General features: G+C 72.8%; 52 protein-coding genes and 1 pseudogene (1 of these 53 running past the window's edge). 31 read left to right on the top strand and 22 right to left on the bottom strand.

Features of this window, described 5'->3' with window-relative positions:
- Together ACWEEU_RS27525 and ACWEEU_RS27520 are read left to right on the top strand one after the other, a co-directional pair.
- Positions 1-309 carry the 3' end of a discoidin domain-containing protein gene (locus tag ACWEEU_RS27525; RefSeq protein ID WP_451735754.1) on the top strand. 1,866 nt of this gene lie to the left of the window's left edge, so only the last 309 of its 2,175 coding nucleotides appear in the window; the start codon falls outside the window, past its left edge; it ends in the stop codon at positions 307-309.
- A 114-nt stretch (positions 310-423) separates the two neighbouring features.
- Positions 424-1,119: an LURP-one-related/scramblase family protein gene (locus ACWEEU_RS27520; RefSeq protein WP_385749473.1), complete on the top strand. Its 696-nt coding sequence runs from the start codon at positions 424-426 to the stop codon at positions 1,117-1,119.
- Positions 1,120-1,200: 81 nt separating this feature from the next.
- Here ACWEEU_RS27520 and ACWEEU_RS27515 read toward each other — a convergent pair whose 3' ends face one another.
- Positions 1,201-2,166, bottom strand: a complete 966-nt coding sequence (locus ACWEEU_RS27515) for a hypothetical protein (protein WP_451735751.1) — start codon at positions 2,164-2,166, stop codon at positions 1,201-1,203.
- The gene (locus ACWEEU_RS27510) at positions 2,163-2,975 is read right to left on the bottom strand and encodes a phosphatase PAP2 family protein (RefSeq protein ID WP_385751531.1); all 813 of its coding nucleotides are present in this window, start codon (positions 2,973-2,975) and stop codon (positions 2,163-2,165) included. Before ACWEEU_RS27510 ends, ACWEEU_RS27515 begins: the two co-directional genes overlap by 4 nt.
- Before the next feature lie 234 nt (positions 2,976-3,209).
- Between ACWEEU_RS27510 and ACWEEU_RS27505 the strand changes: the two genes are divergently transcribed.
- Complete coding sequence (locus ACWEEU_RS27505; protein ID WP_385751533.1) at positions 3,210-3,824, top strand: TetR/AcrR family transcriptional regulator; 615 nt, start codon at positions 3,210-3,212, stop codon at positions 3,822-3,824.
- Between the two features lie 481 nt (positions 3,825-4,305).
- Here the strand turns inward: ACWEEU_RS27505 and ACWEEU_RS27500 are convergent, their stop codons facing one another.
- A complete protein-coding gene (locus ACWEEU_RS27500; RefSeq protein WP_451735747.1) occupies positions 4,306-5,253 on the bottom strand; it encodes a DUF2510 domain-containing protein in 948 nt (315 codons plus the stop codon).
- A 320-nt stretch (positions 5,254-5,573) separates the two neighbouring features.
- Here ACWEEU_RS27500 and ACWEEU_RS27495 point away from each other — a divergent pair, with 320 nt between their 5' ends.
- Positions 5,574-8,249: an ATP-binding protein gene (locus tag ACWEEU_RS27495; protein ID WP_451735745.1), complete on the top strand. Its 2,676-nt coding sequence runs from the start codon at positions 5,574-5,576 to the stop codon at positions 8,247-8,249.
- A gap of 18 nt (positions 8,250-8,267) precedes the next feature.
- On the opposite strand, the gene ACWEEU_RS27490 is transcribed toward ACWEEU_RS27495, so the two are convergent.
- Entirely contained in the window at positions 8,268-9,338 is a 1,071-nt protein-coding gene (locus ACWEEU_RS27490) for an ATP-dependent DNA ligase (RefSeq protein WP_451735742.1), read from the bottom strand.
- 74 nt (positions 9,339-9,412) lie between these two features.
- Here ACWEEU_RS27490 and ligD point away from each other — a divergent pair, with 74 nt between their 5' ends.
- Positions 9,413-10,432: a non-homologous end-joining DNA ligase gene (ligD, locus tag ACWEEU_RS27485; protein ID WP_451735739.1), complete on the top strand. Its 1,020-nt coding sequence runs from the start codon at positions 9,413-9,415 to the stop codon at positions 10,430-10,432.
- Between the two features lie 139 nt (positions 10,433-10,571).
- The gene (locus tag ACWEEU_RS27480) at positions 10,572-11,591 is read left to right on the top strand and encodes a LacI family DNA-binding transcriptional regulator (protein WP_451735736.1); all 1,020 of its coding nucleotides are present in this window, start codon (positions 10,572-10,574) and stop codon (positions 11,589-11,591) included.
- Between the two features lie 309 nt (positions 11,592-11,900).
- Here ACWEEU_RS27480 and ACWEEU_RS27475 read toward each other — a convergent pair whose 3' ends face one another.
- Complete coding sequence (locus tag ACWEEU_RS27475; RefSeq protein ID WP_451735734.1) at positions 11,901-12,692, bottom strand: VOC family protein; 792 nt, start codon at positions 12,690-12,692, stop codon at positions 11,901-11,903.
- A 208-nt stretch (positions 12,693-12,900) separates the two neighbouring features.
- On the opposite strand from ACWEEU_RS27475, the gene ACWEEU_RS27470 reads away from it, so the two are divergent.
- Positions 12,901-13,146, top strand: coding sequence for a WhiB family transcriptional regulator (locus ACWEEU_RS27470; protein WP_385749961.1), 246 nt, complete (start codon positions 12,901-12,903; stop codon positions 13,144-13,146).
- Positions 13,147-13,190: 44 nt separating this feature from the next.
- On the opposite strand, the gene ACWEEU_RS27465 is transcribed toward ACWEEU_RS27470, so the two are convergent.
- From ACWEEU_RS27465 to ACWEEU_RS27455, 3 genes are all read right to left on the bottom strand, one after another.
- On the bottom strand, positions 13,191-14,165 hold the full coding sequence (locus ACWEEU_RS27465) for an acyl-ACP desaturase (RefSeq protein ID WP_385749963.1): 975 nt from the start codon (positions 14,163-14,165) through the stop codon (positions 13,191-13,193).
- 244 nt (positions 14,166-14,409) lie between these two features.
- Entirely contained in the window at positions 14,410-16,050 is a 1,641-nt protein-coding gene (locus ACWEEU_RS27460; protein ID WP_451735729.1) for an ABC-F family ATP-binding cassette domain-containing protein, read from the bottom strand.
- Positions 16,051-16,354: 304 nt separating this feature from the next.
- The gene (locus tag ACWEEU_RS27455; protein WP_385749968.1) at positions 16,355-16,771 is read right to left on the bottom strand and encodes a spore wall synthesis regulator SsgD; all 417 of its coding nucleotides are present in this window, start codon (positions 16,769-16,771) and stop codon (positions 16,355-16,357) included.
- A 217-nt stretch (positions 16,772-16,988) separates the two neighbouring features.
- Between ACWEEU_RS27455 and ACWEEU_RS27450 the strand changes: the two genes are divergently transcribed.
- Positions 16,989-17,321, top strand: coding sequence for a plasmid stabilization protein (locus tag ACWEEU_RS27450; protein WP_385749971.1), 333 nt, complete (start codon positions 16,989-16,991; stop codon positions 17,319-17,321).
- Between the two features lie 21 nt (positions 17,322-17,342).
- On the opposite strand, the gene ACWEEU_RS27445 is transcribed toward ACWEEU_RS27450, so the two are convergent.
- Positions 17,343-17,639, bottom strand: a complete 297-nt coding sequence (locus ACWEEU_RS27445; RefSeq protein WP_451735726.1) for a YciI family protein — start codon at positions 17,637-17,639, stop codon at positions 17,343-17,345.
- A 42-nt stretch (positions 17,640-17,681) separates the two neighbouring features.
- Between ACWEEU_RS27445 and ACWEEU_RS27440 the strand changes: the two genes are divergently transcribed.
- Positions 17,682-18,383 (top strand): endonuclease V, encoded by a 702-nt coding sequence (locus tag ACWEEU_RS27440; RefSeq protein ID WP_451735723.1) that lies wholly within the window; start codon positions 17,682-17,684, stop codon positions 18,381-18,383.
- A 25-nt stretch (positions 18,384-18,408) separates the two neighbouring features.
- On the opposite strand, the gene ACWEEU_RS27435 is transcribed toward ACWEEU_RS27440, so the two are convergent.
- Positions 18,409-19,362: a serine/threonine dehydratase gene (locus tag ACWEEU_RS27435; protein WP_451735721.1), complete on the bottom strand. Its 954-nt coding sequence runs from the start codon at positions 19,360-19,362 to the stop codon at positions 18,409-18,411.
- An 80-nt stretch (positions 19,363-19,442) separates the two neighbouring features.
- On the opposite strand from ACWEEU_RS27435, the gene ACWEEU_RS27430 reads away from it, so the two are divergent.
- Entirely contained in the window at positions 19,443-20,378 is a 936-nt protein-coding gene (locus ACWEEU_RS27430; RefSeq protein ID WP_451735718.1) for a LysR family transcriptional regulator, read from the top strand.
- Here the strand turns inward: ACWEEU_RS27430 and ACWEEU_RS27425 are convergent, their stop codons facing one another.
- Positions 20,379-21,557, bottom strand: a complete 1,179-nt coding sequence (locus ACWEEU_RS27425) for a saccharopine dehydrogenase family protein (protein WP_451735716.1) — start codon at positions 21,555-21,557, stop codon at positions 20,379-20,381. It abuts the gene before it with no gap.
- A gap of 259 nt (positions 21,558-21,816) precedes the next feature.
- On the opposite strand from ACWEEU_RS27425, the gene ACWEEU_RS27420 reads away from it, so the two are divergent.
- The 3 genes from ACWEEU_RS27420 (at position 21,817) to ACWEEU_RS27410 (ending at position 26,509) form a co-directional block, all read left to right on the top strand.
- A complete protein-coding gene (locus tag ACWEEU_RS27420) occupies positions 21,817-22,998 on the top strand; it encodes a CaiB/BaiF CoA transferase family protein (RefSeq protein WP_451735713.1) in 1,182 nt (393 codons plus the stop codon).
- A 62-nt stretch (positions 22,999-23,060) separates the two neighbouring features.
- Positions 23,061-24,275, top strand: coding sequence for an acetyl-CoA C-acetyltransferase (locus ACWEEU_RS27415; protein WP_385746767.1), 1,215 nt, complete (start codon positions 23,061-23,063; stop codon positions 24,273-24,275).
- 59 nt (positions 24,276-24,334) lie between these two features.
- A complete protein-coding gene (locus tag ACWEEU_RS27410; RefSeq protein ID WP_451735710.1) occupies positions 24,335-26,509 on the top strand; it encodes a 3-hydroxyacyl-CoA dehydrogenase NAD-binding domain-containing protein in 2,175 nt (724 codons plus the stop codon).
- A gap of 161 nt (positions 26,510-26,670) precedes the next feature.
- Here the strand turns inward: ACWEEU_RS27410 and ACWEEU_RS27405 are convergent, their stop codons facing one another.
- Positions 26,671-27,759 carry an FAD-dependent oxidoreductase gene (locus ACWEEU_RS27405; RefSeq protein WP_451735707.1) on the bottom strand — a complete coding sequence of 363 codons (1,089 nt, stop codon included), beginning with the start codon at positions 27,757-27,759 and terminating at the stop codon, positions 26,671-26,673.
- A 156-nt stretch (positions 27,760-27,915) separates the two neighbouring features.
- On the opposite strand from ACWEEU_RS27405, the gene ACWEEU_RS27400 reads away from it, so the two are divergent.
- Positions 27,916-28,830 carry a LysR family transcriptional regulator gene (locus ACWEEU_RS27400; RefSeq protein ID WP_451735705.1) on the top strand — a complete coding sequence of 305 codons (915 nt, stop codon included), beginning with the start codon at positions 27,916-27,918 and terminating at the stop codon, positions 28,828-28,830.
- A 59-nt stretch (positions 28,831-28,889) separates the two neighbouring features.
- Here ACWEEU_RS27400 and ACWEEU_RS27395 read toward each other — a convergent pair whose 3' ends face one another.
- Positions 28,890-29,828 (bottom strand): GlxA family transcriptional regulator, encoded by a 939-nt coding sequence (locus tag ACWEEU_RS27395; protein ID WP_451735702.1) that lies wholly within the window; start codon positions 29,826-29,828, stop codon positions 28,890-28,892.
- Positions 29,829-30,025: 197 nt separating this feature from the next.
- Here ACWEEU_RS27395 and ACWEEU_RS27390 point away from each other — a divergent pair, with 197 nt between their 5' ends.
- From ACWEEU_RS27390 to ACWEEU_RS27375, 4 genes are all read left to right on the top strand, one after another.
- Positions 30,026-30,715, top strand: a complete 690-nt coding sequence (locus ACWEEU_RS27390; RefSeq protein WP_385746777.1) for a DJ-1/PfpI family protein — start codon at positions 30,026-30,028, stop codon at positions 30,713-30,715.
- Positions 30,716-30,779: 64 nt separating this feature from the next.
- The gene (locus ACWEEU_RS27385; protein WP_451735699.1) at positions 30,780-31,097 is read left to right on the top strand and encodes a hypothetical protein; all 318 of its coding nucleotides are present in this window, start codon (positions 30,780-30,782) and stop codon (positions 31,095-31,097) included.
- A complete protein-coding gene (locus ACWEEU_RS27380) occupies positions 31,094-31,570 on the top strand; it encodes a hypothetical protein (RefSeq protein ID WP_451735696.1) in 477 nt (158 codons plus the stop codon). Before ACWEEU_RS27385 ends, ACWEEU_RS27380 begins: the two co-directional genes overlap by 4 nt.
- Positions 31,567-31,869, top strand: coding sequence for a DUF3817 domain-containing protein (locus ACWEEU_RS27375; protein WP_451735694.1), 303 nt, complete (start codon positions 31,567-31,569; stop codon positions 31,867-31,869). Before ACWEEU_RS27380 ends, ACWEEU_RS27375 begins: the two co-directional genes overlap by 4 nt.
- 24 nt (positions 31,870-31,893) lie before the next feature.
- Here the strand turns inward: ACWEEU_RS27375 and ACWEEU_RS27370 are convergent.
- Both ACWEEU_RS27370 and ACWEEU_RS27365 read right to left on the bottom strand, forming a co-directional pair.
- Positions 31,894-32,758 (bottom strand): annotated as a pseudogene (locus ACWEEU_RS27370) (GNAT family N-acetyltransferase).
- Between the two features lie 45 nt (positions 32,759-32,803).
- A complete protein-coding gene (locus ACWEEU_RS27365; protein WP_451735691.1) occupies positions 32,804-33,523 on the bottom strand; it encodes a MerR family transcriptional regulator in 720 nt (239 codons plus the stop codon).
- Positions 33,524-33,733: 210 nt separating this feature from the next.
- Between ACWEEU_RS27365 and ACWEEU_RS27360 the strand changes: the two genes are divergently transcribed.
- The 4 genes from ACWEEU_RS27360 (at position 33,734) to ACWEEU_RS27345 (ending at position 37,402) form a co-directional block, all read left to right on the top strand.
- Positions 33,734-35,203, top strand: coding sequence for an amino acid permease (locus tag ACWEEU_RS27360; protein ID WP_451735688.1), 1,470 nt, complete (start codon positions 33,734-33,736; stop codon positions 35,201-35,203).
- Positions 35,204-35,278: 75 nt separating this feature from the next.
- On the top strand, positions 35,279-35,773 hold the full coding sequence (locus ACWEEU_RS27355; protein ID WP_385746788.1) for a macro domain-containing protein: 495 nt from the start codon (positions 35,279-35,281) through the stop codon (positions 35,771-35,773).
- Positions 35,770-36,696, top strand: a complete 927-nt coding sequence (locus ACWEEU_RS27350) for a PfkB family carbohydrate kinase (protein WP_451735684.1) — start codon at positions 35,770-35,772, stop codon at positions 36,694-36,696. Before ACWEEU_RS27355 ends, ACWEEU_RS27350 begins: the two co-directional genes overlap by 4 nt.
- An 85-nt stretch (positions 36,697-36,781) precedes the next feature.
- Positions 36,782-37,402, top strand: coding sequence for a 2'-5' RNA ligase family protein (locus ACWEEU_RS27345; protein ID WP_451735681.1), 621 nt, complete (start codon positions 36,782-36,784; stop codon positions 37,400-37,402).
- 58 nt (positions 37,403-37,460) lie between these two features.
- Here the strand turns inward: ACWEEU_RS27345 and ACWEEU_RS27340 are convergent, their stop codons facing one another.
- Positions 37,461-38,951 (bottom strand): M1 family metallopeptidase, encoded by a 1,491-nt coding sequence (locus ACWEEU_RS27340; RefSeq protein WP_451735678.1) that lies wholly within the window; start codon positions 38,949-38,951, stop codon positions 37,461-37,463.
- A 170-nt stretch (positions 38,952-39,121) separates the two neighbouring features.
- On the opposite strand from ACWEEU_RS27340, the gene ACWEEU_RS27335 reads away from it, so the two are divergent.
- The 5 genes from ACWEEU_RS27335 (at position 39,122) to ACWEEU_RS27315 (ending at position 45,811) form a co-directional block, all read left to right on the top strand.
- A complete protein-coding gene (locus ACWEEU_RS27335) occupies positions 39,122-41,104 on the top strand; it encodes a Xaa-Pro dipeptidyl-peptidase (RefSeq protein WP_451735675.1) in 1,983 nt (660 codons plus the stop codon).
- A 279-nt stretch (positions 41,105-41,383) separates the two neighbouring features.
- A complete protein-coding gene (locus ACWEEU_RS27330) occupies positions 41,384-42,052 on the top strand; it encodes an O-methyltransferase (protein WP_451735672.1) in 669 nt (222 codons plus the stop codon).
- Between the two features lie 50 nt (positions 42,053-42,102).
- On the top strand, positions 42,103-42,930 hold the full coding sequence (locus ACWEEU_RS27325) for an MOSC domain-containing protein (RefSeq protein ID WP_385746800.1): 828 nt from the start codon (positions 42,103-42,105) through the stop codon (positions 42,928-42,930).
- A 165-nt stretch (positions 42,931-43,095) separates the two neighbouring features.
- Positions 43,096-44,124 carry an oxidoreductase gene (locus tag ACWEEU_RS27320; protein WP_385746802.1) on the top strand — a complete coding sequence of 343 codons (1,029 nt, stop codon included), beginning with the start codon at positions 43,096-43,098 and terminating at the stop codon, positions 44,122-44,124.
- Between the two features lie 46 nt (positions 44,125-44,170).
- Positions 44,171-45,811 (top strand): ABC-F family ATP-binding cassette domain-containing protein, encoded by a 1,641-nt coding sequence (locus ACWEEU_RS27315; RefSeq protein WP_451735668.1) that lies wholly within the window; start codon positions 44,171-44,173, stop codon positions 45,809-45,811.
- Between the two features lie 82 nt (positions 45,812-45,893).
- Here the strand turns inward: ACWEEU_RS27315 and ACWEEU_RS27310 are convergent, their stop codons facing one another.
- The 3 genes from ACWEEU_RS27310 to ACWEEU_RS27300 all read right to left on the bottom strand — a co-directional run bounded on the left by ACWEEU_RS27310 (position 45,894) and on the right by ACWEEU_RS27300 (position 49,439).
- Complete coding sequence (locus tag ACWEEU_RS27310; protein WP_451735665.1) at positions 45,894-48,299, bottom strand: Tex family protein; 2,406 nt, start codon at positions 48,297-48,299, stop codon at positions 45,894-45,896.
- A gap of 101 nt (positions 48,300-48,400) precedes the next feature.
- Positions 48,401-48,523 carry an LPFR motif small protein gene (locus ACWEEU_RS27305; protein WP_307815087.1) on the bottom strand — a complete coding sequence of 41 codons (123 nt, stop codon included), beginning with the start codon at positions 48,521-48,523 and terminating at the stop codon, positions 48,401-48,403.
- 160 nt (positions 48,524-48,683) lie between these two features.
- Positions 48,684-49,439, bottom strand: coding sequence for an enoyl-CoA hydratase/isomerase family protein (locus ACWEEU_RS27300; RefSeq protein WP_385746808.1), 756 nt, complete (start codon positions 49,437-49,439; stop codon positions 48,684-48,686).
- A gap of 267 nt (positions 49,440-49,706) precedes the next feature.
- Here ACWEEU_RS27300 and ACWEEU_RS27295 point away from each other — a divergent pair, with 267 nt between their 5' ends.
- Positions 49,707-50,204 carry an ATP-binding protein gene (locus ACWEEU_RS27295; protein ID WP_385746830.1) on the top strand — a complete coding sequence of 166 codons (498 nt, stop codon included), beginning with the start codon at positions 49,707-49,709 and terminating at the stop codon, positions 50,202-50,204.
- Between the two features lie 33 nt (positions 50,205-50,237).
- Here the strand turns inward: ACWEEU_RS27295 and idi are convergent, their stop codons facing one another.
- Together idi and ACWEEU_RS27285 are read right to left on the bottom strand one after the other, a co-directional pair.
- On the bottom strand, positions 50,238-50,831 hold the full coding sequence (idi, locus tag ACWEEU_RS27290; protein WP_385746810.1) for an isopentenyl-diphosphate Delta-isomerase: 594 nt from the start codon (positions 50,829-50,831) through the stop codon (positions 50,238-50,240).
- Between the two features lie 231 nt (positions 50,832-51,062).
- Positions 51,063-51,995, bottom strand: a complete 933-nt coding sequence (locus ACWEEU_RS27285; protein ID WP_451735660.1) for a cation diffusion facilitator family transporter — start codon at positions 51,993-51,995, stop codon at positions 51,063-51,065.
- Between the two features lie 198 nt (positions 51,996-52,193).
- On the opposite strand from ACWEEU_RS27285, the gene ACWEEU_RS27280 reads away from it, so the two are divergent.
- Complete coding sequence (locus tag ACWEEU_RS27280) at positions 52,194-52,658, top strand: hypothetical protein (RefSeq protein ID WP_451735657.1); 465 nt, start codon at positions 52,194-52,196, stop codon at positions 52,656-52,658.
- 75 nt (positions 52,659-52,733) lie between these two features.
- Here ACWEEU_RS27280 and galE read toward each other — a convergent pair whose 3' ends face one another.
- Positions 52,734-53,702, bottom strand: a complete 969-nt coding sequence (gene galE / locus ACWEEU_RS27275) for a UDP-glucose 4-epimerase GalE (RefSeq protein WP_385746816.1) — start codon at positions 53,700-53,702, stop codon at positions 52,734-52,736.
- 317 nt (positions 53,703-54,019) lie between these two features.
- Here galE and ACWEEU_RS27270 point away from each other — a divergent pair, with 317 nt between their 5' ends.
- Positions 54,020-55,819: a DUF5941 domain-containing protein gene (locus ACWEEU_RS27270; protein WP_451735654.1), complete on the top strand. Its 1,800-nt coding sequence runs from the start codon at positions 54,020-54,022 to the stop codon at positions 55,817-55,819.
- Positions 55,816-55,919 (top strand): sugar phosphate nucleotidyltransferase (locus tag ACWEEU_RS27265; protein ID WP_350816699.1); only part of this gene is annotated, 104 nt, incomplete at its 3' end. The genes ACWEEU_RS27270 and ACWEEU_RS27265, both read left to right, overlap by 4 nt.

Here is a 55,919-nt window from a genome sequence, read left to right as displayed (position 1 = left end):
TTCCCGCAGTCCTGGACGGTCGACCTCGGCTCGTCGTACGGGGTGCGTCGGCTGGTGCTGAAGCTGCCGCCGTCCTCGGCATGGGGCGCCCGGACGCAGACCATCGCGGTTCTGGGCAGCGCCGACGGCTCGGGCTTCTCGACCGTGGTCGGCGCGAAGGACTACCGCTTCGACCCGGCTTCGGGCAACACCGCGACCGTCTCGCTGCCGAGCGGGACGAACCTGCGCTATCTGCGGCTGACCGTGAGCGCCAACACGGGCTGGCCGGCCGGGCAGTTCAGCGAGGTGGAGGCGTACCAGACCTCCTGACGAGAAGGGCGCGGGCGGCCGTCCGGGAGAACCGGGCGGCCGCCTGTGCGTCCGTTCGGCCACGATTCGGAAAACTCCTGGTCAGGTCCTGGTCAATCCCCATAGTGTGCCCCGGTGACCACGCAATCGAACATTCCTTCCGACGCCGACCCGAAGGTCCAGCGTCAGGTGCAGCAGCAGGCCGGGGTGGCCGCCTCGGCCGCGGGCGGCGGCACCCTCTTCACCGAGCCGGTGCTCGTGGTGAACCAGAAGGCCAAGCTCATCGAGCTGACCAACGAGTACACGGTGATGGACCAGAACGGCGGCCGCCTCGGCTCGGTCGTCGAGGTCGGCCAGGGTGTGCTGCGCAAGATCCTGCGCCTCGTCTCCAGCCTGGACCAGTACCTGACCCACCGCCTGGAGATCCGGGACGCCGAGGGCGGGCCGCAGTTGCTGCTCACCCGCCCCGCGAAGATCTTCAAGTCCCGGGTCGTCGTCACGCGCCCCGACGGCTCGGCGGTCGGCGAGATCGTGCAGAAGAACATGATCGGCAAGATCAACTTCGCGATGACCGCCGAGGGCCGCGAGATCGGCGCGATCAAGGCCGAGAACTGGCGCGCCTGGAACTTCGCGATCACCGACCACGAGGGCACCGAGGTCGCGCGGATCACCAAGACGTGGGAGGGCCTGGCCAAGACCCTGTTCACCACGGCGGACAACTACGTCCTCCAGATCCACCGACCGCTGTCGGACCCGCTGCTGAGCCTCGTCGTGGCCGCGGCCCTGACCGTGGACACCGCGCTCAAGCAGGACGCCCGCGGCCTGGGCTGATCCCTCCCCGCGCAGCGAGAAGGCGGCGGCCGCGTGTCTCGACGGACACGCGGCCGCCGCCTTCGCGTGCGGGGTCCTGCGTCACAGGCGCGTCAGCCGGTTCCGCCCCGGCTGGCGCGGCACGAGTGACGGCTCGGCCGTCGCCGTCTCCGCCTTCAGCGCGAGTACGGCGGCGACGGGGTGCTCGTCGTCGTCGTAGGCCTGAGGTGGAGCGGAAGCCGTGGGGGACGGCGTCACGCGGGTCAGCACCACCACGCCCCACGAGGCCAGCAGCGCCCCGGTCACACCGAGCAGGATGCCGCTGGTCCCGCCCTTGAGTCCCTGCCCGAGCAGGGTCAGACCGATGACCGCCGCCGCGACCGGGTTGGCCAGGGTGACCACCGCGAGGGGGGCGCCGAGACCGCCCCGGTAGGCCGTCTGGGACAGCAGCAGCCCACCCGTGGCGAAGGCCGCGACCAGGACGGCGACCACGATCACCCGGGGGCTGAGGGCCGGGCCCGAGTGGTCCGTGGCCGCCACCGTGGCGGTCTGGGTGAGCGCGGAGGCGACACCCGAGGCGAACCCGGAGGCGGCGGCGTGCCGCAGTCCTGGACGGGTGCCGGGCCGGGAGAGCAGTCCGATCACCGCGATGGTCGTCCCGGCCACCGCGAGCGCGGCCGTCAGGCTCAGCACCCGGTGGGGTGCCGGGCCCGAGGCGGTGATCAGCAGTGCGCCGAGACCGAGCAGCGTCAGCGCCGTACCCCGCCACTCCGCCGGGCTGACCCGGCGCCCCGCCGCCCGCGCCCCGAGCGGCACCGCCGCGACCAGGGTGAGGGCGCCCAGCGGCTGGACCACGGTCAGCGGACCGAAGCGCAGCGCGACGACGTGCAGCAGCGCCGCGCCCGCGTTCAGGCCGACCGAGGACCACCAGGCGCCGGTGCGGAGCAGGTGGACCAGGCCGGAGCCCGTGTCGCGGGAGGCCAGCCGTTCCTGGGCGACGGCGGCGGCCGCGTAGGCGACGGCCGAGACCAGCGAGAGGCCGACGGCGATCAGGATCGCGGCGCTCATCGGGCCGCACCCGTGAGCACGGACCCCTCCGGGGCGAGCCGCGCGGGACGGCCGAGGGCGAGCGGGTGCCCCGCGCCGCGTCCCGGCGCGTGGTGCGGCGGGTGGACGACGGCGAGGGCGATGCCGAGCATGGCGGTCGCCACGATCGAGTCGAGCCAGTAGTGGTTGGCGGTGCCCACGATGACGATCAGCGTGATCAGCGGGTGCAGCAGCCACAGCCAGCGCCAGCGCGAGCGGGTGGCCGCGATCAGGCCGACCGCCACCATCAGGGCCCAGCCGAAGTGCAGCGAGGGCATCGCGGCGAACTGGTTGGAGAGGTGGTCGCGGGCGGGCGGACCGTATACCGAGGGGCCGTAGACCCGGGCCGTGTCGAGGAGGCCGGTGCCGGTCACCATCCGGGGCGGGGCCAGCGGGAAGGTGAACGGCAGGATCAGCGCGGCGGCGGTCACCAGCGCGAGGACCCGGCGGGCCCACACGTAGTGCGCGGGACGACGCAGATACAGCCAGATCAGGAAGGCCACGGTGGCCGGGAAGTGGACGGTGGCGTAGTAGGTGTTCGCCAGGTGCACCGGGGCCGTGCCGTGCAGCAGCAGCGACTGCACGTCGGTCTCGTCGGGCAGATGGACGGCCCGCTCCAGGCCCCACACACGGTGGGCGTCCCGGAACGCCTCCGAGGTGTGGCCGATCGCGAGTTGGCGGCCGAGCTTGTAGACGAGGAAGAGCCCCGCCACGAGCAGGAACTCGCGCAGCAGCGGCGGCCTCGCTATCGCGTCCGCCCCCGCTGGGGAAGGCTCGGTTCGGGCATTCATCCCCCGGCCCCTTCTTGACGGTGGTGCTGCCGGTCCCGGACCGGATGCCCGGAACTCAGCCATGCGATACGTCTCCGTACCGAAACGTCAGTGTACCGAAACGACCATGTACCGATACGACAGTGTACCGATACGGTTGAGTTCCGGTACGCTTGCGTATCGCTTGCAGTGGGGGAACACTGAGAGCGGGCCGCACTGACGCGGTCCCGGGTGACGAGTGAGGGGAAGCCACGCATGACGTCGCAGGCCGCGGACGGACCGGACACGGTCGCCGCCTCGCGCCGCTCCAAGATCACGCCGGAGCGTGAGCGGGAGTTCTTCGACGCCGTGCTCGACCAGGTCCGCGAGTGCGGGTACGACTCCCTGACCATGGAGGGCATCGCCGCCAGCACCCGGTGCAGCAAGTCGACGCTGTACCGGCAGTGGAAGACCAAGCCGCAGTTCGTCGCGGCCGCCCTGCGGGCCAATCGCCGGGTGCGCTTCGCCGGGATCGACACCGGCTCCCTCGCCGGGGACCTGCGCCAGGCGGCCCGGGCCGCGGGCGACTGGTCGGGCAAGGACACCCGGCTCCTCCAGGCGCTCATGCCCGCCGCCACGGTCGACAAGGAACTGGCCGAGGCGCTGCGCGACGCGCTGGTCACCCCCGAGATCGCCGCGCTGGAGAAGATGATCGCGCGCGGAGTGGCCCGCGGCGAGGTCCCGGCCGGGCATCCCGCGCTCGAGTTCGTGCCCGCGATGATGTTCGGCGTCCTGCGGGTGCGCCCGGTGCTCAGCGGCCAGTACGCCGACGCCGACTATCTGGTCCGCTTCGTGGAGGCCGCCGTGCTGCCCGCGTTCGGACTCACCTGAGACCCAGGCCGCCGTTCACGGGATGACTGAACGGTGACCTGCTCGCGCCGCACCGTGGGGACGGGGGCGGCGCGCACCCCCTGGCCGGGTGGGGTCCCCTTGAGCGGAGGGGCACCCCACCCGGCCGATCTGGCTTCGCGGGGGTTGGCCGTGCCGGTTTCCGTGCGGGCCGGCCGGGCGCCGTATCGCCTGGCCGCCTCGCGCGATCGCCCTGCCGCCTCGCACGCGCCGGTCCGAGCGCACTGCCGGGTGAACGTGAGCGCACCGGGCGAGAATCACACCTTGGTGGGAACCGCCGCCCGCCTCACCTGCCATCCCGCGTGCCCCGCGTGCCCCATGCACCCCGCCCGCCCGCCCGGTCCAGGGCCACGCCCCGGTCGCCGTGGCGGCGCGGGACGGCAGCCGCCGTTCGGTGTGCGCCGCCGGGCCGGATCTCACCCTTCCACCCGACGCCCCCGCCCCGCCCGGAGCACTCGGCCCCTCACACGTCCTGGCCGCTGCCGCCGCCCGACCACGGCTTGATGCCCTTGAGGATCTCGTCGATCACCGCCGTGCGCTGGCCCACGTCCAGGCCGAAGCGGACCACCAGGATCTCGTGGGCGTCGTCGGGGGAGGGGAAGGCGACCGACTCCACATAGCCGTCGGAGCCCTTGCTGGTCACCGCCTTCCAGCGGACCAGGTAGCCCTTCTGCCCGGCCACCGTCACGGACTCGGAGGCGAGCACCTCGTGCGAGGTGATGCTGCCGTAGGTCGTCCCGCCGTACGACTGCTTGGCGTTGGCCGCGATGTCCGCCTTGGCGACCGCCTCGGCCGTGCCGCCCTTGGTGCCGAGCGCGGAGGCCGACGCCGTGTAGGCGCCACCCGCCGTGCAGCTCTGCGAGGCGTTGCCCGGGCACTTGTAGGACTTGTCGGAGGTCACCTGCGCGCCGATGCCGATGACCTCGCCGGTCCAGCCCTCCGGCACCGGCATACTGATCCCGTTGAAGGGGTCGGGCAGCGTGCCGCCGCCCTTGACCTTGGGTATCGGGGAGTGGCGCGGCGACGGCGACGCACCCGGGTCGCCCGGACCGCCCCGGTCCCCGGGGCCGGAGCCCTCGGGACCGCCCCGGCCGCGCCGCTCCTGGCCCGCGCCCGCGCGGTCGTGGCCGCCGTCCGCGTTCTTGGCGAGGGCGTAGACCCCGACCCCGATGCTCGCCAGCACCGCGACCGCCGCCGCGACGGCTATCCCGATGCGCAGTCCGCGCCGGGGCGCGGGCGGGGGCGGGAAGGGGGCGGCCGCCGGATAGGCCGGGGGAGCGGGATACGAGCCGTGGCCGGCCGGGCGTACCTGCGCCGTCCAGGCGGTACCGTCCCACCAGCGTTCGGCGGGAGGGGCGTTGTGCGGCTGCCCGGGATCGGGATACCAGCCGGGAGGAGTCACCTGCGTCATGGACACACCGTATGAGGCATCGGTGAAAGCGTGATGAGAGCACCCCGGCCGAATCGCCCGGCGCGCCGGACCGGATACCGCGTCGACGTGACTTCCGTCACGCCCCAACAGCCCACTCCTGTTCCCAACTCGCATCAACCCAGGCAATATTGACCCTTCATCGGGCGCAGACCGACCGGTCGGGCCGGACCGGGGGCGACTGGCCGGTAACCAGTCCTCAAGAGGGATGACGACACTGCCCGGTCGGACCACCATCCCTCCCCCCGGACGGCTACGCTCGTGGTCTGCACGCCGTCCGGGCGACCTGGGGAGGGAACAGGATGACGCGGGCACGGCCGTCGGCGGCCGCCCCGGCCCACCTGTGGGAACGGGACGCGGAACTCGCCGCCATCGCGCAGGCGATCGACGAGCTGCGCGCCGACCGCTCCTCCGGCGGAAACGTCCTCGTGATACGCGGCGAGGCCGGACTCGGCAAGACCGCGCTCCTCAACGAGACCCGCCGCCTGGCCGAACGCCAGAACTGCACCGTCTGGTCGGCCCGCGCGGGCGAGACCCTGCGCACGGTCCCCTTCCATGTCCTGCGCCAGCTCCTGCAGCCCATGCTGACCTCCATGCTGCCGGAGGAGGCCCGCGCCTACCTCGGCGACTGGTACGACATCTCGGGCCCCGCCCTCGGCATCGTCGAACCCGGCGCGGCCCCCGCCGACCCGCAGTACGTCTGCGACGGACTCGTCGCGACCGTACGCCGGTTCGCCACCGGAGAGTGGCCGCTGGTCCTGCTCATCGACGACGCCCACTGGGCCGACCTGGAGACCCTGCGCTGGCTCGTCGCGTTCACCGCCGACCTCGGCGAGCTGTCGGTGCTCGTCGTGGTCACCCGCCGCTCCGGCCCGCTGCCCGAGGGCAGCGCCCGCCACCTCGACGCGGTGGAGAGCGCCGGGCACCGCCTGGACGGTCTGAACACCCTCACCCCGGAGGCCACCGCCGAGCTCACCCGCGCCACCGTCGGCTCGCACGCCGACGACCCCTTCTGCCGCGAGGTCTGGGCCGTCACCGCCGGCAACCCGTACGACACCGTCGAACTGCTCGCCAAGGTCCGCGACAGCGAACTCCAGCCGGTGGAGGGCCGGGCCGCCGATCTGCGCGCCCTGAACCACTCCGGGCGCGGCGGCGGAGTGGTGGAGCGCCTGTCCGTGCTCGGCGACGAGGCGACCCGCTTCGCCTGGGCCGCCGCCGTCCTCGGCACCGGCAGCACCCTCGACCTCGTCGCCCGGGTCGCCGGGATGACGCCGACGGCCGCCCAGGAGTGCCTCGAACGCCTCAGCGTCGCCCGCATCCTGACCGAGGGCATCCCGGACCCGACCCTCAACGGGCCGCAGGACACGGTCCTCGAGTTCGTCCACCCGCTCGTCGCCACCGCCGTCTACGACTCCATGACGGACGCCACCCGCGGCTTCTTCCACGGAGTCGCCGCCAAGACCGTCACCGAGAGCGGGCACGGCGCCGCCGAGGCCGCCCGGCATCTGCTGAAGGTGGAACCGGAGGGCGACGAGGAACTGGTCACCCAACTGCGCGAAGCGGCCCGCGAACACCTCGCCGTCGGCGCCCCCGACGCGGCCTGCCGCTGCCTGGAACGCGCCCTGGAGGAACCGCCCCGCCCCGACGTCCGCGCCAAGGTCCTCTACGAACTCGGCTGCTCCACCCGTCTGACGGCGCCCGCCGTCACCGTCGAGCACCTGCGCGCCGCGCTCGCCACGCCCGGCCTCGACCACGCCGAGCGCGTCGAGGCCGTCATCCGCCTCTCCCAGGCACTCCTCCACAACGACCAACTGGAGGAAGCGGTCCGCACCGTGGGCGCCGAGGCCGCGCGGTACGAGGCGGGACCGGTGCGGATGCGTCTGGAGGCGTTCCGGTTCATGTGGGAGGCCATCCACCGCGAGACCGTCTCCCCGGAGCGCTCCCGGCGCCTGTCCCAGCTCGCCGGCACCTGTACGGGGCGCGACAACTCCGAGCGCGCGCTGCTCATCCTGCGCGGCTTCGACGCCATGACCCACGGCGAGGACGCCCAGGTCATCGTCGAACTGTGCGACCGCGCCCTGGTCAACAACCGCCTCGCGCCCGGCCTCGGCTGGACCGACGAGGAGTGGGGCGTCGAGCTGCTGATGATGCTCGGCAGCACCTACGCCTACACCGACCGGCTCGACCTCGCCGACAGCCTCTTCGCCGAAGCCCTGCGCGCCTACACGAGCGCCGGCTGGCACGGCGGCCATCTCTCCCTGGCCAACTCCTATCTGGGCCTCGCCCTGCGCCGCCAGGGCAAGCTGAAGGCTGCCGAGGAAGCCCTGCGCGAGGCACTGACGCTCGCCGAACGGGTGGGCCGCCGCCTGCCGTTGTACTGGTCCGCGATGTGCGGTCTGGTCGACACCCTGCTCGCCCGGGGCCACGTCGAGGAGGCGTGGGCCGTTGCGGAGCGCGGCGGCTTCGCACCGCCGTACCCGTCCACGATCGTGCTGCCCGACCTCCACTCCGTGCGCGGCCGTCTGCTCCTCGCCGTCGGCCGCACCGAGGAGGGGATCAACGAGCTGGAGGCCGCCGAGAAGACCGCCGTCGCCCGGGGCGGACACAACCCCGTCCTCGCCCCCTGGGCCGTCGACCTCGCCCGTGCCCTCGCCGTCCAGGACCCCGCCCGGGCGGGCGCGCTCGCGGCCGACGCCCGCCGCCAGGCCGAGCGGTTCGGCACCGACACCGCGATCGGCGAGGCCCTGCGCTGCGCCGCCGCGCTGGCCACCGGACCGGAGGCGGTCCGCCTCGCCCGTAAGGCGGTCGCCTACCTGGAGGCGTCCCCCTGCCAGTACGAGCACGCGGCCGCCCTCGTGGAGTACGGCATCCTGGCCGGCTCGGCGGCCGACCTCGCCCGGGGACTGGAACTGGCCCGCTCCTGCGGCGCCGACGGCCTGGTGGCCCGCGCGGAGCAGGCCCGGCGCTCCGGCGAGTGACCACAACGCGGCACGGCCCTAGCCCGCGCTCCCCAGGATCTCCGCCAGGTCGTAGCGCACCGGCTCCTCCAACTGGGCGTAGGTGCAGCTCTCCGGGGCGCGGTCCGGGCGCCAGCGGCGGAAGCGCGCCGTGTGCCGGAAGCGGGCGCCGTTCTCCATGTGGTCGTACGCCACCTCCGCGACCCGCTCCGGGCGCAGCGGCACCCAGGACAGGTCCTTCTTGCCCGACCAGCGGCTCGGCGCCCCCGGCAGCCGGGCCTCCTCATGCGCCGACTCCTCCGCCCAGCGCGCCCACGGATGCCCGCTCACGTCCGTCATCCGCAGCGGCGCCAGCTCCTCGATCAGCTCCGCGCGCCGCTTCATGGAGAACGCGGCCGCCACGCCCACGTGCTGGAGCGTGCCCCGGTCGTCGTACAGCCCGAGCAGCAGCGAGCCCACCACCGGACCGCTCTTGTGCAGCCGGTAGCCCGCCACCACCACGTCCGCCGTCCGCTCGTGCTTGACCTTGAACATGGCGCGCTCGTCCGGGAGATACGGCAGCCCGAGCGGCTTGGCCACGATCCCGTCGAGCCCCGCCCCCTCGTACTGCTCGAACCACTCCTGCGCGACCTCGGCATCGGTCGTCGCCGGGGCCAGGTGCACCGGCGGGGTCACCCCGTCCAGTGCCCGGTCGAGCAGGGCGCGCCGGTCGGAGAGCGGTACGTCGAGCAGGGCGTGGTCGTCCAGGGCCAGCAGGTCGAAGGCGACGAAGGAGGCGGGCGTCCGCTCGGCCAGCGTCCGCACCCGCGAGTCGGCCGGGTGGATGCGCTCGGTCAGCGCGTCGAAGTCCAGGCGCCCCTCCCGTGCGATCACGATCTCCCCGTCCAGGACGCACCGCTCGGGCAGCCGCTCCCTCAGCGCCGTCACCAGCTCGGGGAAGTAGCGGGTCAGTGTCTTGCCGGTCCGGCTGCCCAGTTCGACCTCGTCCCCGTCGCGGAACACGATCGCCCGGAAGCCGTCCCACTTCGCCTCGTAGTGCATCCCGGGCGGGATCTTCGTCACCGGCTTGGCGAGCATCGGCTTCACGGGCGGCATCACCGGCAGATCCATGGCTCCGATTCTGCGCGCACCCCGCCGAGCGCGCCCGGTGTGCGCGGTGTGCGGGGGACGCCTACCGTGGCCGCATGGGTGATGCGGTGGAACTGGAGGTGGCCGGCCGGACCGTACGGCTGACCCACCCGGACAAGGTCTTCTTCCCGGAGCGCGGATTCACCAAGCTGGACGTCGCCCAGTACTACGCTTCCGTCGGCCCCGGCATCCTGCGCGCCCTGCGCGACCGCCCCACCACCCTGGAGCGCTACCCGGACGGCCTCGACGGCGAGTGGTTCTACCAGAAGCGCGCGCCCAAGAACATGCCCGACTGGATCCCCACCGCCCACATCACCTTCCCCAGCGGCCGCAGCGCCGACGAGATGTGCCCCACCGAGGAGGCCGCGGCCGTGTGGGCCGCGCAGTACGGCACCCTCACCTTCCACCCTTGGCCGGTGCGCCGCGACGACGTGGACCACCCCGACGAACTGCGCATCGACCTCGACCCGCAGCCCGGCACCGACTACGCGGACGCCGTGCGCGCCGCCTTCGAACTCCGCTCCGTGCTGGAGGAGTTCGGCGGCCTGCGGGGCTTCCCCAAGACGTCCGGCGGTCGCGGACTGCACGTCTTCGTGCCCATCGAACCGCGCTGGACCTTCACCCAGGTCCGCCGCGCGGCCATCGCGGTCGGCCGCGAACTCGCCCGGCGGATGCCGGACGAGGTGACGGTGAAGTGGTGGAAGGAGGAGAGGGGCAATCGTATTTTCGTCGATTACAACCAGACGGCTCGCGACCGCACCATCGCCTCCGCCTACTCCGTGCGTCCCCGCCCCGAGGCGACCGTCTCCGCCCCGCTGCGCTGGGACGAGGTGGCCGACGCCCGGCCCCGCGACTTCGACCTCGCCACGATGCCCGCCCGGTTCGCGGAGGCCGGTGACGTGCACGCCGGCATGGCCGACCACGCCTACTCCCTGGACGCCCTCCTGGAGCTGGCCCGCCAGGACGAACACGACCACGGTCTGGGCGATCTGCCGTACCCGCCCGAGTATCCGAAGATGCCCGGCGAGCCCAAGCGGGTGCAGCCGAGCCGGGCCCGCAAGGACCAGGCTTCCTGACGCTTCAGGGGATGTCTCCCCGATCTTCGTGGGCCCGCGACGCCCGAAGAGACGCCCCCTGGGAGACGCCCCTCGCCCCCGGTGCCGGGGGCCGTCGCGCGGCTATCCTGGGCGGCAGCCGCCCGATGAGGAGCACCGAGTGACCGAGGCAGTGCCGCGCCCCACGCTGGAGGCCGTCGCCGAGCGGGCCGGAGTGTCGAGGGCCACCGTCTCCCGTGTCGTCAACGGCGGCGACGGCGTACGCGCCCCGCTCGTCGCCCGCGTCCAGGAGGCCGTCGAGGAACTGGGCTACGTCCCCAACCGCGCCGCCCGCAGCCTCGTCACCCGACGCCACGACGCCGTCGCCGTCGTCATCGCCGAACCCGGCACCCGGGTCTTCGCCGACCCGTTCTTCGCCGCCCAACTGCGAGGCATCAGCAAGGAGTTGACGGCCCACGACAACCAGCTCGTGCTGCTGCTCACCGAGGGCCGGGACGACCACGCGCGGGTGGCCCGCTATCTGGCGGGCGGCCACGTGGACGGCGCGCTCGTCTTCTCCCTCCACCTGGACGACCCGCTGCCCGGCCTCATCCACGACGCGGGCGTCCCCACGGTCTTCGGTGGCCGCCCCGACTGGAGCGACGGCCGGGACGGCCCGGTGTACGTCGACAGCGACAACCGGGGCGGCGCCCGCGCGGCCGTACGCCATCTGGTCTCCCTCGGCCGCACCCGCATCGCGCACATCACCGGTCCCCTGGACCAGACCTCGGCGGTGGACCGCCTGGACGGCTACCGGGACGTCATGGGCACCGACGACCCCGGCCTCGTCGCCCACAGCGACTTCACCCCCTCCGGCGGCGAGCGCGCCATGCGTGAACTCCTCGACCGCCGCCCCGGCGTCGACGCCGTCTTCGCCGCCAACGACCTCACCGCCCTCGGCGCCCTCCGCGTCCTGCGCGAACGCGGCCGCCGTGTCCCCGAGGACGTCGCCCTGATCGGCTTCGACGACATGGCCCCCGTCGCCGAACAGACCGACCCGCCCCTGACCACCGTCCGCCAGGACATCGAGGAAATGGGCCGTCTGATGGCCCGCCTGCTCCTGCGCGGCCGCGCGGCACCCGACGACGTCCCGTCCTCGGTCGTCCTGCCGACGACACTGGTCCACCGGGCGACGGCCTGACCCGTCCGACGCCTCGGTGACCTCGCGCGTCCAATGCCTCAGCGGCTGCTCGGCCGCAGGCGCTCGACGCGGTCGAGGTCACCGGCGAGCAGGTCCCTGTGGTGGAGGGCGAAGTCGCCGTCGGGCAGCGTCCGCCCTGTGCATCAGGCCGTGCTCGGTGTGACGCCGGCGCCCGCAGTGCCCGATCGTGCCGGAGAACGTGGCCTCACCTGTTGAGATGCGCAGGGCGGGTACGGCATCGGCTCCATAGGGGGGCGCCGAGAGGAGTCGGCCCGGCTCAGGGCCGACGCCCTCCCCGCCGGCGGCACGTCAGCTCCGGGACGGCTCGCCCTTGATCACCGCGAAGCGGGCGCCGTACGGGTCCGTGAGGCGGGCCGTGCGGCCGACGCCCGGGACGGTGGTCGGGGGGAGCAGGACCGTGCCGCCCCGCTGCCGGGCCAGGTCGGCAACCGCGTCGGGGTCCGTCACCGCGAAGTACGGCAGCCAGTACGCGCCCGTGCCCGCGTCCGCCGCGTCGTCGAGTGAGCGGACGACGCCGCCGAACACCGTGTCCTCCCCGGCGCCGGGCGGATTGACGCAGGTGTACATGCCGTCGGGGAACGCGGTGGCGGAGGTCTCCAGGCCGAGGACCCGTTGATAGAAGGCCGCGGCCGCCGCCACGTCCGGCGTGTGCAGCTCGACCCAGCACAGGGTGCCCGGCTCGCTCGCCGCGTCCAGGCCCTCGACCTCGCCGGGCTGCCAGACGCGGAACACGGCCCCGCCGGCGTCGGCGAGGACCGCCATCCGCCCGAATCCCATGACCTCGCCGGGTGCGGACAGGACGCTGCCGCGCGCCCGTTCGGCCGCCTCCGCGACGGCCTCGGCGTCCTCGGTCCGGAAGTACACCGTCCAGCCCGGCAGCTCACGCCCCGCGCCGGTCGGCATCGCCCCGGCGACCGTCCTGCCGTCCAGCTGGAGGAAGCCGTACCCGCCCGCGTCCGGGCCCAGCGAGTGGAACCGCCAGCCGAAGAGGGCGCCGTAGAAGGCGAGCGCGCCGTCGAGGTCGGGGGTGGCGAGGTCGATCCAGTTCGGGGCGCCCTCCAGGGCGCGGGTGCTGAGCATGGCTTGCCCTCCTCGCAGGGGCCCCTCACGGTCCGTGGCACTGCCGAGTCTGGCACCGCGCACCGGCACGCGCCGCCGGAGCGCGTCCGCGCGCGCCGCCGTGCGGGGAGGCCGTCCACGGGGGAGCATGGGGCGGGCGCCGGTCTCGCAGGGCGTTGTTGAACCGGCGTTGACAGAACGTTTTTCGCGGCCCGGCACGATCCGTTCCATGCACACCGAGACGATGACCCCGGCCGGCACCGACTGGCAAAACCAGGCCCTGTGCGCGCAGACCGGGGCCGAGTTCTTCTTCCCCGAGCCCGGCAGCTCCGTCCGCGAGGCGAAGCGGATCTGCGGCATGTGCGCGATCCGCTCCGCGTGCCTGGAGTACGCGCTCACCCACGACGAACGCTTCGGGGTGTGGGGCGGGCTGTCCGAGAAGGAACGCATGGCACTGCGGCGCACCTCCCGCTGAACCGGGGGAGGTGCGCCGCGGACAGGCCGAGGGCTCCGTGCGGGTCAGCCCGCGGCGCGCGTCGCCATCCGCGCCTTGCGGGCCGCGAGACGCTCGTCGAACGTCGTGGCCTGCGCGTCCAGACCGCCCATGTACAGGCCGAGTTCCTCCTGCGCCGCGGCTCCCTCGGGGCCGAGGCCGTCGATCTCCATGACCTTCAGGAAGCGCAGCACCGGCTGCAGCACGTCGTCGTGGTGGATGCGCAGGTTGTAGACCTCGCCGATGGCCATCTGCGCGGCGGCCCGCTCGAAGCCGGGGATGCCGTGACCGGGCATCCGGAAGTTGACGACCACGTCGCGCACGGCCTGCATGGTGAGGTCGGGGGCCAGCTCGAAGGCGGCCTTCAGCAGGTTCCGGTAGAAGACCATGTGCAGGTTCTCGTCGGTGGCGATGCGCGCCAGCATCCGGTCGCAGACCGGGTCGCCCGACTGGTGACCGGTGTTGCGGTGCGAGATCCGGGTCGCCAGCTCCTGGAAGGCGACGTACGCGATCGAGTGCAGCATCGAGTGCCGGTTGTCCGACTCGAAGCCCTCGCTCATGTGCGACATGCGGAACCGCTCCAGCTCGTCCGGGTCGACCGCGCGCGAGGCGAGCAGATAGTCGCGCATGACGATGCCGTGCCGGCCCTCCTCGGCCGTCCAGCGGTGCACCCAGGTGCCCCAGGCGCCGTCCCGCCCGAAGAGCGAGGCGATCTCGTGGTGGTAGCTCGGGAGGTTGTCCTCGGTGAGCAGGTTCACCACCAGCGCGGTACGGCCGATGTCGGTGACCTTGGACTGCTGCTTGGCCCACGGCTCGCCGTCCTCGAACAGGCCGGGGAAGTTGCGGCCGTCGCTCCAGGGCACGTACTCGTGCGGCATCCAGTCCTTGGCGACCTTCAGATGCCGGTTCAGCTCCGTCTCCACCACCTCCTCCAGCGCGAACAGCAGCCGGGCGTCGGTCCACACGGACGGGCTGCCGAGGTGAGGGGAGGTGATCGTCACGGGAACTCCAGGAAATGCCGAGCGGGGAGCACAAATGAAGTGAAAGGGGGCGGGCAGGCCGATGACGACCCCACGCCGCGAACCTACGTGATCGTAGGCTACGAATCCGTAGGTTACGAACCCGTAGGTTAAGGGCGGCGTAAGGACGGCTCCGCAGCAGGTGGGAGGGCGTTTCGCCGGTGCGGCGGCAGGGGCGCCGAACGGCCCCGGAATCGTCGGTTCCGGGGCCGTTCGGGTGAGTTCGTCACTCGGTCGGGGCTGCCTCGATCTCCTCCCGGCTCGTCTCGCGCAGCACCCCGTCCGCCATCAGCAGCCAGCGGGTGATCCCCACCGAGTCGAGGAACGGCAGATCGTGGCTCGCGACCAGCAGCGCGCCCTCGTACGACTCCAGGGCGGAAGTGAGCCGGCGCACGCTCGCCATGTCCAGGTTGTTCGTCGGCTCGTCCAGGAGCAGCAGCTGGGGCGCGGGCTCGGCGAGCATCAGCGCGGCCAGCGCCGCCCGGAAGCGCTCGCCGCCGGAAAGGGTGCCCGCGAGCTGGTCGGCCCGCGCGCCCCGGAACAGGAAGCGGGCGAGCCGGGCCCGGACCCGGTTCGTGGTGGCGTCCGGCGCGAAACGGGCGACGTTCTGCGCGACCGTCGCCGTGTCGTCCAGCACGTCGAGGCGCTGCGGCAGGAACCGGAGCGGGACGTGCGCCCGCGCCTCGCCCGCCACCGGCGCCAGCTCGCCGGCGACGGTCCGCAGCAGGGTCGTCTTGCCCGAGCCGTTGCGCCCGACCAGCGCGATCCGCTCCGGGCCGCGCAGATCGAGGATGCCCTCGACCCGCGCCCCGAAGGCCGTCTCCAGTTTCTCCAGGGTGAGCACCTGGCGGCCGGGCGGCACGGCGGTGTACGGCAGGTCGACGCGGATCTCGTCGTCGTCCCGTACGGCGTCCACCGCCTCGTCCAGCCGGTCGCGCGCCTCGGCGAGCCGCTCCTCGTGCAGGATGCGGTGCTTGCCCGCCGACTCCTGGGCGGCGCGCTTGCGGGCGCCCATCACGATCTTCGGCTCGCGCTTGGAGTCGTTCATCTTCTGCCCGTACCGCTTGCGGCGGGCCAACTTGGTCTGGGCGTCCGACAGTTCGCGCTTCTGCCTGCGCACGTCGGCCTCGGCCGCACGCACGGTGCGTTCGGCGGCCTCCTGCTCCACGGCCAACGCCTCCTCGTACGCGGTGTAGTTGCCGCCGTACCAGGTGACCGTGCCCGAGCGCAGGTCCGCGATCCGGTCGACCAGATCGAGGAGTTCGCGGTCGTGGCTGACCACGACGAGGACGCCTGACCAGGCGGCCACGGCCGCGTAGAGGCGTCTGCGGGCGTACAGATCGAGGTTGTTGGTGGGCTCGTCCAGGAGCAGCACGTCGGGGCGGCGCAGCAGGAGCGCGGCCAGCCGCAGCAACACCGCCTCACCGCCCGAGAGCTCACCCACCGTGCGGTCCAGACCGAGATGGCCGAGGCCGAGTTCGCCGAGGGTGGCCAGGGCGCGTTCCTCGACGTCCCAGTCGTCGCCGAGGGTGTCGAAGTGCTCCTCGGCGGCGTCGCCCGCCTCGATGGCGTGCAGGGCCGCCCGCCGGGCGGCGATGCCGAGGGCCTCGTCCACGCGCAGACCGGTGTCGAGCGCGACGTGCTGCGGGAGAAGCCCGATCTCGCCCGCCGCCTTCACGGAGCCGCCGGCAGGGGTGAGTTCCCCGGCGATCAGCTTCAACAGGGTTGATTTTCCTGACCCGTTGGCACCGACGAGGCCGGTGCGGCCGGGGCCGAAGGCGATGTCGAGGCCGTCCAGGACGGTCGTGCCGTCGGGCCAGACGAAGGAGAGGGAGGTACAGGTGAGTGACACGGGTGCGGATGACATGGAGCCTCGCGGAATGCTGGTGCGGTCGGGGGCGCGTGTCGAGACACCGCGAGGCGGAAACCGGGAACCAGCGGAGGCGGGAGAAAGGGCCTGTGCCTGGAGGGCGGCTCGGACGCCGAGGTCGTACGCCACGGACACCCCAAGGGGTGTGCACGCGGTGTCTCAGGACCTCAGACGAGCAACGTCCTACTCCGATCGACGACAACAGAACCGCTGTACACCGTAGGAGCGTCCGGGAGGGCTGTCAAAGGAATTACCCGGCGCCGCCGCCCGGCGCCCGTGTGAACGGCGGCCGTGCCCGTGCTCAGCAGGCGTCCCGCATCAGCTCGGCCAGACCGTCGTCCAGGTCCAGCTGGAGGTGCTCCAGGCCGACCGGCACCAGCTCGGCGGTGGCCGCGAGGAAGCGCCGTACGTCACCGGAGCGCAGATGCACGACCGCCATGCCCTCGGGGGCGTGGAACTCCAGCACGGTCCGGTCGTAGCCGTAGGGGCGGACCCGTACGTCCCCCTGGCCCTCGGGACCGGTCAGCCCGGCGGACAGCAGCTCGCGGGAGAAGGTCCAGCAGATCTCCACGCCCGCGAGGGTGGCCGGGGCCGGGAAGGTCATGCGGACGGCGAAGGGGTCCTGCCGGTCGTAGTGCAGCGTGACGGGAATGGTCGGCATGCGCGGGGCGGCCGCGACCAGCCGGGCCTCCACTACCTGCTCGATGGTGGACAACACCTTGCTCCCTCGTGACGGCCGGACGTCCTCGGGGCGTTCGGCGACCTGACACCGGGAGAGACGACGGAAGCGGCCGTTCCGTGCACATGGAGGGAACGTGACGTCCGTCACCGTCGGAGTGTGGCCGGTGAGCAAGCGCGAACGGGGTACCCGAGCGGTGTCCCCCCCAAGGGACGGGGACGTGTGGACGACGACGGACACGACGACGGGAGTGACCATGCCTGCCGGTTCCAGCCCCAAGCGCGAGCGTCAGTACGAGCACATCAAGGAGAGCGAGCTGGAGCGGGGTGCGAGCACCGACCGGGCCGAGGAGATCGCCGCGCGCACGGTCAACAAGGAGCGCGCCCGCACCGGCGAGTCGAAGAGCGCGAGCCGCACCTCGACGCAGGACATGTCCTCCGGCGAGCGCGGCGGCAAGCGGTCGGGCCACGGCTCCGGCGGCCCGACCTACGACCAGCTCTACAACGAGGCCAGGCAGCGCAACATCCCCGGCCGCTCCGACATGAACAAGGAGCAGTTGCGGCGGGCCCTGGACAAGAAGAAGAGCTGAGACGGGAGGAAGAGCCGAGGCTCAGCCCCGCGTCTCCCGGTATCGCTCGAGACCGGGCGCCGTCTTCGTCGCGACGAACTCGGTGACGCGGTACTCGCACACCCCGGCGGTCACGAACGGATCCCCCGCCGCGATCTCCTCGACGGCCGCCCGGTCCGTACCGGCGGCCAGGATGATCCCGCCGTCCCGGGGATTCTTCCGCCCCGAGGCCAGGAAGATCCCCTTGGCGTACTGCTCGTCCAGCCAGGCCACATGCGCGGCGTGGGCGGCGTCGACGGCGTCGAGCGGGGCGGTGTAGGTCAATTCGAGCACGAACATGATCGCGAGCGTACCGTCCGCCGTCGTACAGTCGGCGGCACCATGACGAAGACCGCACCGGTGCCCGAGGACTGGCCCGCCACGGAGGCGCGGGCCCGCGCCGTCCAGGACGCCCTGCGCGGCCGGGTGATCCTCGACGAGCCCGGCCCGCCGCCGGGCACCGGCCACGTCACGGGCCTGGACGTGGCCTACGACGACGAACGCGACCTGGTGGCGGCGGCGGCCGTCGTCCTGGACGCGGCCACGCTGGAGACGGTCGCGGAGTCGACGGCGGTCGGCCGCGTCTCCTTCCCCTACGTCCCCGGCCTGCTCGCCTTCCGCGAGATCCCGGCCCTCCTGGCCGCCCTGTCGGCGCTTCCCTGCCCGCCCGGTCTCCTGGTCTGCGACGGCTACGGCCTCGCCCACCCCCGCCGTTTCGGGCTCGCCTGCCACCTGGGTGTCCTGACCAACCTCCCCGCGATAGGCGTCGCCAAGAACCCCTTCACCTTCACCCATCCGGCCCCCGACGCCCCGCGCGGCAGCACCGCCCCGCTCCTGGACGGCCCGGAGGAGGTGGGCCGGGCCCTGCGCACCCGGGACGCCGTGAAACCGGTCTACGTCTCCGTGGGTCACCGCACCACCCTCGCCACCGCCCTCGCGCACACCCTGGCGCTCACCCCCGAGTACCGCCTCCCGGAGACGACCCGCAGAGCGGACGCGCTGTGCCGGAGGGCGTTGCGGGAGGCGGTGGGCGAGGCGGTGTGAGGCGGGGGCCTCACATGGCGGGACCTCACACGCCCGGGGTCCAGTCGGCGTTCGCGCCGCACACCACCAGGCAGGGCCGCTCTCCGGGAACCCGGCCGGCGAGCCAGGCCGCGAACGGGATCGCCGCCGCCGGTTCGGCCGCGATGCGGTACTCCTCCCACAGCAGATCGCGGGCCGCGAGGATCTCGTCGTCGCCGACCAGCACGGACGCCACGTCGTGGGCGGCCAGGACGGCGTAGGGGAGGACGCCCGCCCGGCTCGCGCCGGTCGCGGAGGCGGCGACCGAGTCCACCGCGGAATCCGTCGGACCGCCCGCCGCGAGCGCGTCGTGCAGACAGCGGCAGTGCTCCGGCTCGACGGCGACGACACGACGACCTCCGGGGGCGGTACCGGGTGTGCCGCAGGCGGCACCGCCGAGGGCGAGGGCCGTCCCGGCCGCCAGCCCTCCGCCGCCGGCCGCCACCACGACGGTGTCGACGTCCGGGGCGTCGGCCAGGATCTCGGCCGCCACCGTCCCCTGTCCGGCGACGACGGCCGGATCGTCGTAGGGATGCACGAACCGGTGCCCCGGCCGTGCCGCGGCCTCCGCCGCCGCCGAGGCGGCCTCGGCGAAGGTGGCGCCGTGCCGGACCAGGCGTACGCCGCAGGCCTCGATACGGCGGGCCTTCGCCTCCGGAACCGTGCGGGGCACATGGACCGTCGCGGACATTCCGAGCAGGGAGGCCGCCGTCGCGACCGCGAGACCGTGATTGCCGCCCGACGCGGTCACCACGTGGTCGTCCGAGGGGCCGGAGAGCATCGCGTTGAGCGCGCCGCGCAGCTTGAACGAGCCGCTGCGCTGGAGGTACTCCAGCTTCAGCAGGACGCGGCGGCCGCCGGTCTCCACGTCGAGCAGGGGAGTGCGGCGGACGTGGGGGCGGATGCGGTCGGCGGCGGCGCGTACGTCGGAGGCGGAGGGCGTGAGGGTCGGACTCGTCATACGGCCATCCTTCGCGCGCCGCTCCCGTAAGCACAAGCGGCGATCAGTGAGCCCCCGTTAGCGGTGCTTACGATGACTCCATGGTGCGAGAACTGGACGCGAACCGGCTGCGGGTTTTGGTCGAGGTGGCACACGCCGGGTCCATCGCGCGGGCGGCGCGCGCGCTCGCCTTCACGCCGTCGGCGCTCTCCCAGCAGATCGCCAAGCTGGAGGCGGAACTGGGCGCCCGGCTGCTGGAGCGCCGCCCGGGCGGTGTCGTTCCCACGCCGGTCGGCGCGGTCCTGGTCGAGCACGGGGAGCGGGTGATCGGCGAGCTGCGCCAGGCGCGCGCCGCCGTCGACACCGCGCTCGGCGTCCAGCCGAGGCACCTCGCGCTCGGCTCCTTCGCCACCGCCGCCCAGACACTGCTCCCGACGGCACTCGCGGAACTCAAGAGCCGTCACCCGGAAGCCGAGTTGTCGCTCGTGGACATCGAACCACCCGACGGATACGGCCTGGTGACCTCGGGCGACCTCGACGTACTGATCACCCACCGCTATCCCGGCCTGTCGCAGGTGGCTCATCCGGGCCTGGAGCGGCGGCTGTTGCTCGCGGACCCGCTGCGGCTCGTGCTTCCCCCGAGCCACCGACTCGCCCGGGGCACACGGTGCGAGGGGATCGCCCTCGACCGGCTCGCGGACGAGACGTGGATCTCCGGCGCCCCGGGCATCCCCAACCGGGTCTGCCTGCAACACCTCGCCCGCCAGGCGGAGTTCGAGCCCCGTGTGGCCTACGAGTCCGCCGACTACCACGTCATCCTGGCGCTGGTGGGCGCCGGTCTTGGCATCGCGCTCGTCCCCGGCAGCGTGCTCTCCGGCGCGGACCGGAGCCGGGTCGCGGTGTGCGCCCTGCGCGGGCCCGCACCCGCCCGCGAGATCGGCGTCGTCCACCGCCGCCGCCCGGCCGAACTGGTCCGGGAACTCACGGACTTCCTGCGCACGGCCGCCGAGGCCGTGCGCGGGAGCGAGCGGCCATAGCTACCGCTCCGCCACCACCCGGAACCCGATGCCCGCCGCCCGCAGCCGCTCGGTCAAGGCGTCGCCCATCGCCGTCACCGTCGTGAGCTGGCCGGAGGCCGGGGGGTTGGCGTCGAAGGCCAGGGAGAGGGCCGCCTCCGCGAACATCTTGGCCGTTTCGTCGTAGCCGGGGTCGCCGCCGGTGACCTCGGTGTAGACGCGGCGGCCGCCGCCCTCGCCGATGAAGCGGACGCGGAACCAACTGCGGGCACGGCGCTCGGGGCTGGGTCCGTCGCCGGGGCGGAGGCGGGCGGAGAGCCAGTGGCGGACGGGCGGGAGCTGGGCGGCGGCCGCGAGGGCGCCGACGGCGGCGATGCCGCCCGCCGCGACGGGGAGGTGGCGTACAGCCGCGTAGTGGCGGTAGCGGAAGTCGGGGCCGTAGCGGTCGAGGGAGCGGGCGGAGCGGCGGACGATCTGGGGGTCGATGGTGGGCAGGGGGAGCGCCCAGGCGCCGATCTCCCCGGCGTAGCGCGGGGCGCCGACCGGGGCCGTCGCCCGGCGTCCGAGCAGGCGGGGCTCGTGCCGGGCGCGGTCGCGGGCGGCGGCCAGCATCCGGCCGCCGCGCGCGAACTGGCCCAGCGCGGAGGCCAGGGTGCCGCCGGAGAAGGCCGCGTCCACCGTCACGAACCCGTCCACGGTGAGCGGCACCCCCTCGGGCAGCTGCCGGACCGTGAAGTACGCGCCCAGGTCGTGCGGCACCGAGTCGAAACCGCACGCGTGCACCAGGCGGGCGCCGGTCTCCCGCGCGCGGGCGTCGTGCCGTACGTACACCAGGTCCACGAACTCCGGCTCGCCGGTCAGGTCGAGGTAGTCGGTGCCCGTGTCCGCGCAGGCGGCGACCAGGTCCTCGCCGTAGCTGACGTACGGGCCGACGGTCGTCGCCACCACGCGCGCCTGCTCGGCGAGGGAGCGGAGGGTGGCCGGTTCGCTCACGTCCGCCCTCAGCACCCCGACGCCCTCGCCGCCCGGCAGCTCCGCGCGCAGGCGCTCGAGGCGGGCCTCGTCGCGGCCCGCGATCGCCCAGCGCAGCCCGGCGGGGGCATGCGCGGCGAGATGGCGCGCGGTCAGGGTGCCGACGAAGCCGGTGGCTCCGAAGAGCACGATGTCGTAGGGACGGTCCGTAGTTTTCACCCTGCTCATGACACCCCTGCTCATGACTTCCCTTGGTGGTACAGCCCGCGCCGCGCGGGTCGGCCGAGGCTAGCGTGAGTGGTGCGGACCACGACCGGCGGGCCTGAGGCAGCGGCGCGGGTGCCCGGGAATACCCGGAAGAAGCGGGCGAAGCCCGCCGGGCACTCGGCTAAGCGCTCGCTCGTTCAGGTCTTGTGCCCGGTGGAACGTCTTCCTAGCATCACCGGTGTTACATCGGTTGTGTCACACACGCTTGGGGGCTGACGGCATGACGACGGCAACGACGCCGGGGCAGGGCCCGCTCACCGGCGTGCGCGTGGTGGAACTGGCCGGCATCGGCCCCGGCCCGTTCGCCGCGATGCTGCTGGCCGACCTCGGCGCGGACGTGGTCCGGGTGGACCGGCCGGGCGGTGCCGGTCTCGGCGTCGACCCGGCGTACGACGTGACGAACCGCAACAAGCGCTCCGTCGTCCTCGACCTCAAGGCCCCCGGGGGCCCCGCGCGCGTGCTCGACCTCGCGGAGCGCGCCGACGTCCTGATCGAGGGCTACCGCCCGGGAGTGGCCGAGCGCCTCGGCGTCGGCCCCGCCGACTGCCGTGCCCGCAACCCCCGTCTGGTCTACGGCCGCATGACCGGCTGGGGACAGGACGGCCCGCTCGCCCAGCGCGCGGGCCACGACGCGGCGTACATCGCCCTCACCGGCACCCTCGGCATGATCGGCCGCCCCGGCGAGCCCCCGGCCCTGCCCGCCAACCTCCTCGGGGACTACGCGGGCGGCGCGCTCTACCTCGTCGTCGGCGTCCTCGCCGCCCTCCACCACGCGCGCGAGAGCGGCACGGGACAGGTCGTGGACGCCGCGATCGTGGACGGCACCGCCCATCTCTCCGCCATGATCCACGGCATGATCGCGGCGGGTGCCTGGCAGGACCGCCGCGCCGCCAACCTGCTGGACGGCGGCTGCCCCTACTACGGCACGTACGAGACCGCCGACGGCCGCCACATGGCGGTGGGCGCGCTGGAAGCCCGGTTCTACGGAGAGTTCCTGCGTCTGCTCGGCCTGGACGGGCTCGACGGCGCCCACCACGACCTCACCCGCTGGCCGGAGCTGCGCGAGCGGATCGCGGCGCGCTTCAAGTCCCGTACGCGCGAGGAGTGGACGGAGGTCTTCGCGGACTCGGACGCCTGCGTGGCCCCCGTGCTCTCGCTGACCGAGGCCCCGCACCACCCCCATCTCGCCGCGCGCGGCACCTTCACCGACCACGCGGGGCTCACCCAGCCCGCCCCCGCCCCCCGGTTCTCCGCCACCCCCACCACCGTCCGCACCGGCCCCGCCCTGCCGGGCACCGGCACACCGGAGGTCGCCCGGGAGTGGGGGATCCCCGCCCTGGACGACCGTCACGACGAGCAGCACGACGACCGCCACGACAACCGTCTCGCAGGCGCCGACTGACAGCGGCGACCCACGCGACACCCCCGCCCGGCCACCGGCCCACCCTCCCGAAAGGCACCCCAGTGAGCAGCGAAGCGTACGTGTACGACGCGATCCGCACCCCGCGCGGCCGCGGCAAGGCGAACGGCGCCCTGCACGGCACCAAGCCCATCGACCTCGTCACCGGCCTCATCCGTGAACTGCGCGACCGGCACCCCGACCTGGACCCGGCCGCCATCGACGACATCGTGCTCGGCGTCGTCGGCCCCGTCGGCGACCAGGGCTCGGACATCGCCCGTATCGCCGCCGTCGCCGCGGGGCTGCCGGACACCGTGGCGGGCGTGCAGGAGAACCGCTTCTGTGCCTCGGGTCTCGAGGCCGTCAACATGGCCGCCGCCAAGATCCGCTCCGGCTGGGAGGACCTGGTGCTCGCGGGCGGCGTCGAGTCGATGTCCCGGGTGCCGATGGCCTCGGACGGCGGCGCCTGGTTCAACGACCCGATGACCAACCTGGCCACCAACTTCGTGCCGCAGGGCATCGGCGCCGACCTCATCGCCACCATCGAGGGCTTCTCCCGCCGCGACGTGGACGAGTACGCGGCCCTGTCCCAGGAGCGCGCCGCCACCGCGATCAAGGAGGGCCGCTTCGACCGCTCCCTCGTCCCGGTCAGGGACCGCGCGGGCCTGACCGTCCTCGACCACGACGAGCACCCGCGCCCCGGCACCACCGCCGACTCCCTCGCGAAGCTCAAGCCGTCCTTCGCGGACATCGGCGAACTCGGCGGCTTCGACGCGGTGGCGCTCCAGAAGTACCACTGGGTCGAGAAGATCGACCACGTCCACCACGCGGGCAACTCCTCCGGCATCGTGGACGGCGCCTCCCTGGTCGCCATCGGCTCGCGCGAGGTGGGGGAGCGGTACGGCCTCACGCCGCGCGCCCGGATCGTCTCCGCCGCCGTCTCCGGCTCCGAGCCCACCATCATGCTCACTGGGCCCGCCCCCGCCACCCGCAAGGCGCTCGCCAAGGCCGGGCTCACCATCGACGACATCGACCTGGTCGAGATCAACGAGGCGTTCGCCGCCGTCGTGCTCCGCTTCGTCAAGGACATGGGCCTGTCCCTGGACAAGGTCAACGTCAACGGCGGCGCCATCGCGCTCGGCCACCCCCTCGGCGCCACCGGCGCGATGATCCTCGGCACCCTCGTCGACGAACTGGAGCGCCAGGACAAGCGCTACGGCCTGGCCACCCTGTGCGTGGGCGGCGGCATGGGCATCGCCACGATCGTCGAGCGCATCTGAACTCCCGGCGGAATCGGCGCGAACAGCGCCCTCAACAGACTTCTACGGAGACGACTGTCATGACCGAGAGCACCACCATCCGCTGGGAACAGGACGACACCGGTGTCGTCACCCTCGTCCTCGACGACCCCGGCCAGTCCGCGAACACCATGAACCAGGCGTTCCGCGACTCCCTCGCCGTGATCACCGACCGCCTGGAGGCCGAGAAGGACTCGATCCGGGGCGTCATCTTCACCTCGGCGAAGAAGACCTTCTTCGCGGGCGGCGACCTGCGCGACCTGATCCGGGTCACCCCCGAGACCGTCCAGGACCTCTACGACGGCGGCCTCGCCATCAAGCGGAACCTGCGCCGCATCGAGACCCTGGGCGTCCCGGTCGTCGCCGCGATCAACGGCGCGGCCCTCGGCGGCGGTTTCGAGATCGCCCTCGCCTGCCACCACCGGATCGCCCTCGACGCCCCCGGCTCCCGCATCGGCTGCCCCGAGGTCACCCTCGGCCTGCTGCCCGGCGGCGGTGGCGTGGTGCGTACGGTACGACTGCTCGGCATCACCGACGCGCTGCTGAAGGTCCTGCTCCAGGGCACCCAGTACAACCCGCGCCGCGCCCTCGACAACGGCCTCGTGCACGAGGTGGCCGAGACGCCAGAGGAGCTGATCGCCCAGGCCCGCGCCTTCATCGACGCCAACCCGGAGTCCCGGCAGCCCTGGGACCAGCCCGGTTACCGCATCCCCGGCGGCACCCCGGCCAACCCCAAGTTCGCCGCCAACCTGCCCGCCTTCCCGGCCTCCCTGCGCAAGCAGACCAACGGCGCCCCCTACCCGGCCCCGCGCAGCATCCTCGCGGCCGCCGTCGAGGGCGCCCAGGTCGACTTCGAGACCGCGCAGGTGATCGAGGCGCGCTACTTCGCGGAGCTGGCCGCCGGGCAGACCTCGAAGAACATGATCCAGGCGTTCTTCTTCGACCTCCAGGCCGTCAACTCCGGCGCCAACCGCCCGAAGGGCATCGAGCCCCGCACGGTGCGCAAGGTCGCCGTCCTCGGCGCGGGCATGATGGGCGCGGGCATCGCCTACTCGTGCGCCCGGGCCGGGATCGAGGTCGTCCTCAAGGACGTCGCCCTGGAGGCGGCCGTCAAGGGCAAGGGCTACTCCGAGAAGCTGTGCGCCAAGGCCGTCGCCAAGGGCCGTACCAGCCAGGAGAAGGCCGACGCCCTGCTGGCGCGCATCACCCCGACCGCCGACGTGGCCGACCTCGCGGGCTGCGACGCGGTGATCGAGGCGGTCTTCGAGGACACCGCCCTCAAGCACAAGGTGTTCCAGGAGATCCAGTCCGTCGTCGAGCCCGACGCGCTGCTGTGCTCCAACACCTCCACGCTCCCCATCACCGCGCTTGCCGAGGGCGTCGAGCGGCAGGGCGACTTCATCGGGCTGCACTTCTTCTCGCCGGTCGACAAGATGCCGCTGGTCGAGATCATCAAGGGCGAGCGCACCGGTGACGAGGCGCTGGCCCGCGCCTTCGACCTGGTCCGCCAGATCAACAAGACCCCGATCGTCGTCAACGACTCCCGCGGTTTCTTCACCTCCCGGGTGATCGGCCACTTCATCAACGAGGGCGTCGCCATGGTCGGCGAGGGCGTCGAACCGGCCTCGGTGGAGCAGGCCGCGGCCCAGGCGGGCTACCCCGCCAAGGTCCTCTCCCTCATGGACGAGCTGACCCTGACCCTCCCGCGCAAGATCCGCGCCGAGACCCGGCGCGCCGTCGAGGAGGCGGGCGGCACCTGGACCCCGCACCCCGCCGACGAGGTCGTGGACCGCCTGGTCGACGAGTTCCACCGACCCGGCCGCAGCGGCGGCGCCGGCTTCTACGACTACGAGGACGGCAAGCGCGCGGGACTGTGGCCCGGACTGCGCGAGCACTTCACCAAGGCGGGGTACGAGATCCCGTTCCGCGACATGCAGGAGCGGATGCTCTTCTCGGAGGCCCTCGACACCGTCCGCCTCCTGGAGGAGGGCGTCCTCACCTCCGTCGCCGACGCCAACATCGGTTCCATCCTCGGCATCGGCTTCCCCGGCTGGACCGGCGGCGTCCTGCAGTACATCAACGGCTACGAGGGCGGCCTCCCCGGCTTCGTGGCCCGGGCACGGGAACTGGCCGACCGCTACGGCGCCCGCTTCGACCCGCCCGCGCTGCTGGTGGAGAAGGCGGAGCGGGGGGAGACCTTCACGGACGGCCGCTGACGACACGTACGCGGGGTGCGCTCCGGGGGCCCGGCCCTCGCTCTCCGGGACGCGCCCCGCGTCGTCCGCCCGACTCAGGCCAGGGCATGGGACGAGGTGGCATGGGTCGAGGTGGCCGGCAGGACCGGCCGCGGACCTTTTCACTCAGGTCGGCAAGGGACTCACCGCGTGAGCATCCAGTGGCTGAAGGACACGTAGTTCAGGGCGAACTCCTCCGGGGTCGCGGAGTCCTCCACCCTCTTGGACAACTCGTCGACCTTGGCGTAGTGCGGCACCCGGTCCCGCTGATAGGCGGCGAGCGCGGAGGGCACCTCCTCCGCCGAGGCGAGCAGCCGGGCGAGCAGCAGCGCGTCTTCCACGCCCAGAGACGCGCCGGCGGTGATGTGCGGAGACATCGCGTGCGCGGCGTCGCCGACGAGGGCCACGCGGTTCGACACCCAGCGTGACAGCGGCGGAACGAGCATGATCTGGTTGTACAAGATCCTGTCGTCGGGGGTCGACTCGATGAGCGCGGGCAGCGCCGGGTTCCAGCCGGTCGTGTCGAGGAACGCGGCTCGCTCAAGTGCCTGCTCCCTGCGCGTACCCGCGAGCGCCGGCGAGCCGAACTGGTTGATCAGCCAGTACGCCGTGCCGTCGACGGTGGGTACGAACCCGCCGCGAGTACGCTGCCCGCCCAGCACGATCACGCTCTCGTCGACGGTGACGCCCTCGGGTGGTGCGACGACCGAGCGCCAGGCGTGGTGTCCCTCGTGCGCGATCGCGTCGCTGCCCGGCACGAGGTGCGACCGGACGACCGAGTAGGCGCCGTCGGCTCCCACCAGGAGGTCGGCGTCGGCCGTGTGTCCGTCCTCGAAGCGCACCGTCACTCCCGCGTCACTCTCGGCATAGCCGACGAGGCGCGATCCCGGACGAATGACGTCCCCGCCCACCGCCTTCGCGAGCAGCGCGCTCAGTTCGGGGCGCTGAACCAGCAGGTACCGGTGATCGTCCTTGGAGAAGCCGGGCGGATCGATGAACTTTCCGGTCGGGTCCCGGAAGTTCATCTCGGCCGGCTTGGCGATGGCCCGGATCCGGTCACCGATGCCGAGCTCGTCGAAGACAGCCATGGCGTTGGCCCATAGCCCGAGCCCCGCACCCGCCGCGCGGATCTCGGGAGCCTGCTCGTACACCACCGCGTCGATGCCTGCCTTGTGCAGAGCGATCGCCGTGGTGAGTCCGACGATTCCGCCTCCAGCCACTACTGCGCGCACGGGCCGTCCTCCTGATGATGGCGTCGGGTTCTCTCGCGCCCCCTACGGCCGGCGGGAATGGCCGGCGGGGCGTTCGACAACGACGCTAGGAGGCGCGATGGATATCAACAAGTGCATGATTGATCAGCCATAATTGCCGCGAGTGATAATCGGAGAGTGGACAACGTCGATCTGAACCTGATCCGGGCCTTCGACGCCCTGCTCGCCGAGGGCAGCGTCACCGGTGCGGCCGAACGGCTGCACACCTCCGCGCCGGCGATGAGCAGAACGCTCGGACGGCTGCGACGTGTCTTCGGGGACCCGCTCTTCGTCCGCGCCGGACGGCACCTCGTCCCCACCGCGCGGGCTCTGGAACTGAGCAGCGAGGTCCGGACGATCGCCGCACGTGCCAGGTCTCTCTTCGAGCCTCCCGGGCACGCCGATCCCGCAACGGCGGTCCGGGCCTTCGATCTCCAGATCAGCGACGCGCTGTCGATGACCTTCACCCCCGCGCTGCTCGAAGATCTGCGGCACTCGGCGCCGGGCCTCACCGTCCGGCTGCACCCGGAGAGCATCGAGGCGGTGCCCGCTCTTCGGGAGGGACTGGTCGACCTCGAAATCGGCGACGTCAGCCGTCACGAGCGCGAGGTCCGGGCCGAGGCACTGGCGACCGACGTCTTCGTCGCCGCGGTGCGTCGCGGCCATCCCCTGAGCACGTCACCGCACGTGACGCCGGAGCAGTTCGCGGCGGCCGACCACGTCGCCATCTCGCGGACCGGCCGGGCGTACGGCCCCATCGACGCGCACCTCGCCGAGCTCGGTCTCCGCAGGCGCGTGGTCGCGGTCGTGCCCACCTTCGCCGAGTCGCTCCATCTGGCGCGGAGAGCCGGACTGGTGTGCATGACCCCGGCCGTGCTCGGCCGTCAGGCCGTCGAAGCACTGGAGTTGACCACCTTTCCCATCCCGTTGACCCTTCCTCCCGCCGACATCGGCATGGCCTGGCACCCACGCAGCGAGAACGACCGGATGCACCGCTGGCTGCGCACCCGGATACACGCCGTGATGGAGCGCGAGCTGGCGTCGTCGGCTTGAGGGCGCGGATCGGCAACCCGCCACCCCGGGCTCGCTGTGGGGCGACGAAGTCCGCCGGCTCAGGCGAACGTGCGCCGGTACGTCTGCGGGCTGACGCCAGTGGTGCGTTTGAAGCGGTCGCGGAAGCTGGTGGGGGAGGCGAAGCCGACCTGGTGGCCGATGCGTTCGACGGAGTGCTGCGTGGTCTCCAGGAGATGCTGGGCCTGGCGGATGCGGGCCCGGTGGAGCCACTGGAGCGGGGTAGTGCCGGTCTGGTCGCGGAAACGGCGGATCAGGGTCCGGGTGCTGGTACCGGCCCGCTCGGCGATGTCCGCGAGGGTGAGGTCGCGCGCCAGGTTCTCCCGCAGCCAGGAGAGCAGCGCCTCCAGCTCGGAGCCCTGCGGTGTGGGTGCGTGGTCGTGGACGATGAACTGGGCCTGCCCGCCCTCCCGTTCGAGCGGCATCACCGACAGGCGGGCCGAGTCGGCCGCGACGGCCGAGCCGTAGTCGCGACGGATCATGTGCAGGCACAGGTCCAGGCCCGCGGCCGCGCCGGCCGAGGTGAGGAACTGGCCGTTGTCGACGTAGAGGACGTCGGGGTCGACGTCGAGGGCGGGGTAGGTCGCGGCCAGCAGCCCGGCCGCGCGCCAGTGGGTCGTCACGCGGAGCCCGTCGAGGAGCCCGGTCGCGGCCAGCGGGAAGGTGCCCACGCAGATGGAGGCGATCCGCGTGCCGTCGGCGGCGGCCGACCGCAGCGCGTCCCGTACGGCCGGAGCGAGGGGAGCGCTGGGTTCGCCGACGCCCGGCACGATGATCGTGTCCGCGCCCCGCAGACCCTCGAGACCCCAGGGCGCGCGCAGGGCGAAGGCTCCGGCGTCGACCTCGTCGCGCTCGGCGCACACCCGTACCTGGTAACCGGGACGCCCGTCGGGCAGGCGGGTCCGGGAGAAGACCTCGACCGGGGTGGACAGGTCGAACGGGATCACCTGATCGAGTGCGAGAACGGCGACGGTGTGCATGGCCGGAACCTACCTCCCCACCGGCTTGACGATCCCGGCCCCATGAGCCGGGCAGCTCCACACAACCGGAGCTCCGGGCCTTCCAGAAGCTCTTGGCACTATCCCGTTGAAACCTGTCACTAGTGCCACTGGGCGAGCACGCTGACAGCCGGTTGACTTCGAGGCGCCCGGTGGAAAGCGACCTCGGAGGAACCTCCATGCACGTCCAGGTTGTCCTGTTCGACGGCTTCGACCCGCTCGACGTCGTCGCCCCCTACGAGGTGCTGTACGCGGGCGGCTCGGCCTCGGACGGCGCGGTGAGCGTGGAGCTGGTCTCCGCGGAGGGACCTCGTGAGGTGACCAGCGGTACGGGAGGACTGGTACTGCGCGCCACCGGCACCCTCGACCTCGGGCGAGCGGACCTGATCCTGGTGCCCGGCGCCTCCGGCCGCGTGGGCGCCCCCGGCGAGGTCCCGGAGGACGAGGCGGGCGCCGGTGAACGCGGCCAGGACGAGTCGATCCCCGTCCTGCTCGGCCGCACACTCACCACCACGCTCCCCGCGCTCCTCAAGCAGGCCATGGAGGACCCGGACGTCACGGTCGCCACCGTCTGCGGCGGCTCCCTCGTCCTGGCCATGGCGGGCCTGCTGGAGGGGCGTCACGCGACCACCCACCACCTGGGCCTCGACCTGCTGGACGCCACCGGCGCCCACGCGGTCCGCGCCCGCGTCGTGGACGACGGCGACCTGATCAGCGGCGCCGGTGTCACCTCCGGGCTCGACCTGGGGCTGTATCTGCTGGAGCGCGAGGTGGGCCCCCGGGTCGCGCACGCCGTCGAGGAACTCTTCGCCCACGAGCGGCGCGGCACCGTCTGGCGGGCCCACGGCCCGGCGCCCACCGCCTTCTGAACCCCCGGGCCCCGCGCGGGCCGCTCGCGCACCCTCCCACTCGTACCTCAGAAAGAACACCGGCATGTCCGTCCAAGGCACCTGGCACCTGACCGTCTCCACCCCCGTCGGCAAGATCAAGCCCCTGGTCGAACTCCGTGAGAGAGACGGCACCCTGACGGGCGTCGCCCGCGGAACCGGCGAGGAGGTACCACTCGACGACATCACCCTCGACGGCGACCGGCTCACCTGGAGGCAGGCCGTCACCAAACCCCTGCGGCTGAACCTCGTGTTCGACGTGAGGGTCGACGGCGACACCCTCCAGGGCGTCTCCCGGGCCGGCCGCCTTCCCTCCTCGAAGGTCACCGGCGAGCGTCGAGCCGGACGGGAGCACCAGGCGTGACCAAGCTCCTGCTGTCCCTGCACGTCCTGGCCGCGCTGGTGGCGATCGGCCCCGTCACCGTCGCCGCGAGCATGTTCCCCGCGACGCTGCGCCGTGTGCTCGGCGCCGGCGCCGGCGCCGGCGCCGACGCCCGGACGACCCTGCGGACGCTGCACCGCATCTGCCGCGTCTACGCGGGGATCGGCATCGCCGTTCCCCTCTTCGGCTTCGCCACCGCCGGAAGCCTCGGTGTCCTCGGCGACGCCTGGCTGGTCACCTCGATCCTGCTGACCGCCGCGGCCGCCGGAATCCTGGCCCTCCTGATCCTCCCCGCCCAGGACCGCGCCCTGACCGTGACGACGGAGCCCTCCGTCGCGTCCCCGACCTCCTTGAACCCGGCTCGCCTCGCCATGCTCACCGGCATCTTCAACCTGCTGTGGGCCGCGGTCACCGTCCTGATGATCATCCGCCCCGGCTCCACCACGGGGGCGTGACCGTGCACCTGCGGCCGCCACGAGCCCTGCGCATCGCGTCTCACACCGAGTTGCTCTCGCTGATCGCGATGCTCGCCAACCTCCTCACCGCCCACCTCAGGGCCCTCTCTTCCCTGCTGGGCCCCACCCACGGTTGCGCCTACCTGTTCGTCGTACTCGCCACCTGGCGCTTCGACCAGGCCCCGGTCACCGCCAAGATCCTTACCGTGGTTCCCGGTGTCGGCGGACTTCTCGCCCTGCGGCGGCTCGACCGCGCCGAGACGGCCCGTGGCCCAGTGGAAGGAGCCACCTCCTCCTGAACCCCGCTGGTGGAAAACCGAGGCTCAGGCGTCCCGGCGGAGGTCCCGCACCTCACCCCGCCCCCGGAACCCCGCCGACCGGTACGTCGCCACGGCCGCCGCGTTCGCACCCGGCGTGCAGACGCGCGCTCGACGCCCCCAGCTCCCGCAGCGCGGCCACCGCGGCGAGGGCGACGGCACGGCCGTGGCCGCGACCGCGGTGCCGGCGGTGTACCCCCAGCGGCTCCAGCAGCCCGGGCCTGCCCGGACCGGCCGACCACACCGTCACCGTCGCCACCGCGTCGTCCTGGTCGTCGTACGCGACGAGACACCGGGCGTCGGCGTACGCCGGTCCGGCGGCCATCGCGTGCCAGTGCCCGGCGGTGAAGGCCGATCCTTCGAACGCGGCGCGCTGTACGGCGGCGCGGACCTCCGCACGCGACGGGCCGACCGTCTCGATCCGTACGCCGGGATCGTCCACCGGCTCCCCGAGGCCGCGGTGCAGCGGTGTCCACGGCTCGTCGGGCCGCCAGCCGTCCTCGCGGAGCAGGTCGCGGATCAGCGCGCCCGGGGACGCCTCGACGTACGCCCGCCCCGTCGGCAGCCCCGCGCGATCCGGCGCGGCGAGGTCGGCCACCAGCTTCCGCGCCAGCTCCTCGTCCCGCCAGGCGTCGGGCGCGATCGCCAGCCGCAGCAGCCCGGGGCCGTCCAGCAGTCCGACGGCGACGATCCGGCCGTCACGGCTCCAGGTCCGTACCGCCGCGGCCGTCGCCTGCGCGCCCAACCTCCGGAACCAGCCCAGGTCCCCGGGGTGCAACTGCGTCGGCGTCCCGTCGGACTGCCACCCCCGCAGCGCACCCTCGTCGTCGGACACCTCGTCGATCCCCGGCTTGCGCAGCACGATGGCCATGCCGTCGATGACACACCACGGGGCGGGCGGCCCGCAGCCGCTTTTCTACTCCGCGTCCTCCGGCGACGGCCCCGCCTCCGACAGCCACTGCCGCACCTCCCGCTTCAGCGACCGCTGGAACGTGGTCAGCAGCGCCTGCACCACCAGCGGCTGCATGTGCGCCGACAGCGAGCGCACATCCCGGGCGTCCCGCTCCGTCACCGCGCCCCGCAGCAGGTCGGACAGTTCGCGGGCGGCGGCGCGGGAGTGGTCGAGGAGGGCGGTGCGGGCGGCGAGGATCACCTCGTGGGAGAGGGGGACGTCCAGGAGGCGTACGCCGAGGCGCAGGAGCCCGGCGTCCACCCGCCAGTCGTCGCCCTCGGGGGCGAGCACGTCCATCGCGGCGAGGCGTCGCAGGTCTTCGTCGTCCAGCGGGCGCCCGGCCCGGCGCTCCAGGTCCGCGCGCGAGAGCGTCTCCACCGCCTCGGGCGCCCAGGAGGAGACCACCGCGCGGTGCACGGCGAGATCCTGGTCGGAGAGGTCCGCCGGGAGCCGTTCCAGATACCGCTCGATCCCGGCGAGGGTCAGCCCCTGGAGCTGGAGCTCCTCGATCAGCGCGAGCCGGGCCAGGTGCTCGCGGCCGTAGCGGCCCACCCGGCGCGGGCCTATCACCGGGGGCGGGAGCAGACCCCGGGTGCCGTAGAAACGGACCGTGCGCACGCTGACCCCGGACCGCGCGGCCAGCTCGTCGATGGTGAGGGCGGGCTCCTCGGCCTCGGTCGTCATGCGCAGCAGTATCGCCGCCGTACCGGTGCTGTGAAAGCCGGGGAGGATGTGTGAGAAGTACCGCTCTGTGACGTGGACCACCGCATTACGGGTGATCTCTCTGGGAAGCTGCTGCCTTGGTCTGAACCGCGACACACCGAGGCGGGGTGGGCCGAATTGTCAGGAACCCGGGCTCACGAGGTCCGGGCGCACCAGAGAGTGGAACGACCCGTGAGCAAGGAAGCCGTGGAATCGGCACCGGCCGCCGTACAGGCGGCCCAGGCGTCCCAGACGCCCGCGGACGCGGGCGACGCCGGATACAGCAAGGACCTCAAGGCCCGTCACGTCAACATGATCGCCATCGGCGGTGCCATCGGCACCGGCCTGTTCCTGGGCGCCGGCGGCCGTCTGCACAACGCGGGCCCCGCGCTCGCGATCGCCTACCTGGTCTGCGGCGTCTTCGCCTTCTTCGTCGTGCGGGCGCTCGGCGAGCTGGTCCTGTACCGCCCCTCCTCGGGCTCCTTCGTGTCGTACGCGCGCGAGTTCCTCGGGGAGAAGGGCGCCTACGTCGCCGGCTGGATGTACTTCCTGAACTGGTCGACCACCGGCATCGCGGACATCACCGCGATCGCGCTCTACACGCACTACTGGAGCATGTTCACGCCCATCCCGCAGTGGGTGCTGGCGCTGATCGCCCTCGCGGTGGTGCTCGCCGTGAACCTGATCTCGGTGAAGATCTTCGGCGAGATGGAGTTCTGGTTCGCGATCATCAAGGTCGCGACGCTGGTCAGCTTCATGTTCGTCGGCATCTTCCTGCTGGCCACCCGGCACGACGTGGGCGGCCACCAGCCCGGCCTGAGCGTCATCACCGACCACGGCGGTGTCTTCCCGCACGGCATGATGCCCGTCGTCCTGGTCATGCAGGGCGTGATCTTCGCGTACGCCGCGCTCGAGCTGGTCGGCGTCGCCGCCGGTGAGACCGAGCGGCCCGAGAAGGTCGTCCCGCGCGCGGTGAACTCGATCATGTGGCGCGTGGGCCTGTTCTACGTCGGCTCGGTCGTGCTGCTCGCGCTGCTGCTGCCCGGCTCGGTGTACTCCGCCGACCAGAGCCCGTTCGTCACCGTGCTGTCCAAGATCGGCATCCCGGCGGCCGGCGACGTGATGAACCTGGTCGTGCTGACCGCCGCCATGTCCTCGCTGAACTCCGGCCTGTACTCCACCGGCCGCATCCTGCGCTCCATGGCGACGGCCGGTTCCGCGCCGAAGTTCACCGCCCGGATGAACCGCAGCCAGGTCCCCTACGGCGGCATCCTGCTGACCTGCGCGGTCTGCGTGCTCGGCGTCGGCCTGAACTACCTCGTGCCCAGCCAGGCCTTCGAGATCGTGCTGAACGTCGCCTCCCTCGGCATCATCAGCACCTGGGTGATCATCATGATCTGCCACATGATCTTCGTCCGCCGCGCCCGCGCGGGCCAGGTCACCCGGCCGCACTTCCAGCTCAAGTTCAGCCCGGTCACCGAGATCGCCACGATCGTCTTCCTGCTGGTCTGCCTCGGCATGATGTGGAACGACCCGGATGTGGGCCGCAAGACCCTGCTGCTCATCCCGGTCATCGCGGCGCTGCTGGTCGCGGGCTGGTACGGCGTGCGGGGCCGGGTGCGCCGGAACGCGGCAGAGGAGCCGGCGGAACTGGCGAAGTAGCCGTTACCGGGCCGCCTGCGGCCCGTTGCCTCGCAGCTCGGCGGAGTTGTCGGTGACCGCCGCTACGGTGGCGTCATGTCGGAGATCGTTTACGTCCGGGGTGACGCCACCGAGCCGTGTGCGGGAGGGGCACGGGTGATCGCCCATGTCTGCAACGACGCCGGCGGCTGGGGGAGAGGCTTCGTCGCCGCCCTCTCCCGGCGGTGGCCCGAGCCGGAAGCGGACTACCGCGCCTGGTACCGCGACCGCGCGGTCAACGACTTCGGCCTGGGCGCGCTCCGCCTCGTCTCCGTGAGCCCCGACCTGTGGGTGGCCAACATGATCGGCCAGCACGGCATCAGAAGACCCGGCGCGAGAGCCCCCGCTCCCGTCCGCTACGACGCGATCGATGCCGCCCTCGACCGTCTCGCCGGCCAAGTGATCGAACTCGGCGCCTCCGTCCACCTGCCTCGCATAGGCTGCGGCCTGGCGGGCGGAACCTGGCCGCACGTGGAGCCGCTGATCACCGGGCGGCTGGTGCGGCGGGGCATCGCGGTGACGGTGTACGACCACGGGGAGGGCGGTCCATGACCGTGCGGGACGGGATCGACGTACTGGTGCTCGGCGGGGCCGGGGTGGACACGATCGTGCCGGTCCCCGCGCTGCCGCTGCCCTACGCCGACAGCTACATGATCGACTCCGGCATCCGCACCCGCGCCGGACAGACCGGCGACTTCGTCGCCCTGGGCCTGGCCGCCCTCGGCCTGCGCGTCCACCACCTCGACCTCCTCGGCGACGACCCCGAGGGCGACCTCGTCCGCACCCTGCACGCCGAGCACGGCATCGCCCTGACGGCGCTTCCGCAGCCCGCCGGGACGAAACGCGCGGTCAACCTGGTGGGTCCCGACGGCCGCCGCCTCTCCCTGTACGACACGAGCCGCGCCCGCCCCGGCGACCGCTTCCCCCCGGAGGTCCTGCGCCCCCTCGCCTCGGCCGGCCGGCACGTGCACGTGACGATCACCCACCCCTGCGCCGAGGCACTGTCCCTGCTTCTGGAGGCAGGCGTCCCCCTGTCCACCGACCTCCACGACTGGGACGGCGAAAACCCTTACCACGAGCCTTTCGCCCTCGCCGCCGACCTCGTCTTCCTCTCCACCACGGCCTTGTCCGACCCCGAGTCCACGATGCGCCGCATCGCGAGCCGCGGCCGCGCCCGGGCCGTCGTCGCCACGGCAGGCGCCAAGGGCGCCTACCTCCTGACGAACGGCGATCTGACCCACATACCGCCCGCCACCCCACCCGCCCCGGTCACGGACTCCAACGGGGCGGGCGACGCCTTCGCGGCCGCCTTCCTCTACGGCCACCTGAACGGCGAGCCCCCGGAGCGCTGCGCCCGCCACGGCGCGGTGGCGGGAGCGTACGCGTGCACGGTCCCGGCTGACCGGACGGACGCGATCACCCGGGACGCGCTGCTCGGCGGGACGGCGGATCCGGCGGGGCGGGCCATCGGCTGAGAGCCGGGACCAGTCCCCCCCGGGAAAGCGGCGGAGCCGCCTCGCGCTCTCGCCAGGCACCGGGGCCGCCTGATTTGATCGCCGTATGACTTCGTTCGACGACATGCGGAACCACTGGTGGTGGCGGCCCGGCTGGAGCGAGGGCCGCCGCTTCTACACCTGGCACCTCACGTTCGAGGGTCAGCCGGACGTACACCGACTCGCCGCCGAGTACCGCTCCGCGCTCACCCCGCTCGGAGACGCGTTCACGCTCGTCCCGGACCGATGGCTGCATCTGACCATGCAGGGGATCGGCTTCGTGGACGAGGTCAAGGAACGGGACGCCCGGGCCGTCGTCGACGCGGCCGGAGAGCACCTGGCCGCCATCCCGGCCTTCGACATGCAGCTCGGCCCGCACGTGCCGGACCCGGAGGCCATCGTGCTGCCCGTCCACCCGGACGGTCCCGTGCACGCCGTCCGCAGTGCGATCCGCAGCGCGATCGGGGACGTCCTGACCGAGGTCCCGGAGAACGCCGACGGCTTCACTCCGCACGTCTCAGTGGCCTACAGCGCCAGCGATGGCCCGGCGGCACCCGTCTTCCGGGCCCTCGACGGCCGCGACTTCACCCCGGCCCGCGCCCGCGTCACCCACGCCGACCTGATCGTGCTCCACCGCGACCACCAGATGTACGAGTGGGAGCCCTTCGCCTCGGTGCCCCTGGGCTGACCGCCAGCCCGTCCTTCCCCGGCCGACCGCGCGAACGCGGTCGGCCGGAACAGGCTGATCAGTGTCCGTGCACGTCGTTCGTCGCCTCGATCTTCTTCCACGACTTCGGCTGAGTCACCTGTGCGGCACTGCGGGCCAGGGCAGCCCCCGTCGCGGGCGACGCCGGCTTCGTCGGTTCGAAGAGCCAGGTGTCGAAGAGGGACGACAGCGGTTTGCCGGAGATCTGCTCGGCGTAGCGCTGGAAGTCGGAGACCGAGGCGTTGCCGTAGGCGTGGGCCGCGGGCCAGCCCTTGAGGATGGCGAAGAAGGCGTCGTCGCCCACGGCACGGCGGAGCGCCTCGATGGCGAGGGCACCGCGGTCGTAGACGGCGAGGTCGAACTGGCCGTCCGCGCCCGGGTCGCCCGGCTCGACCGTCCAGAACGGGTCGTCGGACGGGTGGGAGGCGTAGACGTAGTCGGCCAGTTCGCGCGTGGTGCCCTCGCCCTCGTGCTCGGACCAGAGCCACTGGGCGTAGCGGGCGAAGCCCTCGTTGATCCAGATGTCCTTCCAGCCCTTGAGGGAGACGTCGTCGCCGTACCACTGGTGGGCCAGCTCGTGCACGACCACCGAGGTGTTGGAGCCCTGCGCGAACTGCTTCGGGCTGTAGTAGACGCGGGTCTGGGTCTCCAGCGCGTAGCCGGTGGTGGTGTTCGGGACGTAGCCGCCCGCCGTGGAGAAGGGATACGGGCCGAAGTAACCGCTCAGCCAGTCCACCAGCTCGCCGGTGCGCTCCACGCTGGCGCGGGCGGCGCCGTCGTTGTCGCCGAGGTCCTTGCTGTAGGCGTTGATCACCGGCACCCCGCCCTCGGAGGTGGAGGTGGTGATGTCGAAACGGCCGAGGGCCAGGGTGGCCAGGTATGTCGCCTGGGGCTTGGTCTGGCGCCAGGCGTAGCGGGTCCAGCCGAGCTTCGAACCGGTCGACGTCAGCACGCCGTTGGAGATGGCCTGGGTGCCGTCCGGGACGGCCACCGAGACGTCGTAGGTGGCCTTGTCGCTCGGGTGGTCGTCGCTCGGGAACCACCACCACGCGGACTCGGGCTCGTCGGCCGCCACCGCGCCGTCGGGCGTGCGGTGCCAGGCGGTGAAGCCGTACGCGCTCTTCGTGGACGGCACCCCGCTGTAGCGGACCACGACGGTGACCGGCGTCCCCTCCGGCAGCGGGGTCTTCGGCGTGACGACCAGCTCGTGTTCGCCGGAGGAGGTGAACGCGGCCTTCACGCCGTTGACCCGCACCTCGCTCACGTCGAGCAGGAAGTCCAGGTCGAAGCTGGAGAGGTCCTGGGTGGTCTTCGCCAGGATGGTCGCGGTGCCCTCCAGCTCGTCCGTCTTCGGCTGGTACTTCAGGCGGAGGTCGTAGTGCGAGACGTCATAGCCGCCGTTGCCGTAGGACGGGTAGTAGGGGTCACCGATGCCCGGCGCGCCCGGCGTGAAGGTCACGGCCGACGCCGGGACCGCCAGCAGGAGGGAGGCCGCGGCCAGCGCGCCCGGCGCGATGATTCTGCGGTGCACGTCAGCTCCAAGTCGTCGGTACGGAAAGTCTGTTCGGAGCCTATTGAGTCCCTGTGGCCCCGCGGGTGTCCACGGCCGCTCCTGTCACACGATCGCCATTCGGCCGACACTCCGCCCCCGCCCCGAAGCGCCTTCTTTTGCACGGCAGTTGACCGATGTACCGTCCGCCCATGCCGATTCGCACGCTGTGGAGAACGCTCGCGATCCTGGCCGTCGCAGCCCTGACGGCCGTCTTCCTCGTACCGGTCGCCGCCCAGGCGGCACCCCGCGAGAGCAGGCCCGTCTACTCGTACGCGCACGCCGTCCGCGAGTCGGTGTGGGTGGACACCGGTCTGGACGGGGACGGCGACGGACGCACCGACCGCGTCGCCGCCGACATCGTCCGCCCCTCCGAACCCGCCCGCCAGGGTCGCAAGGTGCCCGTCATCATGGACGCCAGCCCCTACTACTCCTGCTGCGGCCGCGGCAACGAGAGCCAGCTCAAGACGTACGACGCGCAAGGGCACGTCGTGCAAATGCCCCTTTTCTACGACAACTACTTCGTTCCCCGCGGCTACGCCTTCGTCGGCGTCGACCTCGCCGGGACCAACCGCAGCGACGGCTGCGTGGACGTCGGCGGGCGCTCCGACATCCGCTCCGCCAAGGCGGTCGTCGACTGGCTCGGCGGCCGGGCCCGCGCCTACACCAGCCGCACCGGCGGCACACCGGTCAAGGCGAGCTGGACCAACGGCGCCACCGGCATGATCGGCAAGAGCTGGGACGCCACCATCGCCAACGGCGTCGCCGCCACCGGGGTGAAGAACCTCAGGACCATCGTGCCGATCAGCGGCATCTCCTCCTGGTACGACTACTACTTCGCCCAGGGCGCCCAGCTCTACGACGGCGGCCCCGACGAGCTGGCCGGTTACGTCGAGAGCGAGACCGCCCAGACCCACTGCGCGGCCGTGCAGAAGAAGCTCGCGGACGGCAGCCCCGCGAGCGGCGACTGGACCGGGCTGTGGACCGAGCGGGACTACGTCAAGGACGCGGCAAAGGTCCGTGCCAGCGTCTTCCTGGTGCACGGGATGCAGGACCTCAACGTCCGCACCAAGCACTTCGGCCAGTGGTGGGACGCGCTCGCAAGGCACGGCGTCGAGCGCAAGATCTGGCTCTCCCAGACCGGCCACGTCGATCCCTTCGACTACCGGCGCGGCGCCTGGGTCGACATCCTGCACCGCTGGTTCGACCACGAACTCCTCGGCTACGACAACGGCGTCGACCGCGAGCCCATGGCCGACATCGAACGCCACCCCGACCAGTGGGTCACCTCCGCCGTCTGGCCGCCGCGCGACACCCGGACCACCACCCTGTACCCGGCCCGCGGCGCCACCCCCGGCGTCGGCGCCCTGGGTCTCGGCCGCTCCCCCGGCACCGAGCGGTTCACCGACGACCCCAGCCGGAGCGAGACCGACTGGGCGGCCGACCTCACGAAGTCCACGCCCGACAAGGCCGCCTTCGTCACCCCGGCGCTCACCGGACCGCTGCGGATCTCCGGTTCCTCGCATGTCACCGTGACCGCCACGTCGAGCACCTCCTCCGCCCATCTGTCCGCCGTCCTGGTCGACCTCGGCCCGGACACCATCCGCGACTACGCCGACGGCGCCGAGGGCATCACCACCCTGGCCGACCGCACCTGCTGGGGCGAGAGCACGGCCGGGGACAGCGCCTGCTTCAAGGCGACGGCGGCCAAGACGGCACACGTCGACGCCACTGTCGTCAGCCGGGGCTGGGCCGACCTCGGCCACCACGCCTCGCTCGCCAAGGGCACCCCGCTCACCCCCGGCCGTGCCTACTCCATGACCCTCGACCTGGCCGCGACCGACCATGTCGTCCCGGCGGGCCACCGGCTGGCCCTGATCGTCGCGGGCACCGACAAGGACCTGATCGAACCGCCCTCCACCCGGCCCACCCTCACCCTCGACCTCTCCCGCACCAGGGCCCAGCTCCCGCTGGACGGAGGAGCCAAGGCCCTCGCCCGGGCCACCGCGACAGCACCCGCCGCGCGCACCCTCACCGTCGTCGGCACCCCGGAGTGCGCGAGCGGCTACGGCGACGGCTGCACGGCCACCGTGCCGCCCGGCCGGACCGTGCCCGGTTCGCGCACGTCCAGGTAGACACCGACACCGGACAGACGGCCCAAGTCGAAGGCCGGCAACCGGTGTTCGCGAGGCACGGTACGCATGACGCCCGGGTCGGCCGGAAGACCGGCCCGGGCCGGCGTGGGGACCACGCGACGGGGTGGGGGTACGGCGACGCAGAACGGCACCTCACGACGCCGAGCCGGTCGAAGCGCACATGACCGCGCGCGATCTCGCGCAGCATCTGAAGGCTCCGCCGGTGCTCATAGTAGGTTTCCTTCCGGAAACCGGCCGGTACCGAAAGGGGACCCACCCGTGTCGCAGCAGCTCTGGAACGCCGTGGACGACTACTTCAACGGTCTCCTCGTCGAGGAGGACGCCGCGCTGCGGGCCGCGGCGGAGGAGAGCGAGGCGGCCGGCCTCCCTCCGCACCAGGTCGCCCCGAACCAGGGCAAGTTGCTGCACCTGCTGGCCCGCATCCAGGGTGCCCGCTCGGTGCTGGAGATCGGCACCCTCGGCGGCTACAGCACCATCTGGCTGGCCCGCGCCCTGCCCGAGGGCGGCCGGCTGATCACCCTGGAGGCCGACCCGCACCACGCCGAGACCGCCGCCGCCAACATCGCGGCCGCCGAGGTCGGTCACCTGGTCGACCTGCGGGTCGGCAAGGCCGCCGACACCCTGCCGGCCCTCGCGGACGAGGGCGTCGGCCCCTTCGACCTGGTCTTCATCGACGCGGACAAGCCGTCCAACCCCGAGTACCTGCGCTGGGCGCTGCGGCTCACCCGGCCCGGCAGCGTCATCATCGGGGACAACGTCGTACGCGAGGGAGCGGTGACCGACCCCGCGAGCGAGGACCCCCGCGTCCAGGGAGTGCGCAGCTTCACCGAACTCATATCGGAACACCCGCAGTTGACCGCGACGACACTGCAGACCGTCGGGGCCAAGGGGCACGACGGGTTCACGCTGGCGCTCGTCACCGAGTAACCAGCGCACACCGAAAGACAGTCGACCGGACCGACCAGCCCGAGGCACACATGGCCACCGTCACCCACCTGACGTACTACCCCGTCAAAGGCTGCGCCGGAGTCCCGGTGACGGAAGCCCAGTTGACGCCCGCCGGGCTCGCACACGACCGCAGCTTCATGGTCGTCAGCGAAGAGGGCGTCTTCCGCACCCAGCGACGCGACCCCCGACTCGCGCTGATCCAGCCCGAGATCACTCCCGGCGGCGATCGACTCACCCTCCACGCACCCGGCCACGACACCGTGCGCATCGCCGTGGACACGTCCGGCGCCGCCCGGCCGGTCGAGCTGTTCGGCACCGCCTACCGGGGCATCGACCAGGGCGACACGGTGGCCGACTGGCTGTCCCTGGTGCTGGGCACGCCCAGCAGGCTGGTCCGGGTCCCGCCCGACCACGACCGGGTGACCGACGGCCGGACACCGGGCACCTCCGGCTACGCCGACAGCTGCGCCCTGCACGTCGCCTCCCGCGCCACCCTGGACGAGCTGAACCGGCGACTGGCGGAGCGCGGCGCCGCCCCGCTGCCGATGAGCCGCTTCCGCCCCAACGTCGTCATCGACGGCTGGGACGAGCCCCACACCGAGGACCGCGTCCTGCTCCTCACCCTCGGCGCGGCCGAACTCGGCTACGCCAAGCTCGCCATCCGCTGCGCCGTCACCACCGTCGACCAGGAGACCGGCGCCAGATCCGGCCCCGAACCGCTGCGCACCCTCGCGGGATACCGGCGCGCGGCGGAGGGCGGAGTCGCGTTCGGCACGAAGTTCGCCGTGCTGCGCCCGGGCAAGGTGTCCGTGGGGGACGAGGCGGTCGTCGGCGGATGGGGCGAGTCGGAGCTGTAGAGCGCGGCGGGGCCGTCCAGTGCCGTACGAACAGGTACACCCTCGACCACGCGTACGGCCGTTGCCCCCTGGGGACCAAGGGAATTCCGGCCACCGTGCCACGGGTGTGCCAAGAGTCCGCTCCCGGTGGGCTCCCGATCCCCCCGGCGCCGGGATACTCGCAGCATGTCTGCCGCTTACGCGACCTTCGGCCTGGTACCGGCGTTCCGCGCGGGCGGCGTGCTGCCCGACGGCGGCTATCAGATCCACCGCGACTTCACCGACTTCGTCGTGGACGGACAGCCCCTGCTGTTCCGCTTCCCCGACCTGGACGCGGTGACCCCGCTCGCCTCCGACGTGCCGACCGAGGTGCTGGCCGCGCAGGTGCGGGGACTGCTCCTGGAGGGCGAACCCCCGCTGCCCGGGGGGCGGTTCGTGGTGTACGGGTGCCCCGAGTGCGCGGATCTGGCGTGCGGGGCGCTGACCGCCGTCGTGGAGCGGGACGACGGCGACGTCGTCTGGCGCGACTTCGCCTGGCAGGACGGCGAGCACGCCGAACCGGTGCGCGACGGCTACGGCGGCACGGGACCGTTCCGCTTCCGGGCCCCCGCCTACCGGGCCGCCCTCACCGCCCTGCTCGACCGCCCCGAGGCCGCGCCCGCACCCCGGCCCCACGTCCTGGTGATCGGCCCCCGCGCCGGGGTCCCCGCCCGCCTTGCCGCCGCCCTGCGCGGCACCGGCATCGGCGCCGACGTCACCCCCGAGGTGGACGACGTACCCGCCGAGGAACTGCGCCGCTACGACGCCGTGCTGTACGCCCCCGGTGTCCCCGAGCCCCAGCAGGCCGCCGTGCACCAGGCGTTCGCGCGGGCCGGGGTCGACACCGCACACGTGGACGCCCTCGCGCCGATCGTCCCGCTCCTCGTCGCCCAGACCGAGCAGGCGCTCGACCGCGACCCGCTCCGCCCGCGCCGGATCACCGCCCTCACCGCCGACCGCCACACCGCCGTACTCGACGTGGCCACCGCCTGCCGGGTCCGTCTTCTCGCCTACCGCCGCGACCGCCTCCACCGCGTCCACGTGCGCGAACTCCTCGACGAGGTCCTCACCCCGGGGACCCACCACCTCCCGCTGGACCCGAGAGCGGTACGCGGCAGCGCGTACGTGGTGGCCCGCACGACCGGAACGGTCCTGACGGCACCGGCCGCCCCCTGACGCCTGGCCGCGCCGCCCTTCGCCGGACATTAAAATCGGCCCCCTGATGACTGCCACCCTCGTCGCCAAGAACCTCGCCGCCGGCCACGCCGACCGCTCCCTCTTCTCCGGACTCGACCTCGTCGTCGCGCCCGGGGACGTGATCGGGCTGGTCGGTGCCAACGGTGCGGGCAAGTCCACGCTGCTCAGGCTCCTCGCCGGGCTGACCCCGCCCGAGGACGGCGAGCTGCGGCTCTCCCCGCCCACCGCCGCCGTCGGCTGTCTGCCGCAGGAGCCGGAGCGCAGGCCGGGGGAGAGCGTGCGGGAGTTCCTCGGCCGCCGCACCGGCGTCGCCGAGGCGCAGCGGATCATGGACGAGGCCACCCAGGCGCTCGTGGACGGCGCGCCCGGCGCCGACGACGCCTACGCCACCAGCCTGGACCGCTGGCTGCACCTCGGCGGCGCCGACCTGGACGAGCGCGCCGAGGAGGTCGCCAGCTCACTCGGCCTCGCCGTCGACCTCGACCGGCCGATGACCTCCCTCTCCGGCGGCCAGGCGGCCCGCGCGGGCCTCGCCTCGCTGCTGCTCTCCCGCTACGACGTCTTCCTCCTGGACGAGCCCACCAACGACCTCGACCTCGACGGCCTGGAGCGCCTGGAGCGCTTCGTCACCGGCCTGCGCGCGGGCACCGTCGTCGTCAGCCACGACCGCGAGTTCCTCACCCGCACGGTCACCAAGGTCCTCGAACTCGACCTCGCCCAGCGGCAGATCAACCTCTACGGCGGCGGCTACGCGGGCTACCTGGAGGAGCGCGAGGTCGCCCGCAGGCACGCCCGCGAGGACTACGAGGAGTACGCCGACAAGCGCGCCGCCCTCCAGGACCGCGCCCAGACGCAGCGCTCCTGGATGGACAAGGGCGTCAAGAACGCCCGGCGCAAGGCGGGCAACGACAACGACAAGATCGGCCGCAAGTTCCGCAGCGAGGCCAGCGAGAAGCAGGCCGCCAAGGCACGTCAGACCCAGCGCATGATCGAGCGCCTGGAGGTCGTCGACGAGCCCCGCAAGGAGTGGGAGCTGCGCATGGAGATCGCCTCCGCGCCCCGCTCCGGCGCGGTCGTCGCCACCCTGCGCGATGCCGAGGTGCGGCGCGAGGGCTTCACCTTCGGCCCGGTCACGCTCCAGATCGACTGGGCCGACCGCATCGCGGTCACCGGTGCCAACGGCGCGGGCAAGTCCACCCTGCTCGGCGCCCTCCTCGGCCGCGTCCCGCTGGACGCCGGGCACGCCGCGCTCGGCTCCGGCGTCCTGGTCGGCGAGGTGGACCAGGCGCGCGGCCTCTTCCACGGCCCCGAGACCCTGCTCGCCGCCTTCCAGGCGGCCGTGCCCGAGACCGAGGCGGCCGAGGTACGTACCCTGCTCGCCAAGTTCGGCCTGAAGGCCGACCATGTGCTGCGCCCCGCCGCGACCCTCTCCCCGGGCGAACGCACCCGCGCCGCCCTCGCCCTCCTCCAGGGCCGGGGCGTCAACCTGCTCGTCCTGGACGAGCCGACCAACCACCTCGACCTGCCCGCCATCGAACAGCTCGAGTCCGCCCTCGACGCCTACGACGGCACGCTGCTCCTGGTCACCCACGACCGCCGGATGCTCGACGCGGTCAAGGTGAACCGCCGCCTGGAGGTCGCCGACGGCAAGGTGACGGAGCGCTAGACAGACAGGGGGAGCCCGACGGGCTCCCCCTGTGTCATCGGTGCCGGGCGGCGATTCACACCCGCCCGGCACCCCCTGCGGCTCAGCCCCGCCCGTTGCCCGGGTTCAGCAGCCCGGCGCGGCGCAGCGCGTCCGCCATCGCACTGTTGGCGGGAGCGGGCGCCTGACGGCCGCCCCGGTCGCCACCGCGCCCCTGCCCCTGTCCCTGCCGGCCGGACTGGCCCTGGCGACCGCCCTGACTCCGTCGCTGCTGCGGCGGACGGGAGCCGCCGCCGCGCCGCTCCTTGCCGTCCTGCCCCTGCGCCGCCGCCTCGTCGTCGAGGCGCAGCGTCAGCGCGATCCGCTTGCGCGGGATGTCCACGTCCAGGACCTTCACCTTGACGATGTCACCCGGCTTGGCCACGTCCCGCGGGTCCTTGACGAACGTCCTGGACATCGCGGACACGTGGACCAGACCGTCCTGGTGGACGCCGATGTCCACGAACGCGCCGAAGGCGGCCACGTTCGTCACCACGCCCTCGAGGACCATCCCCGCGGACAGGTCGGAGATCTTCTCCACGCCCTCCTTGAAGGTGGCCGTCTTGAAGGCCGGACGCGGGTCGCGCCCCGGCTTCTCCAGCTCCCTGAGGATGTCCGTGACGGTCGGCAGACCGAAGGTGTCGTCCACGAAGTCGGCGGGGCGCAGCGAGCGCAGCACACCGGTGTTGCCGACCAGCGAGGCGACCTCCTGGCCCGTGGTCTTCACCATCCGCCGCACCACCGGGTACGCCTCCGGGTGCACGCTGGAGGAGTCCAGCGGGTCGTCCCCGCCTCGGATGCGCAGGAAGCCCGCACACTGCTCGTACGCCTTCGGGCCGAGCCGGGAGACCTTCTTGAGCTGGGCGCGGGAGGTGAACGGGCCGTTGGCGTCGCGGTGCGCCACGATGTTCTCCGCGAGAGTGGCGGAGACGCCGGACACCCGCGAAAGCAGCGGCACGGACGCCGTGTTGACGTCCACGCCGACGCCGTTCACACAGTCCTCGACCACCGCGTCCAGCGAGCGCGACAGCTTCACCTCGGACAGGTCGTGCTGGTACTGCCCGACACCGATCGACTTCGGGTCGATCTTCACCAGTTCGGCCAGCGGGTCCTGGAGACGGCGCGCGATGGAGACGGCGCCGCGCAGCGACACGTCCATGCCGGGCAGCTCGCGGGAGGCGTACTCCGACGCCGAGTACACCGACGCGCCCGCCTCGGACACCATCACCTTGGTGAGGTTCAACTCCGGGTGCCTGGCGATGAGTTCGGTGGCCAGTCTGTCGGTCTCGCGGGAGGCGGTGCCGTTGCCGATCGCGATCAGGTCGACCGCGTGCTCCTTCGACAGACGCGCCAGTCTGGCGATCGCCTCGTCCCACTTGTTGGCCGGGACGTGCGGGTAGATCACGTCGGTGGCGACGGCCTTGCCCGTCGCGTCCACCACGGCCACCTTCACGCCGGTACGGAAACCGGGGTCGAGGCCGAGCGTGGCGCGGGTGCCGGCCGGGGCGGCGAGCAGCAGGTCGCGCAGGTTGGCGGCGAACACGTTCACCGCCTCGTCCTCGGCGGCCGTGCGCAGCCGCAGCCTGAGGTCGATGCCGAGGTGTACCAGGACCCGGGTGCGCCAGGCCCAGCGGACCGTGTCCGTCAGCCACTTGTCGGCCGGACGGCCTCGGTCCGCGATGCCGAACCGCGTCGCGATGAAGCCCTCGTACGTCGACGGGCCCTCGGTCGGCTCCTCCGGCTCCAGGACCAGGTCGAGGACCTCCTCCTTCTCGCCGCGCAGCATCGCGAGGATCCGGTGCGAGGGCAGCTCGGTGAACGGCTCGGTGAAGTCGAAGTAGTCGGCGAACTTGGCGCCCGCCTCCTCCTTGCCCTCGCGCACCTTGGCCGCGAGGCGTCCGCGCGTCCACATCCGCTCGCGCAGCTCGCCGATCAGGTCGGCGTCCTCCGAGAACCGCTCGGTCAGGATCGCCCGCGCGCCGTCCAGCGCGGCCTGCGCGTCCGCGACGCCCTTGTCGCCGTCCACGAACGCGGCCGCGGCGGCGGCCGGGTCGACCGACGGATCGGTCAGCAGCCCCTCGGCCAGCGGCTCCAGCCCCGCCTCGCGCGCGATCTGCGCCTTGGTGCGCCGCTTGGGCTTGTACGGCAGATAGACGTCCTCCAGACGCGCCTTGGTCTCGGCGCCCCGGATGCGGGCCTCCAGGTCCTCGGTGAGCTTGCCCTGCTCGCGCACCGACTCCAGGATCGCTGCCCGCCGGTCCTCCAGCTCCCGCAGGTAGCGCAGCCGTTCCTCGATCGTGCGCAACTGCGCGTCGTCGAGCATCTCGGTCGCTTCCTTGCGGTAGCGGGCGATGAAGGGCACGGTCGAACCGCCGTCCAGCAGCTCCACCGCGGCCTTCACCTGCCGCTCCCGTACGCCGAGTTCCCCGGCGATCCTGCCTTCGATGGACGCTGTGAGGGGTGTCGTCACGATCCCGTACCGCCTTCTCCACTGAGGTTGCGCGGCAATTGTGGCAGGTGACACCGGCATCCGGACGGCAGGGCGCTCCGGCGGCCCGTCGCGCGCGACGCTCAGGCGCGGCTGCCGCCCGAGGCGCCCCCGAACAGCCGGGCGAGCGCCCGGAACGGCAGCGTGACGACGGTGGCGATGGCTCCGCCGATCTGGCGCAGCACGTCGGCGATGGCACGGAACACGATGGGTTCTCCCTTCTCGCGGACTCCACCCGGCCCCCTCCGGGGCTTCCCCGAGGTCCCGGGGGCGGGTGCTCCGGGCTTTCCCGGACTTCTCCCGGACGACAGACGTCCGGGCCGGTCCGGGTACCCCGTCGGTCGCCGCCCACGCCCCCCGCCCCGATCACTGCGTCGCGGGCGCGCTCCAGGTGAAGCGGGGTGCCCGGCGCTCCAGGAACGCGGAGACCCCCTCGGCGGTGTCGGACGAGGCGCGGGCCTGCTTCGCCCAGTGGGCGTCGCGGTCGGTGCGGCCGTCCGCGAACTCCTTCGCCGCCGCCTGGGTCAGCCGGGAGCGGGACACGAGCACCCCGGTCAGGGCGTCCACCCGCTTGTCGAGGTCCCCTGCGGGCAGCACCTCGTCCACCAGAGCGGTGCGCAGGGCCCGCTCGGTGTCGATCAACTCGCCAGAGAACAGCAGATACTTGGCGGTCGCCGGGCCCACCAGCGACACCAGGCGCCGGGTGGAGGAGGCCGGGTAGACGATGCCGAGCTTCGCGGGGGTCACCCCGAACAGCGCCCCCTGCTCCGCGAGGCGCAGATCACAGGCCGCCGCGAGCTGGGCCCCGCCGCCCACGCAGTGTCCCCGGACGGCGGCGAGCGTCGGTTTCGGGAACGCGGCGAGTGCCTCCTCGGCCGCCACCGCGAGCCCCTGCGCCTCCTCGGGACCCTCCCGGAGCGAGGAGATGTCGGCGCCCGCGCAGAAGGTCCCGCCCTCGCCGGTCAGCACCAGCGCCCGTACGTCCGCGTCGGCGGCGAGCCGGTCGAGCAGCGGGGGCAGCGACCGCCACATCGCGGCGGTCATGGCGTTGCGCTTGGCCGGGTTGCGGATGACGACGGTGGCGACGTGACCGGTGACCTGGTACGACAACTGCGGCTCCATGCGGCGGATCGTATCGAGGCGGTCCGTCCCGCCGGTAAGCCCCCGGAACGTGGTCCGAATCGACCCCGGGACCAAACCCGTACAACCCGAAGAGTTCGGGAACCGGCGTCCGGGGGACAGGAACAGTCGCGCGGACGACCGGGTCATACGGGAACGGTCGAAAACGTTCGATACCCGCTGACTTCTGTTCAGTCATCCGGTGCGGAGCCGATCATTACCAACACTCGACGTGTGGTGACAATCGAGCGCGAGGGTGGCGACCGGACGATGGACAACCACGGGCGCGGGAGCGTGCCGCGCCCAGCGGAGGAGGGCGCCCCGCCGGCGCCCGGAACACTGCCGTACGAAGGGGTCTGGAGGTTCACCGCGGCCACCGTGGACGCCTCGGTCCCGCAGGCCCGGCACGCGGTGCGCGATCTGCTGCTGCGCCAGGGCGTTCCCGTCGCCGACGACGTGGCGCACGGGCTGCTGCTGATCGTCTCCGAACTGGTCACGAACGCGGTCAAGCACGCGGCGCTGCTGTCGCCGATGCTCGCCGTGGAGGTGGCCGTCGGCGCGGAGTGGGTGCGGGTGTCGGTGGAGGACAACCACCCCTACCGGCCGACCGCCCTGGAGGCGGACCACGGCCAGACCGGCGGACGCGGTCTGCTGCTCGTGCGCGAGGTGGCGCGGGAGGCGGGCGGCACGGTCGACGTGGAGCACACGGCGAGCGGCGGCAAGGTGATCTGGGCGGCCCTGCCGCTCAAGCCCGCGCTCCAGCGGTGAGACCGCCCCCGGCCCCTCGGACCCGCCCGGGTCCTACCAGCCCGCCGAGGGGCCGGTCAGTTCCCTGATCGCGGGGCGGGCCGCGTCCAGGACGGTCAGGAACCACGCCGAGAACGGTTCACGCGCGTGCCGCTCCGCCAGCTCGGCGGCCGAGACGAACGCGGTCTCCTCGACCTCCTCCGCGTCCGGCGCCACGGGCTCCTGGACCAGACCGACGAAGAGGTGGTTGAACTCCTGCTCCACCAGGCCCGAGGCCGGGTCCGGGTGGTTGTAGCGGACGGTGCCCGCCGCGGCCAGCAGCGAGGGGGAGACGCCCAGCTCCTCGTACGTCCGCCGGGCCGCCGCCGCGAAGGGGGCCTCGCCCGGGTACGGGTGGCCGCAGCAGGTGTTGGACCAGACACCGGGGGAGTGGTACTTGCCGAGCGCGCGCTGCTGGAGCAGCAGCCTGCCCCGCTCGTCGAAGAGGAACACCGAGAATGCCCGGTGGAGCTGTCCCGGCGGCTGATGGGCGGCGAGCTTCTCCGCGGTGCCGATCGTCACGCCCTTCTCGTCGACCAGTTCCAGCAAAATCGGCTGTGTGGTGCCGTTCGACGAGCTGTGCGTCTCGGTGGCAGGTGTGATCGGCATACCCATCCTTCGCCTCGGTCTTCGCACCCCAAGTCTGCCGTACGAATCCGGCACTCCCGACACTTCCCGGCACGTCCGCATGTCCCGTGCCAGGTGGGGCGGAAGCGGGGCCCGGAAGCACATCGTGCCCGGCACCCGCTGCGGGGAACCTCGGCAAGCCCTCGCACACGGGTGCGCACCGTCAACGTACGCCACCGGCACCGCCGGGTGCGGCCCCCCCAGGGGCCGACGTCAGTGGCAGAGGTGGGCCTCGTGCTCCGCGTGGCCGCCGGGCTCCAACTGGAAGGTGCAGTGCTCCACGTCGAAGTGGTCGCCGAGGCAGCCCTGGAGCTCGTGCAGCATCTTCTCGTGGCCGATCGCGTTCAGCACCTCCGTGCTGACCACCACGTGCGCGGAGAGCACCGGCAGGCCCGAGGTGATGGTCCAGGCGTGCAGGTCGTGCACGTCCTCCACGCCGTCCAGCTCCAGGATGTGCGTGCGCACCTCGGCCATGTCCACGTTCTTCGGGGCCGCTTCCAGGAGCACGTCCAGCGTCTCGCGCAGCAGCTTCACCGTCCTCGGCACGATCATCAGACCGATCACCAGCGAGGCGATCGGGTCGGCGGCCTGCCAGCCGGTGGCCAGGATGACGGCCGCCGAGACGATCACCGCGACCGAGCCGAGGGCGTCGGCGGCGACCTCCAGGAAGGCGCCGCGCACGTTGAGGCTGTCCTTCTGCCCGCCCATCAGCAGCAGAAGCGAGACGGAGTTGGCGACCAGACCGATCGCACCGAAGACGATCATCAGTCCGCCCTCGGTCCCGGCGGGGTGGACGAACCGCTCCACCGCCTCGAAGAGGACGTACCCGCCGACTCCGAGCAGCAGCAGACAGTTGGCCAGGGCCGCAAGGATCTCGGCGCGGGCGTAGCCGAAGGTGCGGTTGGCGCTGGGCGGCCGCGCCGCGAAGTGGATGGCGAGCAGCGCCATCACGAGCCCGACCGCGTCGGTCGCCATGTGGGCCGCGTCGGCGATCAGCGCGAGCGAGTCCGCGAGGAACCCGCCGGCGATCTCCACCACCATGATGGTGAGCGTGATCCCCAGCGCCGCCCGCAGCCGTCCCCGATAGGCGGCCGCCGCCGTCCCCGTGGGCGCGTGACTGTGCCCGTGGTCGTGCCCTGCCCCCATGCGAGGACCACCCTTCCGTCTGCCCACCGGCTCACAGTGAACAACGCCCGGCGCCGCCGGGCAACGCGGCACTGAACACCGTTGTCATATCACCTGACCTGCGCAAACGAACCGCAGGTCAGGCACGTGGCAAAGGAGTTCCGGACCGACGGCGCGTGGGTGAGGATGACCCTTTCGGAGCCGGAAGGGGACATGGGGATGGGGTACGAACTGCGGGCGGTGATCGCCGGCCGGGCGCTGCTGGAGGACGCGGTGGGAGATCCGCCGGGCGCCGGGTCGGCACCGCTCGAACAGGGCCTGGCACTGCTGCCGCTCACCGACGCGCTGTCCGGCTCCGGGGGCGGCGGGCCCTCCCCCCTCGGGTTCCGGGGGCTTCCCGGCGGCTTCGAGCCGATGCTCGCGCGGTGGTCGGCCGCAGGGCCCGTGGCCTTGGTGGAGGCCGAGTACTTCGGCGGCGTCGGTGAACAGCGCGCCGCGGTGTGGGAGGGCGGGGCGGTCGTCCTGGGTCCGCTCCACGTCGACGAGGACGAGTCCACTCCGGCCGAGGGCAGCCCCGTCTCCCGGGCGCTGCGGCGGCTGGGACTGGTGGCGCGGGCCGGGCAGGACGAGTTCGACACGGCCGGCCTGGGGCGGAGACGGACCAGCGAGGGCTGGCTCGCCTGAGCGGTGACCACGGGGCCGCGCGCCCACGGTCGCGCGCTTCACGAGCGGACTCCCACCCGTGAAGCGCGCCGGGACTCACCCGTGGTGGTGCCGCCACCCCTCCCACGCCGATGCCACCATCTCGCGCACGTCCCGCCGGGCCCGCCAGCCCAGTTCGGCGTGGGCACGGGCGGCGGAGGCGACGGCTCGGGGGGCGTCGCCGGGGCGGCGGGGTTCGACGAGGGGCTGGGTCGTCTCGCCGGTGACCTCGCCGATCACGGTGATCAGCTCGCGGACCGAGACGCCCTCGCCGCTGCCGATGTTCAGGGTGAGATCGCCGGTGAAGGTGTCGTCGCGGAGGCGGCGGGCCGCCGCCAGGTGGGCTTCCGCGAGGTCCGCCACGTGGATGTAGTCGCGGACGCAGGTGCCGTCCGGGGTCGGATAGTCGTCGCCGAAGATCCGGGGCGCCTCGCCGCGGGTGAGGCGGTCGAAGACCATCGGGACGATGTTGAAGACCCCGGTGTCCGCCAGCTCCGGGGCGGCGGCCCCCGCCACGTTGAAGTAGCGCAGGCACACCGTCGCGATGCCGTGCGCCCGGCCCGCCGCCCGCACCAGCCACTCACCGGCCAGCTTGGTCTCGCCGTAGGGGTTCACCGGCACGCACGGGGTGTCCTCGGTGATCAGGTCCACGTCCGGGTTGCCGTACACCGCCGCCGAGGACGAGAACAGCAGCCGTCGCACCCCGCTCTCCGCCATCGCGTCCAGAAGCGTGCCGAGGCCGCCTAGGTTCTCCCGGTAGTAGCGGGTGGGCTCCGCCACCGACTCCCCGACCTGCTTGCGCGCCGCGAGATGCACCACACCGGTCACCCCGTGCTCGGCCAGCACCCGCTTCAGCAGATCCCCGTCCAGCGTCGAGCCCTCGACCAGCGGCACCCCCTCGGGCAGCCGCTCCGGCACGGCGGCCGACAGGTCGTCGAGCACCACGGCACTCTCCCCGGCACCGGCCAGCGCCCGTGCCACGTGTGCCCCGATGTATCCGGCTCCGCCGGTGATCAGCCACGTCATGGTCGCCCACCCTATGCCGCCCCGGACCCGCCCCGGCAGAGCCCGGGCCGCCGCCCCTCTGTCCCGCGATGCCCGGGTCTGCGCCCCGCGGTTTGTGGGGCGGCCCCCGCATCCCCGATGATGATCGCGGCATGGGCCGGGAGGGCTCCGCGGCGGACCCGCGAGGGCCGGGCCGTGAACGCCCGGTGAACGGCGGCTCCGGCCGATCGGATAGCCTCTGCCGACATGCCGCCCAGGGTGCCGAAGGCAGGGCGCCCCACCACGCATCACGCAAGCGACCGGCGCCGACGCGCCGGCACCCAGGGAGTTGAGTTCGGTTGTCGACCGCCATCGTCACCGGTCAGCCGGTACCCGGATCGTCTCTCGAGGGCGATCTGCGGTCCCTCGGCTTCGACGTGCGTGTGGCCGCCGACGCCTCCGAGGCCGAGACCCTGCTCGCGGCCGTCCCGACGAGCCACCGCGTCGCCCTGGTCGACGCCCGCTTCGTCGGCCACCCGCACGCGCTGCGCCTCGGCCTGACCGACCCCCGCTTCCCGCTCGCCGCCGTACCCGGCGCCGTCACCGCGCAGGCCACCGCACGCCAGGCACTCGGCCGCGCCCTGACCCGCGAGACCACCGCGGGCGGCGGCACCGCCGTCGCCGTGGACAGCCTGCCCGACCGCCTGGTCACCGCCCTGGACGCCGACTACGGCGAGGTCCACCGCCCCGAGCTGGGCAGCCTCGTCGCCACCGTCCCCGCCGACCCCCAGACCCGCAACGAGGCCCGGCAGGCCGTCGCCGCCGTCGACGACGAGGCCGTACGCCTGAAGTCCGCCGTGAAGTCCCGGGACGGCTTCTTCACCACCTTCTGCATCAGCCCGTACTCGCGCTACATCGCCCGCTGGTGCGCCCGCCGGGGCCTGACCCCGAACCAGGTCACCACCGCCTCGCTGCTCACCGCGCTCATAGCGGCGGCCTCGGCCGCGACGGGCACCCGCGCCGGATTCATCGGCGCCGGCGTCCTGCTGATCGCCTCCTTCGTGCTGGACTGCACCGACGGCCAGCTCGCCCGCTACTCCCTGCAGTACTCCACTCTCGGCGCCTGGCTCGACGCCACCTTCGACCGCGCCAAGGAGTACGCCTACTACGCCGGTCTCGCCCTCGGCGCGGCCCGCGGCGGCGACGACGTCTGGGCCCTCGCGCTCGGCGCGATGATCCTCCAGACCTGCCGCCACGTCGTGGACTTCTCCTTCAACGAGGCCAACCACGACGCCACCGCCAACACCAGCCCCACCGCCGCCCTCTCCGGCCGGCTCGACAGCGTCGGCTGGACCGTGTGGCTGCGCCGGATGATCGTCCTGCCCATCGGCGAACGCTGGGCCATGATCGCCGTCCTCACCGCCGCGACCACGCCCCGCATCACCCTCTCCGTGCTCCTGATCGGCTGCGCGCTGGCCGCGACGTACACCACGGCGGGTCGCGTGCTGCGCTCGGTGACCCGCAAGGCCAAGCGCACCGACCGCGCGGCCGAGGCGCTGGCGGACCTGGCCGACCCCGGCCCGCTCGCGGAGCGGCTGAGCCGCCTGTTCCAGCGCGGACTGCCCGGCTACGGCGCCCCCGCCGTCGCCCTCCTCGGCGCCGCCGCCGTGGTCGCCTGCTCGGCGCTGCCCGGCTACGGCAGCCCGCTCCCGGTCGCCGGCGCCGTCCTCTACGTCGTCGCCTCGGCGCTCGCCGTGGCCCGCCCGCTCAAGGGCGCCCTCGACTGGCTCGTGCCGCCCTTCTTCCGGGCCGCCGAATACGGCACGGTCCTCGCCCTGGCCGCCCGCGCCGACGTACACGGAGCCCTCCCGGCGGCGTTCGGGCTGGTCGCGGCCGTCGCCTACCATCACTACGACACGGTGTACCGCATCCGCGGCGGCGCCGGCGCGCCGCCCGCGTGGCTCGTGCGCGCCATCGGCGGCCAGGAGGGGCGTGTCCTGCTCGTCGCCGTCCTCGCCGCGCTGCTGACCGCCTCGCAGTTCACCGTCGCGCTCACGGTCCTCGCCGTGGTCATCGCCTTGCTGGTGCTCGCCGAGAGCATCCGCTTCTGGGTGTCCGCAGGGGCGCCCGCCGTTCACGACGAAGGAGAAACCGCATGATCGGCCTCGTGCTGGCGGCCGGCGCCGGACGGCGTCTGCGCCCCTACACCGACACGCTGCCCAAGGCGCTCGTGCCGGTCGGGCCCGAGGGCGACGAGGA

Source organism: Streptomyces sp. NPDC005004 (assembly GCF_053600675.1).
The sequence above is the reverse complement of the archived record's forward strand: the minus strand, read 5'-3'. Positions and strand labels throughout refer to the sequence as shown.

What these genes read in the sequence shown, in the direction of transcription:
- ACWEEU_RS27515 (WP_451735751.1), bottom strand. Translation starts at nt 2,166, where the DNA reads ATGAGCGCCGCGATCCTGATCGCCGTCGGCCTCTCGCTGGTCTCGGCC.
- ACWEEU_RS27510 (WP_385751531.1), bottom strand. Translation starts at nt 2,975, where the DNA reads ATGAATGCCCGAACCGAGCCTTCCCCAGCGGGGGCGGACGCGATAGCG.
- ACWEEU_RS27505 (WP_385751533.1), top strand. Translation starts at nt 3,210, where the DNA reads ATGACGTCGCAGGCCGCGGACGGACCGGACACGGTCGCCGCCTCGCGC.
- ACWEEU_RS27500 (WP_451735747.1), bottom strand. Translation starts at nt 5,253, where the DNA reads ATGACGCAGGTGACTCCTCCCGGCTGGTATCCCGATCCCGGGCAGCCG.
- ACWEEU_RS27495 (WP_451735745.1), top strand. Translation starts at nt 5,574, where the DNA reads ATGACGCGGGCACGGCCGTCGGCGGCCGCCCCGGCCCACCTGTGGGAA.
- ACWEEU_RS27490 (WP_451735742.1), bottom strand. Translation starts at nt 9,338, where the DNA reads ATGGATCTGCCGGTGATGCCGCCCGTGAAGCCGATGCTCGCCAAGCCG.
- ligD (WP_451735739.1), top strand. Translation starts at nt 9,413, where the DNA reads ATGGGTGATGCGGTGGAACTGGAGGTGGCCGGCCGGACCGTACGGCTG.
- ACWEEU_RS27475 (WP_451735734.1), bottom strand. Translation starts at nt 12,692, where the DNA reads ATGCTCAGCACCCGCGCCCTGGAGGGCGCCCCGAACTGGATCGACCTC.
- ACWEEU_RS27470 (WP_385749961.1), top strand. Translation starts at nt 12,901, where the DNA reads ATGCACACCGAGACGATGACCCCGGCCGGCACCGACTGGCAAAACCAG.
- ACWEEU_RS27460 (WP_451735729.1), bottom strand. Translation starts at nt 16,050, where the DNA reads ATGTCATCCGCACCCGTGTCACTCACCTGTACCTCCCTCTCCTTCGTC.
- ACWEEU_RS27450 (WP_385749971.1), top strand. Translation starts at nt 16,989, where the DNA reads ATGCCTGCCGGTTCCAGCCCCAAGCGCGAGCGTCAGTACGAGCACATC.
- ACWEEU_RS27445 (WP_451735726.1), bottom strand. Translation starts at nt 17,639, where the DNA reads ATGTTCGTGCTCGAATTGACCTACACCGCCCCGCTCGACGCCGTCGAC.
- ACWEEU_RS27440 (WP_451735723.1), top strand. Translation starts at nt 17,682, where the DNA reads ATGACGAAGACCGCACCGGTGCCCGAGGACTGGCCCGCCACGGAGGCG.
- ACWEEU_RS27435 (WP_451735721.1), bottom strand. Translation starts at nt 19,362, where the DNA reads ATGACGAGTCCGACCCTCACGCCCTCCGCCTCCGACGTACGCGCCGCC.
- ACWEEU_RS27430 (WP_451735718.1), top strand. Translation starts at nt 19,443, where the DNA reads ATGGTGCGAGAACTGGACGCGAACCGGCTGCGGGTTTTGGTCGAGGTG.
- ACWEEU_RS27425 (WP_451735716.1), bottom strand. Translation starts at nt 21,557, where the DNA reads ATGAGCAGGGTGAAAACTACGGACCGTCCCTACGACATCGTGCTCTTC.
- ACWEEU_RS27420 (WP_451735713.1), top strand. Translation starts at nt 21,817, where the DNA reads ATGACGACGGCAACGACGCCGGGGCAGGGCCCGCTCACCGGCGTGCGC.
- ACWEEU_RS27410 (WP_451735710.1), top strand. Translation starts at nt 24,335, where the DNA reads ATGACCGAGAGCACCACCATCCGCTGGGAACAGGACGACACCGGTGTC.
- ACWEEU_RS27395 (WP_451735702.1), bottom strand. Translation starts at nt 29,828, where the DNA reads ATGCACACCGTCGCCGTTCTCGCACTCGATCAGGTGATCCCGTTCGAC.
- ACWEEU_RS27390 (WP_385746777.1), top strand. Translation starts at nt 30,026, where the DNA reads ATGCACGTCCAGGTTGTCCTGTTCGACGGCTTCGACCCGCTCGACGTC.
- ACWEEU_RS27385 (WP_451735699.1), top strand. Translation starts at nt 30,780, where the DNA reads ATGTCCGTCCAAGGCACCTGGCACCTGACCGTCTCCACCCCCGTCGGC.
- ACWEEU_RS27365 (WP_451735691.1), bottom strand. Translation starts at nt 33,523, where the DNA reads ATGACGACCGAGGCCGAGGAGCCCGCCCTCACCATCGACGAGCTGGCC.
- ACWEEU_RS27355 (WP_385746788.1), top strand. Translation starts at nt 35,279, where the DNA reads ATGTCGGAGATCGTTTACGTCCGGGGTGACGCCACCGAGCCGTGTGCG.
- ACWEEU_RS27350 (WP_451735684.1), top strand. Translation starts at nt 35,770, where the DNA reads ATGACCGTGCGGGACGGGATCGACGTACTGGTGCTCGGCGGGGCCGGG.
- ACWEEU_RS27345 (WP_451735681.1), top strand. Translation starts at nt 36,782, where the DNA reads ATGACTTCGTTCGACGACATGCGGAACCACTGGTGGTGGCGGCCCGGC.
- ACWEEU_RS27335 (WP_451735675.1), top strand. Translation starts at nt 39,122, where the DNA reads ATGCCGATTCGCACGCTGTGGAGAACGCTCGCGATCCTGGCCGTCGCA.
- ACWEEU_RS27325 (WP_385746800.1), top strand. Translation starts at nt 42,103, where the DNA reads ATGGCCACCGTCACCCACCTGACGTACTACCCCGTCAAAGGCTGCGCC.
- ACWEEU_RS27320 (WP_385746802.1), top strand. Translation starts at nt 43,096, where the DNA reads ATGTCTGCCGCTTACGCGACCTTCGGCCTGGTACCGGCGTTCCGCGCG.
- ACWEEU_RS27315 (WP_451735668.1), top strand. Translation starts at nt 44,171, where the DNA reads ATGACTGCCACCCTCGTCGCCAAGAACCTCGCCGCCGGCCACGCCGAC.
- ACWEEU_RS27300 (WP_385746808.1), bottom strand. Translation starts at nt 49,439, where the DNA reads ATGGAGCCGCAGTTGTCGTACCAGGTCACCGGTCACGTCGCCACCGTC.
- ACWEEU_RS27295 (WP_385746830.1), top strand. Translation starts at nt 49,707, where the DNA reads ATGGACAACCACGGGCGCGGGAGCGTGCCGCGCCCAGCGGAGGAGGGC.
- idi (WP_385746810.1), bottom strand. Translation starts at nt 50,831, where the DNA reads ATGCCGATCACACCTGCCACCGAGACGCACAGCTCGTCGAACGGCACC.
- ACWEEU_RS27285 (WP_451735660.1), bottom strand. Translation starts at nt 51,995, where the DNA reads ATGGGGGCAGGGCACGACCACGGGCACAGTCACGCGCCCACGGGGACG.
- ACWEEU_RS27280 (WP_451735657.1), top strand. Translation starts at nt 52,194, where the DNA reads ATGGGGTACGAACTGCGGGCGGTGATCGCCGGCCGGGCGCTGCTGGAG.
- galE (WP_385746816.1), bottom strand. Translation starts at nt 53,702, where the DNA reads ATGACGTGGCTGATCACCGGCGGAGCCGGATACATCGGGGCACACGTG.